The organism is Kouleothrix sp. 19917, from assembly GCF_057073505.1.
Window position 1 is genome coordinate 749,731 of record NZ_CP097099.1, and the last position, 57,549, is coordinate 807,279.

The following is a 57,549-nucleotide window of genomic DNA, read 5'->3' on the forward strand; positions in this document are numbered from 1 at the left end:
GCGCGAGGTGTGGCCGCTGGTGCGGCAGGCGCATCCCGGCGCACGCCTTGTGCTCGCCGGGCGCGAGCCGCCGCCTGCCATTCGCGCCCTCGCCGCGCCCGACATCACCGTGCCCGGCGCGGTGGACGATCTGCGCCCGCTGTACCGGCGGGCCGCGCTGGTGGCCGCGCCGATCTTCTGGGGCAGCGGCGTGCGCATCAAGCTGCTGGAGGCGCTGGCCTGCGGCTTGCCGGTGGCGAGCACCGCGCTGGCGGCCGAGGGTATTGCGCTCCGTGACGGGGCGAGCGCGCTTTTCGCTGAGGAACCGACCGCCTTTGCCGCCGCAATTGTGCGGCTGCTGGGCGACGCTGCCCTGCGCGAGCGCATCGGCGCGGCTGGCCGCGCAATCGCTGAGCGCGACTACGACGCCGAGCGCATAGGCGAACGGCTAGCCGCACTGTATGCCGCCAGGGCGCAGATCAAGCGGGCCGGCGCGCGATAAACGCCAGACCCACGCCGCCTTCGTCCGGCGCGTATCGGCGCAGCATCCAGGGAAGGAGCGCCAGCCCGAGCGGCGCGCGCCGCAGCTGGTTTGCCCGCCGCCACAGCCCGGCGCGGCGCTGGCGCTGTTCCCACTGCCGCAGCTGGTAGCACCAGCGCGCCTGCTCGGCGTCGATATAATAGGCCGCCTCAAGCAGCTCCAGCCCGCGCTCGGCCAGGATGCTGCGCAGGCTGCTGGCGCTATAATAGTGGTGGTGCGCGTAGCTCATGTCGATGGCGGCGCGCTCGGCGGCGGTGGGCTCGTGGCCGAGCATCAGCGCAGGAAACTGCTCGCTGACCGTTGAGAGCACCAGAAAGCCGCCCGGCGCGACTACGCGCGCGATCTCGTCGAAGGCGGCCATGTCGTCGGGAATGTGCTCGATCACGCTGTTCGAAAAAACCACGCGCTGCGAGCCGCTTGCCACCGGCATCTCAGTGGCCGAGGCCAGCATCAGGCGGCGGTAGGCCGGTTTGTGGCCCTGTGCCCAGCGCACGCCGTCGCCGGTCAGGTCGAAGCCCAGCCCGATGTCGCGAATAAGCGCGTGGCCGAGCACGCCATTCCCGCAGCCAACGTCCAGGTCGGCGTGCTCAGCAAGGTCGAGGCCCTGGCGCGCGGCCAGCTCGAGCATCACGGCGACCTCGATGGTGCGCCAGAAGACAATGTATGGCGAGGTGACGTGGTAGCGCAGCATGCGCGGCAGGGTGCGCTGCCAGAAGCGTGTTGGTGGTGTCATTGTTCTTTCGGCTAGGCGGCGGAAGGCTACGGAAACGCGCATTCCGCCATCAGGAAACGCAATCGCACCAGTATACCAGAGGTTTCGCAGGTTACAGGTTTGAAGGTTGCATGTTTGCAGGTTACAGGTTACAGGTTACGTTCGGTGAAACTCAACACTCAAAATTCAGCATTTAGCACTCAAAACTCAACGGCTGAAACGCCCCAGGTCGCACTGATAATCCCGGCGCTGGAGGGCACGCCCGACGCGCTGCTGGCAAGCGTGCGCCGCCAGACACTTGCGCCCGCCGAGGTGATGGTGGTGCGCGGCGTGCGTCCGAATGGCCGCGCGCGCAACCAGGGCTTCGCGGAGAGCAGCGCGCCCATCCTCCTCTTTGTCGACGACGACGCGGTGCTGGGCGACGAGCACGCCATTGCTAATCTGGTCGCGCCGCTGCTGGCCGACCCGACCATCGGTGTGACTGGCGCGTCCAAGCTGCTGCCGCCCGATGCGCCCGCGTTTCAGCGCTGGGTTGCGCGCGAGGTGCCGCGCATCGAGCACCCGGTTGTGGCACAGCCGCTGGAAACAAATCCCGACCCGCCCGCGTTCTACTGCGAAATTACCACTACCTGCTGCGCGATGCGCCGCGCCGTGTTCGAGCAGGCTGGCGGCTTCGACGAAACGCTCGTGCGCGGCGTCGATACCGAATTTTTTGTGCGCCTGCGCCGGCTGACCAATCAAGACGGGGCGCGCTACCGCTTTGTGCTGGTGCCGAACACCTGGACCTTTCACCCCGCGCCGGCAACCATGCGCGCCCTGCTGCGCAAGCATTTCCTGTATGGCCTGGGCCACGCGCAGGAGGTGCGGCGCGACCCGGGGCGCGCGCGCGGGCGGCAGTTACGCACGCCGCTCCATGCGCTGGCCTTTCTGGCCTTCCGCACGGCGATTGTGCTGCCAAACATTTTTCTGCCCTACTCATTCGCCGCGCCATCGTGGCGGCCGGGCTTCAAGCCACTGAAGGCGCTCACATCTTATGTCGGCGCGCTGGGCTATGTGTGGGGATGGTACAGGGCTGGGTAGGACGTGGTTGCAGGTTTGCAGGTTGCAGGTTTCTGCCGACTGCCAACTGCCGACCAGAAAAATGAACCGCAAAGACGCAGAGATCGCGGAGGTTTTCGGTTTCACGTTTGAAGGTTACACGTTGCAGGTTTGCAAGATATTGGAGCCATATTCTGCGCTGTGCTGATCGCTTATTTCACTTTCATAAAGCCAAAACGTGCTGACTCCTGACTTCTGACTTCTGAATACTGCCAAAGCTATGCACATCGCAATTGACGCCCGCTATATCAACGATCACTTCCCCGGCATCGGGCGCTACGTCTACAACCTGATCGACGCGCTTGGGCTGCAAGCGGGCGCGCACCGCGTGCTGGCGCTGCACAACCCTGCGCTGGTGAATACGCGCCACGACATTGCCGCGCTGGCACGCCATCCTGCTGTCGAGCTGGTGGAAACGCCGCTGCGCCCGTTCAGCCTGGCCGAGCAGCGCGGAATCCCGACCCTGCTGCGCCGCCTGCGCGCCGACCTGTTTCACGCGCCTTACTACGTGCGGCCCTACGCCGGCCTGCCGTGCCGCTCGGTCACCACGCTCTACGACGCCATCCCGCGCCTGTTCCCGGCCGAGGTTTCACCGCGCGCGCGCGTGCTGTTCAACCTGCTGACGCGGCTGGCCGCGCGTGGCTCGCAGCACATTCTGGCAATCTCAGCGAGCGCGCGCGCCGACCTGATCGCGGCCTATCGCATCCCGGCGGCACGCATCACCGTCACGCCGCTGGCGGCCAGCCCGCGCTTTGCGCCACAGCCGCCCGAGCGCATCGCCGCAGCGCGCGCGCGCCACGCCCTGCCCGAGCGTTACCTGATCTGTCTCAGCTCGAACAAGCCGCACAAAAACCTCGAAACGCTGGTGGCGGCCTTTGCCCAGCTCAATGCGCCCGATGCCGCGCTGGTGCTGGCCGGGCACTGGGATGCGCGCTACCCGGCTGCCCGCAACGCTGCCGAACGCCTGGGTTTGGGCGCGCGCGTGCGTTTCCTGCCCGGCATCGCGGAGGACGATCTGCCGGCGCTGCTGAGTGGCGCGGCGGCCTTCGCCTTCCCATCGCGCTATGAGGGTTTTGGCCTGCCGCCGCTGGAGGCACTGGCCTGCGGCGCGCCCGTGGTGTGCAGCAACACATCCAGCCTGCCCGAGGTCGTGGGCGACGCCGGCCTGCTGGTGGAACCCAGCGCCGCTGCCTTTGCCGCCGCGCTCGGGCGCGTGCTGAACGATGCTGCCCTGTCCGAGCACCTGCGCGCCGCCGGCCCGCTGCGTGCCGCGCAGTTCAGCTGGCGCGCTACTGCCGCCGCCACGCTCGCTGCCTATGAGCAGGCTGCACGCTAGAAATTGCGTAACCTCCATGCGGGCCGAGACGTCTCACCGATATGGGTATTCAATCAAAGTAGGACCTTCAGGTCGAAAAGTTTTTGCGAATTGTTTGCGACTTTCCAATGCGGCGAGTTGATCGATGCGCAGTCGTTCTGCTTCTGCAATAAGCTGTAGATCTGCGACTTCCCAAAAAACGGCCCAATGTCCAGCATTATCGTCGGCGTATTTGGCAGAGGCAGCCGGTCGATAGCGCATTTTATCAGGGTGCGCGCCACTTACACTCTCACAATGGCCAATATTATAGCCCCTGCCACGAAACCTCTCGGGTTGGTGCCGCACCAGTGTGCGATGCATACAGGAGAACGAGCACATTCAAACCGCCCCGTAGGTCATCGAGTTTGCGAAACACTTGCCACGCCATGCTTCCAAAGGCGACTTTGCCTTGTTCCCTACACACTTCAGCGCCAGAAACAAGATGTTCAAGTGGCACTGGCGCAACCAGCGCGACATCAAAGGAGACAGCCATTTTCATTCTCCTATTTCATCATCAGGAAAGAAGTAAAGATGTGCAAGGCGTAATTGTAGCATAGCTAACCCAAGGCTTTGCAAAGCGCCAAGTCATTGTTCACAGATGCAATGATAGTAACAGAAAACGAGCATACTGATGTCAACAATCACACCACCATTTTGGGCTGGCGAAACATGGGCCGGCGACGCGCAGGAGTGGATTGGCGCCGCGCTGGCGCGCCACGGGCGCAGCCTGGCCGGGCCACTCGAGCAGATCCACCTGCAGCACTGGTCCACGGTGCTGCGCGCGCCAACCACCGACGGGCCGGTTTTCTTCAAGTCGGTCGCGCCAGACATTCTTCACGAAGTCGCGCTCACTGCGGCGCTGGCGCGCTGGCAGCCCGACCTGGTGCTGCAACCGCTCGCCACCGACCCTGCGCGTGGCTGGATGCTGCTGCCCGACGGCGGCGCGCGCCTGCGCGAGCGAATCCGCGCCGACCACGACCTGGGCCACTGGCACGCGCTGCTGCCGCACTATGCCGCGCTTCAGATCGACCTCGCTGCGCGCCAGGACGAGCTGCTGGCCCTGGGCGCGGCCGACTGCCGGCTCACGCATTTCCCGCGCCTGTACGCCGAGCTGCTGAACGAGCACGAGCAGCTCTGGCTCGACCAGCCCGACGGCCTGCCGAGCGCGGAGCATGCGCGCCTGCTGGCGCTGGTCCCGCACGTATCGGCGTGGTGCGCTGAACTGGCCGCCAGCGGCATCCCGGAATCGCTCAACCACGGCGATCTGCACGACGGCAATATTTTCTACTCCAACGGCAGTGCCCGCATCTTCGACTGGGGCGACGGCAGCGTTTCGCACCCGTTTTTCAGCCTGCGCACGGCCTTTGTGAGCATTGAGAATAGCCTGGGGCTGGAAGAAAACGCGCCCGAGTTTGTCGGTGTGGGCGAGGCCTACCTCGTGCCGTGGGCGCGCGAAGTGGGCATGGATCGTGCGCGTGCAGTGTTTGCGCTGGCGCTGCGGCTGGCCCCACTGTGCGGCGCATTTAGCTGGGCCAGCACCGTGCGCTCGCTGCCGCCCGCCCTGCGCGCCGAATACAATATTCAGGTACCGTCCCTGCTGCAAGAGTTCCTGTCGAATGTTGATCGCACCACAAGCTGAAACGCCCGAAGTGGCTATCTGCCGCTCCGAGCGTTACAAATTCATCCACAGATTACACAGATGGCACAGATTTCGCTCGGTTGAGAACGGCATATCTGCATAATCTGCGTAATCTGTGGATCAAACCAGCTTGCGCTGAACAATCAATTATCCTGCGCCCGCACCAGCACCAGCGGCATGGTCGCCGCGTGAAGCACTTTGTCGGCCACGCTGCCCATTGCCCAGCGCCGCAGCCCGCCGCGACCATGCGTCGCCATCACGATCACGCTGGCATTGCGGCGCGTCGCCTCGTCCACAATCACCTCGGCGGCGTGCCCATTATCGACCACGGGTGTGGCCTGAACGCCCGCGCTGCGCAGCTCGCCAGCCAGCGCGCCCAGGCTGCGCGCCGCCTGCTCGTGCAGCGTGCCAATTACTGTGCCATACGGCACCGTTGCAATGCTCGGGTATGGCTCAATTGGCGGCGCAACCGCCTCGACCAGCAGCAGCTCAGCGGGCGCCTTGCCCGCCAGGTCGCGCGCGAACGGCAGCGCCTGCATCGCCAGCGGCGAGCCGTCGAGCGGCAGCAGCACGCGCTCCAGCGCGAAGGCTTTGGCCGGCGTGTAGCGCGTGGCGCGGATCAGGAACACTGGCGCGGGCGCGGCCTGCACCACGCGGTCGGCCACGCTGCCCAGCGCCCAGCGCCGCAGCCCGCCGTAGCCATGCGTCGCCATCGCGATCATGTCGATCTGCGGGCTGTGCGCGATCTCCACAATCACGTCGGCCGGCTCGCCGCACTGCACATCGCAGCTCACCTCCAGGCCCGCTTCCTGTAAACGTAACGCGCGCGCCGCCAGGTAGGCATCGGCGGCGGCCAGGGCTTCTTCCAGCGCGGCGTTCGCCACCTCGTGCTGCACCCCGCGCGGGCCAGCCATGCTATAAATATTCGCCACGTTTTCGCTCAGCAGCGAGGGCGGCGGCATTTCGGGAACAACCTGCAACAGCCGCACCTGCGCCCCGAGCAGCGGCGCCAGCACGCGCACATATGGCAGCACCTGCTCGGCCAACAACGACCCATCAAGCGGAACAAGAATTGTTTTCATGGCTGGCCTCATCTATCGCTAAACCTCACGCCCGGCGCATCGTTGCGCGCTAGTCGGTCGGCGTAAGGGCATACTCGCTGCTCACCACCCGGAAGCGCGGCGTGATCGTCACGCTCTGGCCCAGCATTGCCCACACCGGGCAGTAGCGGTCGCGCGACAGCTCAATCGCGCGCTCGACAGCGGCGGGCGCCACATCCTCGCCGTGGATCACATACTCGAGCTGGATCTCGGTAAACACCGTTGGGTGCTCATCGCGCCGCTGGCCGCGAACATGCACTTCCAGGCCCTCGACCGGCTGGCGCTGCTTGCGCAGAATGGCGATCACATCCATCGCGCTGCACCCAGCCAGGCTCAGCAGTACATTTTCCATGGGCGAAGGCCCGAAGTTCAGCGCGGAGTCGAGGTCGATCTCGTGCCCGGCCGGCACGCTGCCGACGAAATGCATGTTTTCGTGAAGTCGTACAGTTGCGGCAAGTTCGCTTGTCATCACGGCCTCCTTGTGTTTCATTTCCTGTGCTTATCGTAACAAAGCCTGGTTTGGCTGGAGTAAATAGTTCATAACCTTTCTGGGCGCTTTCGCAACTGCCCCGCCGATGCCCACGGCTGCTGCGCCCGCAGAAAGAAATGCCCACGCCCGGTTGCCGAACAGCAACCCGCCCGCCGCGCGAAGGTACTATCCTGAAATCAGACACAAGGCGGCCGGAAACAACAAGGAGGTTGCTATGTCAGCCATGCAAGCGCACCCGATTGCAGCGCGGGCCGTGCCGGCCGAAGAAGAGATTCGGTTCTGGATGCGCGCCCCCGCCATCACCATCAACATTGCCGCGCCCCTCAGCGAGGCGCTCGGGCTCATGCACGAGCACGACGTGCGCCGCCTGCCGGTCACCATCGACACAGGCGAGCTGCGCGGGATGATCACGCAGGGCGACATCCGCGGCGCCGACGTGCTGCGCGCCGCTGGCTTCGATCCCTTCGATGTTGCCGACAGCCTGCGCAAGGTCAAGGTCTACGAGGTCATGAGCGCCGACCCACTCGTCGTCACGCCCGAAACTGGGCTGCGCGAGGCGGCCATGCTGATGATTGAAAATAAGATTGGCGGCCTGCCGGTGGTGAATGAAGATCGCGCGGTGGTTGGCATTATCACCGAGAGCGATTTGTTCGAGGCGCTGGTGCAGCAGCTCGACAATGCTGTGCAGCGCGCAATGTGAGGTTCGCTATGATGCACATGTTTGGCTTTGGGCCGGGCATTCCCGCTATGGGTCTGCTCTGGCTGATCTGCCTGCTGATGGCGGTGGCAGTGGTGTGGGGCTTTGTGAGCCTGTTCCGCATTCAGAAGGAGCTGGCCGCGCGCGATAAATAACGCCTGACCAACGACGAATGACAAAAGACGAAGGACGAATGACGAAGCCACGCTCGCCATTCGTCCTTTGTTGCGTAGGTGGATTCAGCTGTTTCCTGTGAACGGTTTTCTGTACGCAGCAAGGTGGTTATTGCCATGCAAGCTGCTGCTTACTGCCTCCTGCAAACTGCGCTCTGTATGCTCCCCTACGCAGGAATCATCCCCAGCTGCATCATCAGCGACACATCGTCGTCCTTGCGCCAGAACTCGACGATCTTGCCATCGCGCAGACGAAACAGCTCGATGCCCGGCACCACCACGCTTTTGCCGGTCGCGGGCATGCCCATAAAGGCGCCGTTGTGCGTGGCCGTATGCGTGTGCAGCACGCTCACCATGTCGCCCTCCGCCACCATCGCGTCAATCGCCACGCGGTGATGCGGGAAGGCCGCGTCGAACATGCCCAGCAGCTCGCGAAACGCGCCCACGCCGCGTGCCTCGCCCATAAACGGGTCGTGCACCACCACATCGGCTGCATACAACGCCTCGATCAGCTCGGCCCGCTCCTGATTGATCACATCCTCATACACCCGCCGCACAATCGCCTTGTTCTGCTCGGTGCTCATTGCATTCCTCCTTTTTGCTATTGCCGCTGCCAAAGAATGCGCGTGGCGGACGGCGCGTGGATGAATACAGGCGGGCAAACCCAGAACTTCCACCATAGCGTTTGTCGCCCTTGTGTATCCCAAAGGGCGACCCCACGCGCCCCTCAGGCTGCAACAATGCATCTGTAGCAGCACGGCAGTGGCCGCGCCCAAGCTCAGAAGTGATGTGACAATCCATCCAACTGCTGAATGGGTTATTCACATAGAAAGACAAGCACACATGGCACGATTTCTTTTTGCCACCATCCCGCAGGCCGGGCATACCAACCCGGGCCTGCCAATTGCGCAAGCACTGGTCGAGCGCGGCCACGAAGTTGTGTGGTACGGCGGGCGGCGCTTTCAGGCAGCAATCGCCGCAACTGGAGCGCAGTTCGCGCCGATCGAGGCAGCCGCCGACATTGGCGATGCCAACCTCGACGCGCTGTTTCCCGAACGGGCAAAGCTCAGCGGCCTTGCCGGGTTTAAATTCGACCTCAAGCACCTTTTTCTCGACAATGTGCCGGGCCAGATCGCCGACCTCCAGCGTATCCTTGCCACATTCCCGGCTGATGTCATTGTGGGCGACACTGGCTTCGTTGGCATGAGCATGCTCCACGAGCTTGGCGGGCCGCGCTGGGCCACCTACGGCATCACAGCGCTCACGCTTGGCAGCCGCGACACCGCGCCATTTGGCACCGGGCTGCCGCCCAGCGCCAGCATGTTTGGCCGGGCGCGCAACACACTGATCGCAAGCGTGTTCGAGCATATCCTCTTTCGCGATGTCAACCAGCATGCGCGGGGCATTCGTACGAAGCTGGGCTTGTCGTCGCGCGGCCCCGATGTGCTGAGCACCACGCTCTCGCCGTTTCTGTATATGCACGCGTCAACGCCCGCATTTGAGTACCCACGCAGCGATCTCGCGCCGCAGGTGCATTTCATTGGCCCGCTGCTGCCGCAATCATCGGTCGATTTCGCGCCGTCCGCGTGGTGGAACGATCTCCACGGCGGCAAACAGGTGGTGCTGGTCAATCAGGGCACGGTTGCAACCGACATGAACGACTTGATTGTTCCCACGCTCCAGGCACTGGCCGGCGACGACCTGCTGGTGATTGCAACTACTGGCGGCGCAACCGCTGCGGAGCTTGGCATCGGCATCCCGGCCAATGCGCGTGTCGAGCCATTTGTGCCATTTGCCGAATTGCTGCCACATATTGATCTCATGATCACCAATGGCGGCTATGGCGGCGTGCAATTCGCGCTTGCGCAGGGCATCCCGCTGATTGTGGCAGGCACCACCGAAGACAAACCCGAGGTGGCGGCGCGGGTGGCCTGGAGCGGCGCGGGCATCAACCTGCGAACCAAAACACCAACGCCCGAGCAGATTCGCGCTGCGGTGCAATCGGTGCGCCGCAACGCGCAATACAGCTTCAACGCCGAACGCATCCGCGCCGATTACGCACAGCACAACGCGCCGCACGAAGCTGCCCTGCTTCTGGAACAACTGGCTGCAAGCAAGCAGCCCGTGCTTCGCGCAGAGCTTCCCAAGCGCCCAGCGCGCCACGCCGGGCGGGGTATTACGAGCGAATTGGCATAAAGCAAAGCATAAATAATGGCGGGTCTGCTGTGCTAAGCAGACCCGCCATTATGGTTTCCGAACCGATTTTCGCTACAGGGCTACTCCTTCTGGCGCGGGCGGTATTGCAGCGCCTCGGCCAGGTGCGTCGCGCCAATCTGCTCGGTGCCCGCCAGGTCCGCGATGGTGCGGGCGAGCTTGAGCACGCGGTGGTAGCCACGCGCCGAAAGCTGCAGCTGCCGCATAGCCGCCTGCATCAGGCGCTGGCCCGCCGCATCCAGCCCGCAATAGCGGCGCACCTCGGCCGGCCCCATGTCGGCGTTGGTGACCATGCGCGTGCCACGGAAGCGTGCCGCCTGGAAGGTACGCGCCGCAGTCACGCGTTCGCGCACGGCCCGCGAAGGCTCGCCCTGCCGCTCGGAGGCGAGCTTTTCGTACTGCACGCGCGCCACTTCTACATGAATGTCGATCCGGTCGAGCAGCGGGCCGGAAATGCGCTTCTGGTAGCGCGCCACCACCGACGCCGAGCAGGTACACTGCTTCTCGGGGTCGCCATACCAGCCGCACGGGCAGGGGTTCATCGCCGCAACCATGATGAAGCTGGCCGGGAAGGTGACCGAGCCCGAGGCGCGGCTGATCGTCACGATGCGATCTTCCAGCGGCTGGCGCAACACCTCCAGCGTCTGCATGCCAAACTCGGGCAGCTCATCGAGGAACAGCACGCCACGGTGCGCGCGCGTGATCTCGCCGGGCTTGATGCGCGAGCCGCCGCCAACCAGCCCGGCCTGCGAAATGGTGTGGTGCGGCGCGCAGAACGGGCGCTGGCGTACCAGCGGCTGGTTGGGTGGCAGCATGCCGCTCACCGAGTAGATTTTGGTGACCTCCAGCGATTCTTCCAGGCTCATGGGCGGCAGGATGGAAGGCACAGCGCGCGCCATCAGGGTTTTACCCGAGCCCGGCGAGCCGCTCATCAGCAGGTTGTGGCCGCCCGCCGCCGCGATTTCGAGCGCGCGCTTGGCGTGTTCCTGCCCGCGAATATCCGCAAAATCCACCGGGTAGATCGCGTCGTCTTCGAGCGTGAGCGGCGTGGCCATGTAGGGTGTCAGCCGGCGCTCGCCGGCCAGATGCGCCGTGAGGTCGGATAATGTTTGGACGGGGATGACGGTCGCTCCCTCCACCAGCCCGGCCTCGGGCGCGTCTTCAAACGGCACATACACGGTCTCGATGCCGTGGTTGCGCGCAATGCTGACCATCGGCAGCACGCCGTCGGTGTGGCGCAGCTTGCCATCCAGCCCCAGTTCGCCCACAAACAGCGCGCGCTCGACGCTGCCCTGCGCCTGTTCCGAGGCCAGCAGCAGGCCAATCGCGATCGGCAGGTCGTAGGCCGGGCCGGCCTTGCGGATGTCGGCCGGGGCGAGGTTGACGGTCAGGCGTTTCATGGGGAATGATGCGCCCGAATTCTTCACGGCGGCGCGAACCCGCTCCTTGGCTTCCTGCACGGCGGCATCGGGCAGGCCAACAATCTGAAAGCTGGGCAAGCCCTGGCTGATATCGACTTCGACCTCCACGGGGTGGCCGTCCAGGCCCACGATGGCGCAGCTGAATACTTTGGCGAGCACGGGCGTTTCTCCGAATTGTAATGCTTGAATGACGAGCATTTGTTCTACCGCCCACTATGCCGCGACGGTACGCCCGCATGCCACGCTTTTGCCCGCAATGTTATCGCTGTGTGAGCTGTGCTTGGATGTAGGCAAGCTTCTCGGGGTTTAGCTGCGCAGCGATCTCCCGAACGCCATCCGCGCCGAGCGCCAGGCTGATCAGCGCGCCCAGGCGCTCGCCTTCCCACGCCAGAATTGCCACCTCGCCATTCACGTCGCCAAGGGTGAAGGTGAGCGTGCGCGCCTGACCCAGCCAGAAGGCCCAGAAGCGCGCCACTGCGGCCTGCCCCACCACCGGCTTGAGGTTCGCGGGCGCTTTGCCGCCGCCATCCGCCCAGGAAATCGCGTCGTGGGCGAGCAGGCGCGTCAGCGCAGCCATGTCGCCGGCCTGGCTGGCGGCCAGAAAGCTGAGCAGAAGCTGGCGCTGCTGCTGCGGCTCGGGCGTGAAGCGCGCCGGCGCGCCTTCCAGCGCGGTGCGGGCGCGGTGGAAGATTTGGCGGCAGTTGGCCGGGCTTTTCTCCAGCATCGCGGCAATTTCGCCAAACGGGTAGCCAAACACTTCGTGCAGCAGAAACACGGCGCGCTCGGGCGGGCTGAGCGCTTCGAGCAGGCGCAAAAACGCCAGCGAAAGCGCTTCCTGCTGCTCGAGCCTGGCGAGTGGCAAGCCGCCTTCCGCCGAGGTCAGGATCGGTTCGGGCAGCCACGTGCCGACATAGCGCTCGCGGGCCACGCGCGCGGATTTCAGGTGATCGAGCGCGAGGCGGGTAATGATGGTGCTGAGGTAGGCTTTCAGCGAGGCGATCTCGCGCTCGGCGCTCCCATGGTAGCGCAGGTAGGTTTCCTGCACCAGGTCTTCGGCGTCGCTGGCGCTGCCGGTCATGCGATAGGCGATTGAGAACAGCAGCACACGATAGTGCTCGAACGCTGCCGCCTTGCCCGCAGAGGTGTGCCCATCTTTCATGCGCTGATCTCCCGCCAGCTTTCGTGCCAAGCATGTCACATTTGCGCCCGCAATCTCGTCTGCTGTGCGAATTGCCGCAGGGCGTTCATTGCACAGGATAGCAGGGAGATGAAAACATGCAACATGTGTTAGTGACGGGCGGGACGGGCACGCTGGGACGGCTGCTGGTGCCGCGTTTGCGCGAGGCGGGCTGCGCGGTGCGGGTGCTGAGTCGCCAGCCGCGTGCCACAGCCGAGGGCGTTGAGTATGTGGTGGGCGACTTGAGTACGGGCGCGGGGGTTGAGGCGGCGGTGGCGGGCGTTGAGGTGATTGTGCACTGCGCGGGCAGCGCCGCTGGCGATGAGCAAAAGGCCGACCATCTGGTGCGAGCGGCGCGTCATTCTGAGGTGAAGCACCTCGTGTACATTTCGGTGGTTGGGGCCGAGCGCATCGCGGTGGTGAGCGCAATCGACCGCGCAATGTTCAGCTATTTCGCGTCGAAGTTCGCCGCCGAGCGGATTGTTGCCGATTCGGGCCTGCCCTGGACAACGCTGCGCGCCACGCAGTTCTACGATCTGGTGCTGCTGGTGGCGCAGCAGATGGCAAAACTGCCCGTGCTGCCGCTGCCCAGCGGCTTCCGCTTCCAGCCGATCGACGCGGGCGAGGTGGCGGCGCGCATGGCCGAACTCGCGCTCGGCGCGCCGGCCGGGCTGGTTCCCGACATGGGCGGGCCGCGTATCTACACCATGGCCGAACTGATGCAGGGCTATCTGCGCGCCACCGGCCGGCGCAGGCCGAGTATTCCGCTGTGGCTGCCCGGTCGGGCGGCGCGCGCCATTCGCAATGGCGCCAACCTCGCGCCCGAGCGCGCCATTGGCCGGCGCAGCTGGGAAGAGTTCCTGGCCGAACGTGTAGCCGCGCCCGGCGCGAACGCGCTGGGTATGCGCTAGCGCTGCGCCACGCGCACCCGGTAGCTCCAATACCATGGCACAGTGGCATCGCCAAGCGCGTGGCTGGCGGCGGCGCGCAGCGCGGCGATGCCAATTTCTTCTTCGCTCGCGCCAGCCTTGAGCAGCGTGGCAACCTGCCCCTGGCTGAGCGCCAGCCCCACCAGGCGCTCGGCATCGCCGTGTTCGGTATGGTGCAGCAGCAGCTCGCGTGAAAAGCGGAAATGCCCGCTCGCGCGTATGCGCTCAAGATGCTGGCGCTTGTCCCAGTAGTGTACTTCGCGTGAAAGGCCGCGCCCCTGCTCGACAATCGTGGCCTGAACCAGGCAGTTGTTATAGGCGTGCTCGATTTCGAGATTGAAGCAGGGCGGCCAATCGCAGTCGTAGGCGGCGAAAACCCCGCCCGGCCGCAGGATGCGCGCAACCTCGGCAAAGGTGCTGGCTGGCTCCATCCAGTGCAGCGCCTGCGAGCATGTGACAATATCGGCGCAGGCATCGGGCAGGCCGGTGGCGTTGCCATAGCCAGCGCGAAACGCAAGCCCGTCCAGCCCGGCACAGCGCGCCTCGGCCTCGCTGCGCATGTCGTTGCTCGGCTCGACGCCCAGCGCGCGCTCGGCGCGGCCCGCCCACAGCGCCGTCGAAAGCCCGGTGCCGCTGCCCAGATCAACAACCAGCGCCGGGCGCGGTGTGCCGGCCAGCTGGCACAGCAGCTCGGCCAGCGCAGCCGGCGGGCGCGGGCGAAATTTATCATACCGATCAGCAAAGCCCATAAAGCGCTCGACATTGGCGCTCAGGTAATTTCCTGCTGGTTCCATATTCATCTTTCTTGCTGCAATGCACTTTCTCCAATTGTACCTGCATTATCGCATCAGAACTTTCGCTTGCAGCAACGTCGCGCATCAATTTCTTGCCCACCGCAGGCATAAAATTCGTCCGCTCGAACGTCCTATGCATATTGAAACTTTGAATAATTTACTGCTTATTGCTATACACGTATTTTTCATCGAAAATTCATTACGAAAACCATAGTATTCAGCTCAATCAGCAGCGGCAGGAACAGCTGGGTTTTCTTTACTTCTTCACAGCAACGCCCCACGGCATATACCGTGGGGCGTTGCTGCGCGGCGCGCAGCCCTATACTACGCGCCCCCAGCTCCCCGACTCGCTGGTGGCGCGCGAGACTACCTCGGCAATGTGCATGCTCAGGAGGTGCCCTGCAAAAGCCCGCGCATCGCGCCCAACCTCACGCATTTCGGCGGTGGCCATGCTGGCTTGCATGTCGGCTGCGCTGTTCCAGAACAGTTCCACAATCATATGGTAGGGCGAAACGCCACGCGGCCCGCCGGTGACGCGCGCCAGCTCGATACGCGCCAGGCCGGGCACACGCTGTATCAGCGGCAGGTGTACCTCGTCGAAATGCTTGTTGAAGGCCTGCACATTGGCGGGGTGCGAAAACAGGGCAACAAGTTTCACCATTCTGGTATACCTCTTGCAGTATCAGATATTGAACTGGCAGCGCGTGGGCAGATGCGGGTTGTAAATCCTAACGAGCCGCATGCGAGCCGCGACAGCGGCGCGGGCAAACACCGTGGTTTGCGATGCAACAAGCAGATGCAACAATGCTAAAGATGAGGAAGAGCGGACGCTGGGGCCGATGCAGTGTCTGCCTTATTAAACCACTAAGGGCCGCCAAGAGCAAGCGCTTTTCGCGAATTCTGCGCTCGCCCGCAGGTGCAGCGATGACGAAACTGTCATTTATTGCCTGTCAGGGATATTGAGCATCGGCACGCTTGATGGGAGCGTCCCTTTCCGGGGCAAAATATTACGCTCGGCGTTGCAGGCTAACGCAGCAATGAGCAGAATGTCATTTCCTGCAACTTGGCAGGGTACGAACTTGTGGTATGATGCCAAAACGATGCGAACACGGCCCGCACATATGTCCACAATCGATCGCCACAGCGCAGTGGCGCACGGCCTGAGGGCATAGAAGGAATACACTGCGCATATGGAGATCGAAGCAAAGTTCCGTGTCGATACCTCGACAACGTTTACCGAGCTACAACACATGCCTCACCTGGGTCCATTTACTCTCGTTGCGACCCCTGGCATTGAATATCAGCGTAACACCTATTTTGATACTGCCGACCGCAAGCTGAACAGCCAGCGCTACAGCCTGCGTGTGCGCGATACCGGCAAGCGGCGCATTGCCACGGTGAAGCACTCGCTGAGCGCGCAGGGCGGCCTGCGCCGCCACGAAGAGTGGGAAGTGCTGCTGACTGCTGGCGACCACCCGAGCGAGTGGCCGAACAGCCCGGCGCGCGATTGGGCGCTGGCGCTGCTTGGCGATGCTGTGCTTCTGCCAATGCTTGCCATCCACACCCAGCGCCAGTTTATCTACGCGGTGCACGAGGCAGCGGTGGTAGCCGAGATCAGCCTTGACCAGGGGGTGATCAAGGCGGGCGGGCGCGAGCTGGATTTCCGCGAGCTGGAAGTCGAGCTGGTGGCGCCCGGCGGCGAAGAACGTATGAACATGCTCATTGCCGAGCTTCAGGCGCGTTTCGCGCTGGCGCACGAGCCACTGGGCAAGAAGAAACGCGGCATGGCGCTGCTGGATGGCCTGATCGGCGTGCCGCCCGCGCGGCTCGAAACGGTGGCCAGCGCCGCGCCAGCCAAGAGCGCAGCCGCGCTGGCGCTGGGAATTCGCTAGTGCATTTTCGATTTACGATTTTGGATTTACGATTGTGCTGAGGCGCATACTGATGCTGAATGAGCGCTACTGAAATCCGCACAGATCGTTTGAGATTGCGCTAGGCAGCGTTCAGGAGTCAGGGGTCAGGAGTCAGAAGAATGACGTCAAGCGCAATAAAGCGTTAAATGCAATCAGCTTGGGCATCGGCGGGGCATGTGGCCGCCACGCCAAGCCTGCGAACACGTTTATTTTCCCTGATCATATTCATCCACAGATGACACAGATTTCGCAGATCTGCACACAGCATGCATCATCTGCGAAATCTGTGTCATCTGTGGATTACTCTTTCTAAGCGCTGACCCCGGCGACCACACTTTCGACTGCGCCGCCTACCGCCTCGACAATTGCGTCGAGCTGCTCCTCGGTGGTGACAAGCGGCGGCGCGAGGCACACTGCATCCAGCACTACGCGCGTGAACAGGCCGCGCTCCATCATTGCATCGACCAGCTTCTGCGTCACGCCAGCCGCGGCGGGGAAGGGCTGCTTGCTGGCCTTGTCGGCCACTACCTCGACGGCGGCAATCATGCCGATGCCGCGCACATCGCCAACGTGCGGGTGGGCCAGCAGCTCGCGCAGGCGGCTCTGGAAGCGCGCGCCCACCTCGGCGGCGCGCTGCACCAGCCCTTCGTCCTCGATGATTGCGATATTGCGCAGCGCGACGGCCGCGCAGGTTGGGTGGCCCGAGTAGGTGAAGGCGTGCATCCAGCGCTGCGCGGGCGGCACGTTGTTCATCACGTCGCGGATGGCGTCGGAGACGCCAATGCCGCCAAGCGGGATGTAGCCGCTGGTGACGCCCTTCGCGAACTGCATGATGTCGGGCTCGACGCCATAGTGCTCTAGGCCGAACCAGCGCCCGGTGCGGCCAAAGCCAGTGATTACCTCGTCGGCGATCAGCAGCACTTCGTACTTATCGCAGATCTCGCGAATGCGCGCAAAATAGTCGTCCTGCGGAACGATCACGCCGCCCGCGCCCTGCACCGGCTCGGCAATAAACGCGGCAACGGTGTCGGCACCTTCGCGCAAAATCGCTTCTTCGAGCAAATTCGCCGCCGCCACGCCGTCGCTCAGCGCGGGGCTAGGGTTGACAAAGCGGTAAGGGAAGGGCGATTCGATGTGCAGAAAGCCGGGCACGCGCGGCTCGAACATGGGCCAGAAGTTGGCGAGGCCAGTGGCGCTCATGGCCGCGAGCGTGACGCCGTGATAGGCACGGGTGCGGGCAATCACCTTGGTTTTCTCGGGCTTGCCAAGCGCCTTCCAGTAGAAACGCGCAGTTTTGAACGAGCTTTCGCTGGCCTCGGCGCCGCCGCTGGTAAAGAAGAAGGTGTTGATCGAGGGGTAGACCAACGCGCTGAGCTTTTCGGCCAGCTCAATCGCGGGCAGGTTGGTCGAGCCGGCGTAGGACGAGTTGTAGGCCAACGTGCTCATCTGGTCGTAGGCGGCCTGCGCCAGCTCGCGGCGGCCATGCCCGACGTGGACGTTCCACAGCCCGCTCAGGCCGTCGATGAAGTCGCGCCCTTCGGCGTCGCGCACAAGGGCGCCCTGGCCGGAAACCCAGATTTTGGGGGCCTGGTGGGCGCTGGGGTGGTGCAGCGGGTGGATGAGGTGGGCCTGATCGGCGCGGGTGCGCTCGGCAATTGTATCGGTCATGTGTGCTCCTTGTGGGTGATTGGAGCTGCTATGATAGCACACCCTCGCGATCCGCCCAGGCGGACCCGTCTGGGCGGACCTATGTGTCCGCCTGCACCCATTGCGAGGGCTGCGCGCCCTCGCGCTCCGCGGTCAGGGGCCGCCGCCGGCCCCTAACAACCCCGCCGTCGGGGCCTTGCCCCGAACCCCAAAAAGAACGTGGAAAATAAACGAAATGCTATACGGTTATGCCTCCGTTGTGCCAAAAAGCAGGCAACTGTTGAGTGATGCCGCACCAGCGTTGTATGCAGCTTCTGTACTTATCGGTTGATGCCAGCGGACGGCATAACGGAGGCATGACCCGCAAACTTTACGATGGCAACCACCCAAAATTTGGGGTTCGGGGCGAAAGCCCCGACGCCGGGTGCCGGGGCGGCGCGAGCCCCGGCGGCCTTGCGGCCTGAGCAAACAAGGCCGGGCGGACACACAGACCCGCCCAGACAACCAATGGCCTTGCGGCCTGAGCAAACAAGGCCGGGCGGACACACAGGTCCGCCCAGACAACCAATGGCCTTGCGGCCTGAGCAAACAAGGCCGGGCGGACACACAGGTCCGCCCAGACAACCAATGGCCTTGCGGCCCGAGCAAACAAGGCCGGGCGGACCTGTGTCCGCCCAGACAGCCAACGCTACAGCTCTGGCGTCACACGCAGGCGAATATGATCTTCGCGCTGGCGCAGCTCGGCAAGGGTTTCGTCGGGCTGGCCGAGCTGCAAGCGCGCCCGATCCGCGCCGCCCCACTGCTGGATCATCAGCAGGAAGACGTAGAGCTGCGGCAGCACTGCCTGGAGCCACTCGGCGTCGCGCGGGTAGGGGTAGCGCGTGCCTTCCTGGGCGTAGGCGGCCTGCTGCGCGTCGAGCAGCTGCTGCACGGTGGTATGCGCCACGCCGCTGTCGGCCAGGAAGGTTGTGATCTCGCCCACCAGCGCATTGAGCTTTGCCTGATTGACCTGTGGTTTCTTCGTGAACAGCGGGTCGTGCAGCTCGATCAGCCCTTGTTCGAGCTTGCCAAGCAGCAGGCGCATGCGCACCCACAGGTGGTGGTCGAAGTTGAAGGTGCCAAAAATCGCGTCAGCGGCCTCGTAGCCCTTGCTGGCGATCTTGCTGATCGTGCTGGGCGGCATGTCGAGGTTGATGCCGCCCTCGCGGTCGTTCAGGTAGATTGTCACAATGCGGTCGTAGTAGCTGGGCAGGCGCGATTGCACGATGTCGCGGTAAAACAGGCCCGTGTTGACGATCGCGCCGATGAATCCGGGCAGTGAGCCGTCGAGTGCTTCCCACAGCGGGCCGGGTCGATCGCGCGGGTAGGACGAAGGTAGCGACACGCTGGATGTTGGCACGTGCGCGTCGGGTGCGGTTGAGTAGGCACGCTGCGCCGGGTCGGCATTGCTCTGGGGCGATTCTTCCCACTGGAAATCGAGGCTGGCAACCTGGCCAGATTGATCGTCAATGGTTTGCTGGCCGAGGTTGATGCCGAAGGTCGGGTAAGGTGGCAGAATCTGATCGTAGAAGTGGATCGGGAAGTTGCTGCAAATGCCGCCGTCGCTGAACCAGTTGCGGCGCACGTTTCTGGCGCTCAGCGTGAAGGGCGCACGAAATTCGGGCGCGCGAAACGTTTCGCGGCTGATCGTCCACAGCGGCACGGCGCTCAGCAGCACCGGGAAGCTCAGGCTCATGCGCACGCCCAGAATGACGGGCAGGTTGTCGCTTTCGGGCAGAAAGCGCAGCGTGTGCGTGCGCCCGCGCTCGTCGGTGATGGTGGCGGGCATGGCGAAATCGGCTGGCCCATAGGCGTGCTGTACCATGTAATCGACGACATAGGGCGGGAAGAGATCGCGGCATTCTTCTTCGCTGAACAGAAATTGGCGGTCGGCGAAGGGCATGACATAGGGCTGACCCTGGCTGATGTTGGTGGTGACGGTGTTGAGCCGAATGCCCCAGTCGGTGCCGGGCGTATTCGCAGGTTTGGCGCGCAGCTTTCCGAAGGTGAGCGGCTGCCCGGCCGGCATGCCCGCCAGCGCGTCGATTGTGCTGGCGAGCCAGTCGGTGAGCGCGGGGCTTTGCGTGCCAGCAGCGGGCACGAGCCGGTTGCGCGCATGGTCGGCCACTGGCCTGCCGCCGCACACGCCGAAGTAGTTGGCGGGCAGCTCGCCCAGCAGGATGCTGCCGAGCGTGCCGATCATGCCGCACAGCCACGCGAACAGGACGATCAGCAGCACGCCCCACACGAGCTGCCAGCCATTGCCCGCCACCCCCGCGACGATCCAGCCGCTTGCGCCCAGGGCGGCCAGCGCCGCGCCAAGCAGCCCGCCAATCATGCCAGCCCTGCTCGGCGGCGCAAAGGTCAGCGCGCCAAGCAGGCGGAAAACACTGCCGGTCAGGCGCAGGCGCGTCGGGATGTCGTCGGTTTGCTCTTTGGCGCGGCGCTTGAAATCGAGCGACAAAAAAAGGAGCTGCAGCACTGGGCGGGTGCGCGGCATGGGCTGAAAGACGTTCGCCAGAAAGCCGGGGCGCTGCAGCTCGCGCACTACATCGACCAGGCGGTTGAAACCGCCGCGCTCGCGGCCATACTCGGCGGCAGCTGTCACTGCGGCGGCAATCGCGCCAGCCGAGGTACCGCCGATCGAGTGGAAGCGGTAGCGCCGGGCGAGGTTCAGCACTGCCATCGGGTAAACGACGCCGCTGGTGATGCCGCCTTTCATCACAAGGTCGCAGTGCAGCTCGGTTTCGGCTGTGCCTGGCAGGGTGTAGCTGGCCGCCTGCAGCTCGCGCAGTGTTTGCTCAAGGTCGCTGGATGCCATAGATGCTCCTGACACTATCTCGCTTCTATTTGATTGAACGCGCTGCGGTGGCGTTTTTACACCTTCGGTGGAATTTTTGCCTGTGCGGCTCCGTGTCTCGGCTAGCATAGGCCCAATGCGAGGTTAGTCGGGGTCTGCGCGACCCCATGCCCTGCGGTCAGTATGCTCCCAATGCGAGGTTAGTCGGGGTCTGCGCGACCCCGTGCCCCGCGGTTAGGGGCGGCCGCCCGCCCCTAACCGCGGCGTCGGGGCCTTGCCCCGAACCCCTTAAAGAACGTGGTAGTCATGCGAAATGTTTTCCAGTCATGCCTCCGTTGTGGATGAATGCAAGGCATCGAACGAGAAGAGTTTTGCTCGATTTTGAAAGCGGTCAACATTGATGCTGCCTCTATTGTTCGCTGCCAGCAGAATGGCATAACGGAGGCATGACACACAAAATTCAAATATGCCAACCAGATCAAATTCGGGGTCTGGGGCGCAAGCCCCAGCGCCGGGGTGCAGGGGCGGGCGCCGCCCCTGCGGCCTTGCGGCCCGAGCAAACTGGCGTTTAGGTGGCTCTGCTTACGGCCTTGCGGAACGCGAGGGCGCGCAGCCCTGATTGACAAAGCCGCCGCAGGCGAGTATGCTCTCGCACCGCAACCCGCTGCGCCTGCACACAAAGGAATAGCGCTATGAAATTCACCGACGGCAACTGGCTGCTGCGGCCCGGCGTCGCAGCGTTCTACCCCGCCGAAGCCTACGATGTCGATGCCACCGACGACACGCTGACAATCTCCGCCCCCACATCGCGCATCAACCATCGCGGCGACACGCTGAAAGGCCCGCTGCTCACCATCGGGCTGTCCGCGCCGATGGACGATGTGATCCGCGTGCGGCTGACGCACTTCGCGGGCGGGCAGCCGCGCGGGCCGCACTTTGCGATTGCTGAGCAGACCGCACGCAGCGTGCGCGCCACTGATGGCGAAGGCGCGGCGACGCTGTCGAGCGGGCGGCTCACGGCGCGGGTGGCGCGTGGCGGCGCGTGGCGCGTGGCCTTCGAGGATGAGCATGGCCACACCCTGACGGCGAGCGAGCCGCGTGGCATGGGCTACATCGAGCGCGAGGGCGAGCACTTTATGCACGAGCAGCTTGCGCTGGGCGTGGGCGAAAACGTCTACGGCCTGGGCGAGCGCTTCACCGCCTTTGTCAAGAACGGCCAGACCGTCGACATCTGGAACCAGGACGGTGGCACCAGCAGCGAGCAGGCGTATAAGAACGTGCCCTTCTACCTGACCAATCGCGGCTATGGCGTGTTTGTGAACCATCCCGAGCTTGTGTCGTTCGAGGTCGCCAGCGAGAAAGTTGCCCGGGCGCAGTTCAGCGTGCCGGGCGAGACGCTTGAATATTTCCTGATCTACGGCCCAACGCCCAAGGAAGTGCTGGCGAAATACACCGCGCTGACCGGGCGCGCGCCACTGCCGCCGGCATGGTCGTTCGGCCTGTGGCTCACTACATCCTTCACCACCAGCTACGACGAAGCCACGGTGACGAGTTTCATCCAGGGCATGGCCGATCGCGAGCTGCCGCTGCATGTGTTTCACTTCGATTGCTTCTGGATGCGCGAGTTCAACTGGTGCGATTTCGAGTGGGATCGGCGCATGTTTCCCGACCCGGCCGGCATGCTGCAGCGCCTGAAAGCGCGTGGGCTGCGTATCTGCGTGTGGATCAACCCGTACATCGCGCAGCGCTCGCCGCTCTTTGCCGAGGGCATGCGCGAGGGCTTTCTGCTGCGGCGGCCGAATGGCGACGTGTGGCAGTGGGATTTGTGGCAGCCTGGCATGGCACTGGTCGATTTTACCAACCCCGACGCCTGCGCGTGGTATGCTGGCAAGCTGCGCGCGCTGCTCGACATGGGCGTAGACTGCTTCAAAACCGACTTTGGCGAGCGCATCCCGACCGATGTATCTTATCACGACGGCTCCGACCCGCAGAAGATGCATAACTACTACGCCCAACTTTACAACCAGACCGTGTTCGATGTGTTGCGCGAGCAGCGCGGCGCGGGCGAGGCTGTGGTGTTTGCGCGCTCGGCCACGGCGGGCGGGCAGCAGTTCCCGGTGCACTGGGGCGGCGACTGCCAATCGACGTTTGAGGCGATGGCGGAAAGCCTGCGCGGTGGCCTGTCGCTGGGCCTGTCGGGCTTTGGCTTTTGGAGTCACGACATCGGCGGCTTCGAGGGCATGCCCCCGGCCGCGCTCTACAAGCGCTGGGTCGCGTTCGGCCTGATGTCGTCGCACAGCCGCCTGCACGGCAGCTCGTCGTACCGCGTGCCGTGGCTGTTTGATGAAGAAGCGGTCGACGTGTTGCGCACCTTCACCAACCTGAAATGCCGGCTCATGCCGTACCTGTACGCACAAGCCCGCGTGGCTGCGCATACCGGCGCGCCGCTGATGCGCGCCATGCTGCTGGAGTTCCCCGCCGACCCGGCCTGCGACTCCCTCGACCGCCAGTATATGCTGGGCGAGTCGCTGCTGGTCGCCCCCGTGTTTTCCTACGACGGCAGCGTGAGCTACTACCTACCGGAAGGGCGCTGGACGAACCTGCTGACGGGTGAGCCGGTGCAGGGCGGGCGCTGGCTGCGCGAAACGCACGGCGCGCTGAGCATGCCGCTGCTGGTGCGCCCGAACACTGTGCTTGCGCTGGGCGCAAACACCGCCCGCCCCGACTACGACTACGCCGACGGGGTGACGCTGCAGGTATACGAGCTGGCCGAAGGCGGCGAGTCGCTGGTGGAGATCCCGACGCTCGACGGCGGGGTGGCGTGCGAGTTTGCGGTGCAGCGTGCCGGCCGAGCCATCACCATCACGCGGCGCGGCGATGCGGCGGGCGGCTGGCGCGCGCTGCTGGTGGGCGTGCGCGGCGCAGATGTGTCGGGCGGCGCGGCCGAGGCCAGCGCACAGGGCTTGCTGCTCACGCCCGACGCGGGTGCGAACGAGCTGCGGGCGACGCTTCCGTAGTTGGCTCAGGCCGCAGGGCCATTGGCTGTCTGGGCGAACCTGTGTGTCCGCCCGGCCTTGTTTGCTCGGGCTAAAATGCAGTGCCAGTTTCAAGGCAACTTGCTCGGGCCGCAGGCAGTGCCAGTTTCAAGCCAGCTTGCTCTGGCCGCAGGGCCGCTGGGGCTCCCGCCCCAGCACCCCGGCCAAGGGCTGCGCCCTTGGAACCCGAAAGAGCGTAGTGCGTAGGTGCAATGCAGGTCTGTCATGCCTCCGTTATGCGGAATGATGGCATCTAATGATCGGGAGCGTACCAGCTTGAGTGTTTCTATAGACAAGGCTTGTTGAATCGTTTGATGCCTTCCCTTCATCCACAACGGAGGCATGACAGTACAATTTTTCAAAAACGTACCACGCTCTTTTTGGGGTCTGGGGCAAGGCCCCAGCGGCGAGGTGCAGGAGGCCGGCGGCGGCCTCTTGCCGCGGAGCGCGAGGGCGCGGAGCCCTCGCAATAAACGAGGGCGGGTGGCGGACACGCAGGTCCGCGCCACAAAGGAGAACCTATGACCAACCAGGAAGCGCGCAGCGCCCCCGAAGTCACGATTGCCGACATCATCCTGCCCGGGCAGACCAACAACCACGGCACGATGTTCGGCGGCGAGGTGATGGCCCTGATGGACAAGGCTGCCGCGATTGCCGCGCTGCGCTTCTGCCGCAACGCGCTCGTCACCGCGTCGAGCGAACGTATCGACTTCCGCACGCCTATTCATGCGGGCGAGATCATTGAGGCCAGCGCGCGCGTGATCTACGTTGGGCGCACCTCAATGATCACTCGCGTACATATTTTTGCCGAGCACCCGCAGGTTGGCGACCGGCGCATGTGCACCACCGGCTACTTCAGCATGGTCGCGGTCGATGGCAGCGGCCGGCCCGTGGCGGTGCCGCCGCTGCTGCGCGCCGACGAGCTTGCCGAGCAGGAATGGCGCCAGGGTGAGGAAATCCGCCGCATGATCGACGCGCGCCGCAAGGGTTAGGGTGCAACGCAATCGGCTTACACTATGCAATGAGGCGTGCCATGGTTTGTGGCACGCCTCACGAAACGCTTTGCCGTTGAACGCAGCGCCTGCCAGCGTTGAGATCAAACGGCCAACGCAGCAGCGCGCTGCTCGATGGTGTTGAGCAAAAAGCGCTGCCACTCCGCATTCTTCGCAAACGCCGGGAGAAGCCGGGTGAGCTCGCGCACCTCGTCGGCCTCTTTGGCTCGTTCGCAGGCCGGCGCTGGCGATTGTTGATGCGCAAGTAACTGGCTGACAACGCGCTGGATGTTCCGTTGCCGCCAGGCATAATTGCGAACCTGGGGTGGTTCATACGGCGCATCCGCACGATCGCGCAGGATCATCTCGATATCGTCGATTGTGTCGCCATCGGTAAGAAAAAGCGCCTGAAAGCGGCGTGGCGCACTAAGTGGCCCCTCGACCTCTTGCGCAACCAGGGCGCAGGCAAAATCTGGCGTATTGACAACCAGAAACCACTCGCGTGCCAGCGGCGATTCCGGAGCAAGCGAGACGTAGGTAATGGGTTCAATAGCCGGCGCATGAATATCGGACACAGCATACACAGAAATAGCTGAACAGACACGCGCAAGTGAGCGATAGCGGGCTTCCTGCAGCCGAAAAAAGGAGGTGCGCTGGAAACCGGCGCTCAGCACGGCCCCTTGCGAGTGGTGAAGAACGACATCCTCGATTGCGTGGCTGATCACCCGCATCGAGTCCACACTCACCAGATTGATAGCATCAGGAGCCAGAGGTTGAATTGTGTGATAAAGCGAAAAATGCATGCTGCCTCCTTGTGTGATGATAGACACTTTTGTCGAACGAGTACCTCTTCTAAAGCACCTCTCAGGCAGGGCGCTTCATTTGCCTTCCTCGGGTGAGATGGTATCATAAAGAAACCAATCATAAAAATAGAAGTAACAGTCGATACTGTTCTATTTTATAGAATGGTTGTAGAACATGCTGAACTACCATCACTTGCGCGCTTTCTGGATTGTGGCGCACGAGGGCAGCATTGCACGTGCCGCGCAGAAACACAATATTGCCCAATCTGCACTTTCCATGCAAATCAGCACATTAGAGTCTTCGTTGGGGCAGGTGCTGTTCGAGCGCATTGGCCGGCGCTTGGTTTTAACCGAAGCTGGCGCGATTGCTTTGAATCTTGCAGATACGATCTTCGCCAAAGGGAATGAGCTACTTGGCACGTTCGGACGGCTCGAAGGGCCACAGCTCAAGATCCTGCGGGTTGGTGCACTGGCGACTTTATCGCGCAATTTCCAGCTTGCCTTTCTGCGCACACCGCTCGCGGCGCCAGGTGTCGCAGTGATTATTCGCTCAGGTTCGCTGGAAGAATTGCTTAAAGGGCTCGAAGCCTACACACTGGATGTGGTTCTCTCCGACGTCGCTCCGCTGCGCGATACAACAACACGCTGGGTCGTCCATGTGATCGATGAGCAACCCGTGAGTTTGGTTGGGCACCCGCATCCGAGCCGCCTTCACGTGCCGCTGGAGGGGCTGTTACGCCAGGAGGCGCTGGTTGTGCCGTCGCCCCAGTCGATTATTCGCATGGGCTTTGATGGGCTGATGGCGCGATTGGGGTTCCAGCCGCAGATCGTTGCCGAAGTTGACGATATGGCCATGCTGCGTCTGGTGGCGCGTGAGCATAGCGGGCTGGCCGTTGTGCCGTCGATCGTGGTAAAAGATGAGCTGGAGGGCGGCGTGCTGGTCGAGTTTGCCAGGCTGCCCGGGCTTGCCGAGACGTTCTTCGCCATTACGATGACGCGCAGCTTTCCTAACCCGCTCTTGAGCATGGTTCTGCCTGGCGACATCCTGCCAGATACACCGCATTAAATCCGCCAGAAATGGTAGTGGTTGCTGGTGAATCTGCTTGTAGACCTATGAGGATCATCGAGGTCGCTTGAGTATGCATACTGGAGCAACGCCCCCTCCGCTGCTCGCCACAAAGCTATACCGCCCGCCGCCCCGCCCGAACGGGATGCTGCGGCCCCACCTGATTGAGCGGCTCAACGACGGGCTGCGCCGCAACCTGACCCTGCTTGCCGCCCCGGCCGGCTTTGGCAAGACCACGCTGCTCAGCCAGTGGCTGGACGGGTGCGCGCGCCCGGTCGCCTGGCTAACGCTCGACGCGAGCGACCACGAGCCTGCGCGCTTTCTGGCCTACCTTGTGGCCGCGCTTCAAACTGTCGTGCCCGAGTTTGGGGCGGGGCTGCTGGCTGCGCTGCTTGCGCCACAGGCACCAGCACCTGCCGCAGCAGTGACGGACCTGATCAACGCACTCGCGGCGCTCACGCAGCCAGTCGTACTCGTCCTCGACGACTACCATCTGGTCAATGCAGCGCCGGTTGATGCGGTTCTCGGTCTGTTGCTGGCGCACCAGCCGCCCCAGCTCCACCTGGTAATCGCCACCCGCGAGGATCCGCCGCTGCCTCTGGCCCGCCTGCGCGCCCGTGATCAGCTCACCGAGCTGCGCGCCGCCGAGTTGCGCTTCAGCCACGCCGAGGCGGGCGCGCTGCTCAGCCAGACAGAAGGTTTGCGTCTGTCGGCAGATGTGGTTGCAGCCCTCGCACGCCGCACCGAAGGCTGGGCCGCCGGTCTTCATCTGGCGGCGCTTTCGCTGCGCGGCCATCAGGACGCAGCCAGTTTCGTGCGATCCTTCTCCGGCAGTCAGCGCTTTGTGCTCGATTATCTGCTTGAAGAAGTGCTCCACCAGCAGCCCGCGCTGCTCCAGCAGTTCCTGCTCCGCACGTCGGTGCTCGACCGGCTGTGTGGCCCGCTGTGTGACGCGGTCCTCGCCCTGCCCGCCGGCTCTGGGCAGGCGACCCTCCAGGCCATCGAACGCGCCAATCTGTTTCTCGTTTCACTGGACGACCAGCGATTCTGGTATCGCTACCACCATCTGTTTGGTGAACTGCTGCGGCAGCGCTTCCCGCACGAGGTAGCCACCGACGCGGGTGCGGTCGCCACGCTGCACCTGCGGGCGAGTGGCTGGTATGAGGCCCAGGGTCTGCTGCTTGAGGCATTGCACCACGCCGCTGCGGCCGCCGACCCCGCCCGGGTCGCCGCGCTGGCCGAGCGCGCCTGGCCGAACATGGACAGCAGCTTTCAGGCGGCCGCATGGTGCCGCTGGGTGGGCCAGCTCCCGGAAGAGGTGCTGCGCGTCAGGCCGGTGCTGTGTACCCAATACGCCTGGGCGCTGCTGGATACCGGCCAGACCGAGGCGAGCGAGGCATGGCTGCGCCACGCCGAGCGCAGCTTGTCCGCATCGCACGACGAACTGGCGTCGATCGTGGTGGTCGCCAGCGAGCTGCTGCCCAGCGTGCCGGCGCGAATCGCCGCCGCCCGCGCCTACCTGGCCCAGAGCCGCGGCGATTTTGTCGCAGCCCAGCAGCATGCCACCACCGCGCGCGACCTGAGCGCTGAGACGGAGCCGCTGGTGTACGCCCAGGCGACCGTGCTGGCGGGGGTGAGCCAGTGGGCCAGCGGCGCACTTGAGGCGGCTTACAGCGCCTTTGCCGCATGGATCGAGCACACGCGCGCGACTGGCAACCTTGCGTTCGCCCTGGCCAGTGGCTTCTATCTGGCGGAGATTCGGCTTGCCCAGGGCCAGCTGCGCGAGGCGGCCCGCCTGTACCGGCAGTTCCTCACCCTGGTGCCGGCCGATCACGAAGCCCTCAGGATGGCGGCCCCACACCTGCACCTGGGTCTGGCCGTGATTGCCCACGAGCAGGGCGATGCCGAAGCCGCCGCGTTGCACCTGCGCACCAGCAAGGAAGGGGGCGAGCAGGCTGCCCTGATCGACTGGCCCTTTCGCTGGCGTCTGGCCCAGGCCCGCATCGAAGAGGCGTCCGGCAACTGGGATGCCGCGCTTGATCTGCTGGATGCGGCCGAGCGGCGCTATCTCCCCAACCCCGTCCCTGACCTGCGCCCCGTCGCGGCGCTCAAAGCGCGGGTGTACATCCGGCAGGGCAATCTCCTCGCCGCAACCGCATGGGTCGCGGCGTGTGGCGTCACCGCCACAGACACCCTGAGCTATCGGCGAGAGTTCGAGCATCTGACCCTCGCGCGCGTGCTGATCGCCCGCTATCGCCACGACCACGCCGCCAGCGATCTGCACGATGTGCTCGATCTTCTCACGCGACTGTGTGCGGCAGCGGAAGCTGGCGGCAGGATCGGCAGCCAGATCGAGGCGCTGCTGCTTCAAAGCCTCGCGCACGAGGCCGGGGGCGATATGGATCAGGCACGTATCCCGCTGCAACGCGCGCTGGCGCTGGCCGAGCCGGAGGGGTACGTTCGGCTGTTTGCCGACGAGGGCCCGCCACTGGCGCGGCTGCTCCAAGCGCAAAACGCAAAACGCAAAGCGCAAAGTGATCTGCTTGCTTCCTATCGGGCTGTGCTACTCGCTGCATTCCCTTTTTCTGCTGAGGCGCAGGCTGACGAGATGAGTGGTGTTTTGCGCTCAAACGCTCAACTGCTCGAACGTTTTCAAGAGCCGCTCACCGCACGCGAGCGCGAGGTGCTGCGCCTGATCGCCGAGGGGCTCAATAACCAGGAGCTTGCCGCACGGCTGCACCTTTCGCCCCAGACGGTCAAGGTGCATACGCGCAATATCTACAGCAAGCTTGGGGTTGCAAGCCGCACGCAGGCGGTTGCCAGAGGCCGCGAGCTTGGCTTCCTGGAGCGATCCTAACCCGCCTGACCTTCCGCTCTACCCCGCTCGACACACGAGAACACTTCGTAGCGCCGCACGCCACAGCGCAGCACGCCGTTGCCCATTTTGCTCAGCCATAGCGCGTTGTGCATAGATACCCCCTCAAATACCACCGCGGTGGTACGCCACACTCGCCGTCGGGTGCTATCGTGGTGCTGTTCGAGCGCGCAGGAGTGCGAGCATGGAGCAGCACCAACCTCTCAGGGCAAGCCGTGGCGAGCCGGCGGTCTACCAGATCACGGTGAAGGGCCAGCTCAGCGCGGACTGGCGGGCCTGGTTCGACGGGATGACAATCAGCCAGGACGCCAGCGGCGCAACGCTGATCAGCGGCCCGGTGGCCGATCAAGCCGCCTTGCACGGGCTGCTGCGCAAAGTGCGCGATCTTGGCCTGACGCTGCTCGCGCTGAGCTCCAGCGAGCAGATCAATGAACACAATCAATAGATTCAAGAAAAGGAGATACACAGTGAACGATGCAGGGAACGTGGCGCAGGCGAGCACAAACATCACGTCAGCGCTCGGAGGAGCTCGAACGAGCGAGGCAGCGACACCAGCAGTGGCCGCAGGGAACCGGGTGTCCACGACGCGAATGGTCGGCGTCATCGCGGTCGCCTTAGCCGCGTCAGTGATCGCTCAGAACGCGATGTTTGACGGTGGTGTAGCCCAGATCCTCGGCCTTGGCGACGGCACCGGAGCGCCCACCTACGGCGATCCTCTCCGTGTGGTCCTCGCCTACCACGCCGCCAACCGGGGCGCTGTGGCCGTCGCTGCGGGGCTGGAGGCCGTGAACATGGTGCTGCTCCTGATGTTCGTTACTGCACTGCACGGGCTTGTGCAGCGCCGTGGCGGCGCAGGGGCGGACTGGTCGCGGCTCACGGTGGCAGCCGGAGCGACGCTCGCGGCGTTATTCGCCCTCACCATTGCCACGCACATCGCGGTCGTGCTCGCCGCAGACGGTCTGGCCGAGCCGACCCCCGCCTTCGCGCTGATCTGGCAGCTCCATGCCGCGATCTTCGCGCTTGCGCTGCCCGCACTCGGCGCGACCTTCATCGGCGCGGCGCTGGCTACGCACGCCAGCGGCCTGACGCGGCCGTGGCAGCGGCTGCTCGGCGTGGTGGGCGGCAGCTTGCCCATCCTGGCCGGGACCGGAAACCTCATCATCGCGGAAGGCTCGCCACTGGTGTTCGTCGGGGTTCTGGGCCTGGCTACGTGGCTCGTCTGGCTCGTTGCCACCGGCCTGCGGCTCATCCGTGGGCAGGGCTGACGTCGCGGTCAGGTGTATCCAGGCTCGATGCAACGAGCCTTGTCAAGCCATGTCAAGATCGTCTAGAAGAAGGATATGAATAGTGAGTAAGGTACAGAATACAGCGCAGGAGAAGAGCGTTTTGCGTTGGGGTGGTCTGGCCGGCATTCTGGGTGGCATCGTCTTTATTGTCGTCTTCGTGATCGTAGGCGTGTTCGTGGGAACAAACTTTGTGGAGGTTGCAAGGTTTCCCGAGGTTAGAACGGCGCGTATCGTCGAGAACAGCCTGTATCTGGTTGTACTCATCTTGTGGGTCACCCACTTTCTTGCCTTGTATCGCGCGCTCCGGGAAACAAGCCTCGCGCCCGCGCTCTTCGGGAGTGTTCTGGGTATTCTGGGTCTTGTGGTGCTCGCGGCCGATGCCCTCCATCACATCTGGCAAACACCGATTTCCGACCTCTACCACGCTCCCGGCGCGACCCGCGAAGCGCAGGCCATGCTCGTCCTGCTATGGCAGGTGAGCCATGGAATATTCGATGCGTTGCTCATCACAGGGCTCATCTTTCTGCCGATAGGTGTGATTGCCCTCGGCGTAGCCATGTTCAATGCCCCGGCATTTGGCACGGGTTTTGGCGGGTTAAGCGTTGTGCTCGGGGTGGCTGGCGTCATAGCGGCCTCTGTCCTTGTACTCGACTCTCGCTCGCCGGTCGCCGTCGTTGGCGTTTTCGGACTTATCATCTTCCATCTCATCCTGGGCTGGAAGTCCTACAGGCTGTCGATGGTTCTGTAGCGAGTCTTGACGGTAAAGAAACGGGCGCGGAAGCCACTGCACGAGGGAAGCATGGATGCGCCTGCGACGCCTGCGCATCCCAGCGAACCACAGGCCAAAAAGAAAGAAGCAATACCAGTGCAAGCAATGACCTATCGAGCATATGGCGCACCCGATGTGCTCGAGCCGACCACAGTTGCCCGGCCCGTACCTGAGGCCGGCGAGGTGCTGGTGCAGGTCCACGCCGCGTCGCTCAATCAGGCCGACCTCTACCTGCTGCGCGGTGAGCCGCTGCCGCTCCGCCTTTCGGCGGGGTTGCGCCGGCCGAAGCGCCCGACCCTCGGCGCCGACATCGCCGGGCGCGTGGCCGCGGTCGGCAGCGGCGCCACACGCTTTCAGCCGGGCGACGCAGTGTATGGCGACCTCGCCGCCGGCAACCTCGGCGGGTTTGCCGAGTTCGTCTGCGCCCGCGCGGAGGCGCTGGCGCCGAAGCCGGCCAGCCTCAGCTTCGCGCAGGCGGCGGCCGTGCCAATGGCGGCAGTTACCGCGCTGCAGGGGCTGCGGGCCGCCGGGCCGGTCGCGCCGGGAGAGCGCGTGCTCGTTCACGGCGCATCGGGCGGCGTCGGCACCTTCGCGGTGCAGCTGGCGCGGGCCATGGGTATGGAGGTGACGGCGGTGTGCAGCACGCGCAACGTGGAGCAGGCCCGCGCCCTCGGGGCAGCGCACGTCATCGACTACACTCAGGAGGATTTCACGCGGGATGGCCGGCGCTACGACCTGATCCTGGTCGTGAACGGCCGGCGTTCGCTCGCGGAGTATCGGCGCGCGCTCAGCCCTCGTGGCCGCCTCGTCGTGGCCGGCGGCGATGTGGGGACGATCGTGCAGGCGACGCTGCTCGGGCCGGTGCTGTCGCTCGCCCACCGCATCACCGTGCGCGGCCTGGTCGCTCGGCCCAGTCGGGACGACCTGATGTTCGTGGGCGGGCTGCTCGACAGCGGCGTGGTCGTGCCGGTCATCGACCGTTGCTATCCGCTTCGCGCGCTTCCCGAGGCGATGCGCTACCTCGCGAGCGGCCACGCCCGCGGCAAGGTCGTCATCACCATTGAGCACGCCGGCCAATGAAAGCCACTGAGTGAAGTGGGTCGGCCAGTCGAATCGGCTGCTACGCCACTGCTTGTAGCAAGGAGACAGACGCGGTCCTCGGCCGCCTGCGCCATGCCTAATGCGCTTTCAGCGCAGGGTTTAGGGTATGAGGAATAGGGATTAGCGTTTGCAATGCTGGTGTTCTTCCCTGATTTCCGCATCACTTTCCTGATACTGCACTAGGCCAGCGCCCAGCCTGTTCTGGTGCACAAAGAAAAGATCACTGGCCGACCACGTCAATCTCCACGCCATTACCATCCACAAGGCCGAACGAGGTTACCCTGGCCGGTGCCAGAGTTAGGCTGCATACCACCTACTGCTCAATTCTGTGGTATGATGCGCGGCGCCAATACTACCCAATATCACAATACGTGAGGTTCATCGACGAAGAGAGGAGCCCGTATGACCTGGCGCCGAATGATTGCGCTGCTGCTTCTTGGCGCGCTCGTGCTGCCGCTGGCCGCAGCGCCCACCGCCGCCGCCCAAGGCGAGACCCGCACCCTGACCATCCTGCAAACCACCGACCTGCACAGCAACCTGCTGGCCTACGACTACTACACGGGCCGCACCGCCGAGTGGGGCCTGGCCAAGGTTGCCACCCTCGTGCGCCGCGAGCGCGCCACCGACCCGAACGCGCTGCTGCTCGACAGTGGCGACACGATTCAGGGCACGCCGCTCGGCTACTACTACGCCGCAATCGACAAGAATGCCGCCCACCCCATGGCCGTGGCCATGAACGCGCTCAAGTATGATGTTGCCGCGCTTGGCAACCACGAATTCAACTACGGCCAGGAAACGCTGAATCGCTGGATCGGCCAGCTCAACTTCCCGGTGGTTTCGGCCAACATCCGCAAGAGCGATGGCGGCGAAGCCTTCCGTCCCTACGTCATCAAAGACGTGAATGGTGTGAAGGTTGGCATCCTGGGCCTGACGACGCCGGCCATCCCGAACTGGGAAAAGCCCGAAAACATCGCCGGCCTGCGCTTCGACAACCCGGTCGAAACGGCCAAGCGCTATGTACCCCAGATCCGCAGCGAAGGCGCGGATATCGTGATTGTCACCCAGCACATCGGCTGGGACAAAACCCCAAGCAACACCAGCAAGCCCGAAAACTGGCTCACCGACCCTTCGACCTGGCAGGACAGCGGCTCGCTGCCCGACGAAAACCTGACGATCGAGCTGGCGCAGCAGGTGCCGGGCATCGACGTTATTCTGGCCGGCCACTCGCACCTCGACGTGCCGAAGACGATCATCAACAACGTGCTGATTATCGAATCGTCGTACTGGGGCCGCGTGCTTGGCAAGGTTACGCTGCAGCTCCAGCGCAGCGGCGCCAGCTGGCAGGTCAGCAGCAAAGACTCGCAGACCATCCCGGTAACTGGCGTCGATCAGGATACCGAGATCAAAGACCTTTCCTACCCCTACCACGACCAGACGGTGAAATACATCAGCACACCCGTCGGCACCGCCACCGGCGCCTTCCCGGGTGGCCCGCAGGGGCGCTATATCGATGGCCCGCTGGCCGACCTGATCAACACCGTGCAGACGGATGCTGCGGCAGCGGCTGGCTACCCGGTCGATATCTCGCTGGCGGCGCTGTTCACCGACAGTGGGCAGCTCCCGCAGGGCCAGATCGCGCTGCGCGACGTGTATAGCGCCTATATCTACGACAACACGCTCTACGTGCTCGAGATCAATGGCGACATCCTGCGCCGCGCGCTGGAGAAGGACGCCGAGTACTTCAACCAGGTGACGCCCGGCGCGCTGCCCGCCGACCCCAAAGGCTTTGTGGCCTCGAATGCGCGCGACTACAACTGGGACATTTATACCGGCGTCGACTACACAATCGACATTTCGAAGCCAGTTGGCCAGCGCGTCACCACGCTGCAATTCAAGGGCAAAGACGTTACGCCCGATCAGAAATTCCGCATTGCGATCAACAACTATCGTGCTTCGGGCGGTGGTGGTTTCGCAATGTTCAAGGAAGGCACGCGCGTGTGGGCCTCGACCAGTGAGATCCGCGATTTGATGGCGAACTGGGTGCAGGCCAAAGGCACGATCGACCCGGCGGCGATCAATGTGCGCAACTTCACGCTCCTGCCGGATGTGTACACGAAATACTTCGGCGCAGCCCCAGCGGCTGGCGGTGCAGCCCCGTCTGCGGGCGGCCAGCCCGTGCCAGCCACCCTGCCACGCACTGGCGACGCTGGCTCGCCCGCGGGCGTGCTGGTGCTGCTGGCGCTGTGCGCGCTGGTGTTTGGCGTGCTGCTGCGCGAGCGTATCAACAATCGCTAGCGTTTGCCCAATAAACACACGACCCCGCGTGGCCAAGCCACGCGGGGTCGTATGTTGAAAGCGAGCTTACTGACTCCCGACTTCTGACCCCTAACTCCTGAGCCCTACTCCTCGCTCTTCGCCTCTGGCGCGGGCGGCGCGTTTTCATCCTGCCTGATCTCGTCGTGCAGCCGCCAGATCATGCGCGTGCGTGCCTGGTGCCATGCCGCGCTTTTCGGGCCGGTTTCGCGCAGCAGAATGAGCTGCTGGAGCTGGCGGCGCAGCAGCTGGCCGCGTGGGTCGCGTTTCATCCTGGCCTCCTTCTACTCGGGCTGCAGCAGCGCCAGCGCCACATTCGCCGCCCACGGCATGATCTTGAATTCGCCCTGCGCCAGCGCCTGCGCTACTTCGTCGCGGCTCATCAGCAGCAGCTCCTGTTCTTCCAGATCGTCGGCGTGGATGGCCGCGACGGACCGCGCGCCGCGCGCCAGGAACAGGTGCCCGTTGCCCGCGCCACGGTTGCCGTCGATTGGGAATGAACCCAGCGCCAGCCACTTGTCGGCGGCATAGCCAGTTTCTTCCAGCAGCTCGCGCTGCGCCGCCGCCAGCGGGTCTTCGCCCGGCTCAAGGTAGCCGCCCACCGGCGCAAGCGAGGTTCCCTGCACAGCGTATTTGGTCTGGCGGAACAGCAGCCACCTGCCCTCGCTCGTCACCGCCACCACGTTGATAAAATCGGGCGTGACCAGCCAGGCCCAGTTTTCGATCAGCCGCCCGTCGGGCAATTCCACCGTATGGTTTTCGACGCTCAGGTAGGGCGGCTGGTGCAGCACCACCGTTCGTTCACGTGTTTTCCAGGCTTGCATGGCATGTGCTCGTTTCACTCGACGATGCGAATTTTGCAGGTAGCGTACCCCAGTCGGCCTGTTTTGTCCACCACTGCGCAGCCCATGCCATATTGAAAATCTCATGAACGTGCACTACAATATCAGCACTCAGCGAATTTCGTGCAACTGTTCAAACGCATCTCTCTGGCGTTGTGCTGCCAGAGGCTTTGCTATCGCTCTGTTCAGCACGCCAACCACTACGCTTCAATCACGCGCCGAAGCAGGGCAACGTCAGGGTGGGTTGTGGGAGCTGGTTGTTCGGTGACGTTAGATTCTGCGCGCTGCCAGACGTACTTCTGCTGCGACTGCCTGCGTTATTGCCCTGTTTTGGCCTGCAACGCCGCAGCGCTTCGGTGGTCTCGTCTGAGCTGCTGCTTTCATCGCTTCCAGCACGGCCTCGCCCAGTTCATTGCTGCTGTGGGTACACACATATCATTGCACAAACCTGAAGGTGGCCGAGAAGCCGCTGCTTTTCGCCCGCGCTTGGTATGCGCAAGATTCGCTGTGCCCGCTGCTGCAGCGGTATTGTTGACACATTGCGCCCGCCAGGCGGACGTGCGCCGATCTTCGTAACCTGAAGGCGAGGCAAGCGAATGAGCTCGCAATCCTATACAGTGCTGATTGCTGGCGGGCAGCCCCACGAGCGGCTGGCGTTGCGGCGCGTGCTCGAGGGCGAAACCGGTGCGCGCTACGCCTGCTCCGAGGCGGCAAGCCTGCCCGAAGCCCTGGAACATTGCCGCGCCAACCAGCCCGACGCGATTGTGGCCGATGCGCGCCTGCCCGGCGGCACCGGCCCGGCGCTGCTGGCGGCCCTCGCCAGCGAGCACAGTGATGGCGCCGTTGCTCTGCTGATGCTAATTGAACCGGACGACGAACAACCGCCCGCCGAAGCCACACAGGCATGCGCACACGACTACCTGGAAAAAGGCCCGCACCTGCAGCACCAGCTTGGGCGCGCTGTGCTTGGCGTCATCCGGCATGCGCGCTTGCAGCGCGAGCTTGCGCAGGCCAGCGAACGCCTTCAGCACGCGCAAGCCGTCGTTGCCGAGCAGCGGCAGCTGTTGCACGCCACCCTGGCCAATATCGGGGAGATCGTGTATGCCTTTCGCCTGGGGCCAGAAGGCGCGATCAGCATGCCCTATGCAAGCGCACGCATCGTCGAGATCTATGGTGTGCCCCCCGATGCGCTGGCCCGGGATGCCGCGCCCGCGATCAGCCGCTGGCACCCCGACGACCGCGCAAACCTCCTGGCGAGCATCGAGCATTCGCGCAGGGAGATGCAGCCGTGGCATGCTGAATTTCGCGTTCTGCACCCCACCAGTGGCGAGCGGTGGATCGAAAGCCACGCCATCCCCCAGCGCGAGGCCGATGGCGCAACCCTGTGGCGTGGCGTGCTTACCGACATCACCCCGCGCAAACAGGCCAGCCGCGCCCTGCTGCGCGCCGCCGAACGCCTGCGCGTGCTGGCCAATGCCTCGCGCGCATTTGCCGAAGCCAGCAACGACCCCCAGGCCTTGCTAAACCAGATCGCGCGCACTGCTGCCGCGCAGTCGCAGGCGCTGTGTATTGTGCGGCTGCTTTCGCCCGATGGCCAGCAGCTTGAGCTTGCCAGCCTTGATCACGCCGACCCATGCTTTTTGGCGGCAGTTCGGAACAGCCCCATGGCAGCGCCCATGCATATTGGCGACGCATCCCCGCCCGCGCTGGCGGTGCGAACTGGCCAGCCCATCTTCATCCCGGCGATCAGCGAACACGCGCTTGCCAACACATTCCGTCCCGATCTGAGCGCGTTTGGCAGGACCTATCACATCCACACTATGCTGGTGGCCGTGCTGAGCGCGCATGGCACGGTGCTTGGCACGCTGGCATTTCTGCGCGCCGGCAAAGACATGCCAGCGTTCGATAGCGAAGATCTGGCCCTGACGCAAGATCTGGCCGATCGCGCCGCGCTGGCCCTGGCGAATGCCCGCCTGCTCGAACAGGTGCAGACCGAGCTTGCCGAGCGCACGCGCGCCGAAGCCGAAACCCGCGAACGCGAGCGCAAGCTCAGCACCCTGCTCGATTTGCTACCAGTTGGCATATCAATCCTCGACGCCCAACGGGCAATTTTATACGCCAACCCGGCAATGAAGCGTATTTTGGGCCTTTCAGATAGCATGCTGCAACGGGGTGGCATGCCCAACAACAGCTACATCAACGCCGCTGGCGAACCGCTGCTGCACGAGCACTTCGCCAGCGTGCGTGCCTACCGCGAGCATCGGCCAGTCTCGAATGTTGAGACTGGGGTTGTGAAAGAAGATGGCAGTGTCACCTGGACCAACGTGAATGCGGTGCCGGTCGATTTCCCCGATTGGAAAGTCGTAATCGTTACATCTGACATTAGCATGCGCAAGCAGGCCGAACACGCCGTGCAGCGCGCGGCTAACCGCCTGCACCATTTGCGCGCGATCGACCAGGCTATTCTTGCCGAGCGCCCGCTGTCGGCGATTGCCCAGGCGGCCGCGACTCATATCGGGCACCTCGTCCCCACGATTCGGGTTGGCGTGCTGCTGGTCGATCTTGCTACAGAAACCAGCAGCGTTCTTGCGCTGTTCGATCATGGCGTTTTGCAGGCGCCGCACGTGCCGCTTCCCTTATTTGTGTTTGGGGCCGCGCTCGAAACGCTTTTACTTGGCCACACCTACATGGTCGGCGATGTGGCAGATCTGCCCGACATACCGGTGTTGCTGCAAATGAATGTCACCACCCAGGTGCGCAGCTTTTTACAAGTGCCTATTATGGCCGACGGCCAGCTGATCGGCTTGCTGAACATGGGTGGCAGCGCGCCCGAAGCCTTCCTGCCCGAGCATGTCGAGATCGCGCGCGAAGTCGCCGCGCAGCTTTCGGTCGCGCTTCAGCAAGTGCGGCTGCGCGGCCAGGTTGCCCGCCACGCCCAGGATCTCGAGCAGCGCGTCGCAACGCGCACCGCCGAGCTGCAAACTGCGCTCAAGCGCGCACAGGCACTGTATGCGATCACCAGCGACACCATCGCGTCCGATAATCTCGTAATTTCGCTTGAGCGCGCGCTTGAGCGGGCCTGCATTGCGCTTCAGGCTGACCAAATCCAGGTGGTTATTTTTAACTGGCGTGAAGAAAATATTCAGTATTGTCTGAACGCTGGGCCGGGCAAAGCGCAGATCGACCCGAACATGAGCTTCGGGGAATACATGCGCGGCCTGTCGGGCTGGGTTGTGCGCGAGCAGCAGCCCGCGATTTCGCCCAAAGGCGCGCCCGACCCGCGCGAAAGCCCCGATGCCCAGCGCCGCCGCAGCGCCAGCGCAAGCGGCTCGGTTGCCGTCGTGCCACTTCCCTACCTCAACGAAATATTCGGCACGCTGACGGCTATCAATCGGCCCGATGGCCCTGATTTTGCCGCAGAAGACATTGAATTGATGAGCGCGATTGCCGGCCATATCTCGCTGGCCTATGCGCGCACCCGCCTGATGGCGCGCCTTCAGCTGGCCCGCGCCGACGCCGAGCGCGCCAACCAGGCCAAAACGGCGTTTCTGGCCGCCATATCGCACGAGCTGCGCACGCCGCTCAACGCCATTATTGGCTTCACCGGCACGCTACTCATGAAACTGCCCGGCCCGCTTAACGCCGATCAAGAGCAGCAATTGCTCACCGTTCAGCGGAATGCTCAGTATCAGCTTGCGCTGATCAACGATCTGCTCGACTTATCGCGCATCGAGAGCGGCAAGCTCGAAATGCATGCCGAGCCAATTGTCTGCCAGGATCTGCTCAAGGAAATAAGCGACAGCCTGCGCCCGCTTGCGTCTGAAAAAGGCATTATGCTGAGCTTGGCAGTGCCGGCCGCGCCACTGCATATGCAATCCGATCGGCGCATGCTCCGGCAAATTCTGATCAATCTGATCGGCAATGCAATCAAGTTCACCGACACAGGTGAAGTGGCCGTTGCTGTGCAGCCCAGGGAAGCCGGCGCTGGCGCAAGGGCAACAATATGCTTTGCCGTGCGCGACACAGGCATTGGCATTGCGCCCGAAGATCAGGTTGTGCTCTTCAGCGATTTCGGGCGCGTTGATTCGGCGGCTGTGCGCATGCGCCCCGGCACCGGGCTGGGCCTGAGCCTTTCGCAGCGAATGGCCGTGCTGCTGGGCGGCACGATCGAGCTGCACAGCGAAGCCGGCTCGGGCAGCACTTTTACGCTCATCCTTCACGTTGCATGAGTACTCTGGAAACTAAATTTTCTTGCACTCAGCTTCCAGGAAGCTAAGCAGGTTATCAGATTGAAGTAAAACCGGCTTGAGCTTCCTGGAAGCTTGCCGTTGTATAAAAGAACTTTTCTTCCACAGTAATGAGGCAGTATCGACTTTCGAAAGAAATCACTAGCAATTCTTTTGAAAGTCTGGTATACTTGGCGCGGTTACGAACAACACGAACCCCGCTGAGGAGGGAATATGGCAGTCATTGAACAGGATCTCATCGGTGTGAACAGCGTGCTGATGCCAGCCCCGCTGCTGTCGATCAGCTCCACCGCCGCCAACCGCTTGCAGGCCATGATGGGCGAGAAGCAGCTTGAGGGCTATGGCCTGCGCGTCTTTGTGTCGGGCGGCGGCTGCTCGGGCTTGCAGTATGGCATGACGTTCGATGATGAAACGCGCGATGGCGATGCCACCTGGGATGCGTTCGGTCTGAAGCTGATTGTTGACCCGATCAGCGCAAACTACCTTCGCGGCGCATCGATCGATTACCAGCAGGATAATATGCTGGCTGGCGCGTTCAAGATCGACAACCCGAACGCTGTTTCGAGCTGCGGCTGCGGGCACTCGTTCCGCGCCAAAGACGGCCAGTCTGAAGAAGAATACGAAGGCTACGACGAAGGCTACGCGGGCGGCGGCTGCGGCCACTGCGGCCACGGCTAGGCCACTCCATCATTGGTCATCAAGAGCTATCTGGAATATTCCGGGTAGCTCTTTTGTTTGCTGATACGGCCTTGCAGTATTCGCGATGCGTAATGCCCTGCCTCTGAATAAAGGTGAAACATAACCATGGCAACATTTCAGAACCTGACGGTCGATCAGGTCAAAGCCAAAATCGACAGCGGCGAGTCATTCCGCCTGATCGACGTGCGCGAGCCGGGCGAGCACACAGTTGCGCATATCGAAGGTGCCGAGCTGCTGCCCATGAGCCGCGCCAACGACTGGATTGGCGACCTGACCGACGATACCGAGCTGGTGATTTTCTGCCACCACGGCGGGCGCAGCGCACAGGTGGCCAGCTTTCTGGCGGCGCGGCGTGGCCTTACGCGCGTAGCTAATATGGTTGGCGGCATCGACGAGTGGTCGCAGCGTATCGATCCCGGCGTGCAGCGCTACTGACATGGAAGAAGAGTACCGCGAAGGAATTCGCCTGTTCAACGCTGGCGAGTTCTGGCACGCCCACGAGCAGTGGGAAGCCTGCTGGCTGCGCGCCGCCGAGCCAGATGCTGGTTTCTACAAAGGCATCATTCAAGCCGCCGCCGCGCTGGTTCACTGGCAGCGCGGCAACCCGCGCGGGCTGCACCGCAACTGGGAAAAAAGCCGCCCCAAGCTCGCTGCGCTGCCACCTGTGATGCGCGGGCTCGATCTGCATGCGCTGATCGTCGACATGGATCATTTTGTGGCCGCCAATGGCGTGGATTTGCCGGTCCCGCAACTTCACCTCGCCGCCAGCTAAGCGCCCCAACACACCCTGTGCCGCCAGGGTACCCACGCCATTGCGCCGCCCCGCATTGCCGGCGCAACGCAGCTGACGCAGTTTTGTGCGTTATAAGGGGTTGTTTTTGTCGGAAGATAGTAGTATCATCTCGGTGCTACGAATCCCTCAGCAACTCGCTGCTTCCGAGAAGAAGTCATTTCGGCATCGTGCAACGCAACCGTTCGTCTACTGTCTTATGCTATACTACCTGATGCTGCCTTGAGTGCCCAAGCATCCCGCCACTCAAAAGCTTCCACGTTGATGAACCGACCTTGTAGCATCCATCCCACGCACGCGGTCACGCTTAGGAGGCTCCCATATGCTTGCAAAGATCCTCGTCGTTGATGACGAGCCGTCGATTATTGACGTCTTGACGCGCTTTCTTTCGCGCGAGGGCTACGAGGTTGTGACGGCGTCGAACGGCCGCGAGGCGCTTGAACGCGTCACGGAAGTATGGCCCGACCTGATTCTGCTCGATGTCACAATGCCCGAAGTTGATGGTTTTACCGTCTGCCAGCGGCTGAAAGAAGACGAGAAGACGGCGCTGATCCCGATCACCATGCTGACGGGCCTCGACGATCGCGAGCATCGCACACGCGGCATCGAAGCCGGCGCAGATGATTTTCTGACCAAGCCATTCGAGCAAAGCATCCTTCGTGCGCGCTTGCGCTCGCAGCTGCGCCTGAAACGCCTGACCGACCAGCTCAAGCATACCGAAGGCGTAATTTTCATGCTTGCGGCGGCGGTGGAGGCCAAGGATGCCTATACCGAAGGGCATTTGCGCCGCCTGCGCACCTACTCCGAGCAGCTGGCAATGGCCTATGGGCTGGGGCCCGAGGAAGTGCGGGCGGTGCGCTACGGCGGCGTGCTGCACGACATTGGCAAGATCGGCGTAGATGAAGCAATTATTCGCAAGCCCGGCCCACTCACGCCCGAAGAAATTACCCAGATGCGCCGCCATCCCGAAATCGGCGCGCAGATTATTTCGCAGATGCGCTTTGCGCGTGAGGTTGCCCCAATCATCAGCGGGCACCACGAATACTGGGATGGCAGTGGCTACCCGCGCGGCCTGAAGGGCTACGAGATCCCGATTGGCGCGCGAATTATTACGATAGTGGATGCCTACGACGCAATGACGACCGACCGCCCCTATCGCGCGTCGCTCGGTGATGAAGAAGCGATGCGGCGCTTGGTTGCCGGGCGCGGCACCCAGTTCGATCCTGATCTGCTGGATGTATTTCTGGAGCTGATTCGCAGTGGCAAGCTGCAACCCGAGCAGGTGCGCGCCGAAGTGCTGCACGGCGGCGATTTGTAATGGATAGTTGTGTATAGCGAACTGTTGCCTTTTTGCGCGTGCCCCCTCTGCCACACTTCCTTGAACCTCGGCGGCGAAACGCGCGACGCATCGGGCGAAATTATTACCGGCCAGCTTGCGTGCCCTGCCTGCGGCGCACGCTACCCCATCCGCGCTGGAATCGCCGATTTTCTGGGCACGCCGCGCCCGCCAACCCCCGCCCAAACCACAAATGAATGGCCACTGACCGCCTGGGTGTACGAGCGCGGCTGGCGGCCATTCGCGCTGACGCTGCTCAGCCGGCAGCCCTTCCCATACCGCCGCGAGCTTCCCCTGATTGCCAACCTGATGCAGCCGGCGCGTGGCGGCCTGTACCTCGATGTCGCGTGCTCGAATGGCTTGTATGCGCGGGCGCTGGCGCGCACCATGCGCGGCGCACCCGGTCATGTCGCGGCATTCGATCACTCGCTGCCGATGCTGGAGCAGGCGCGCCAGTATGCGCGCAACGCCGGCCTGCGCATTAGCTTTGTGCGCGCCGAGGCTCAGGCGCTGCCGATTGCGAGCGGGCAGGCCGCTGGCGTGGCAATTGGCGGCTCGCTGAATGAAATCGGCGACGTGAACGGCTGCCTGGCCGAGGCGCGCCGCACGCTCACGCCCGGCGGGCGCTTTGTCGCCATGACCCTGGCGCGGGCCGAATCGTCGCCGGGGCGGGCGCTGCAGGCCGCGCTGGGCACGGGCGGGATCGCATTCTGGACGGCGGGCGAGCTGGCGGCGCGGCTGCGCGCCCATGGCTTGCTTGTGCGCTCGCAGGAGCAATATGGGCTGGTGATGTTTCACGCGGCGCAGGCAGAATAGCCGCGCCGCCCTGTGCTGAAAGAAACGCGAAATGAATACGGTTGCCATCACCCCGGCGCGCGGCCCGATTGACGCGACCGTGCGCGTGCCCGGCTCGAAAAGCATTACCAATCGCGCATTGCTGCTGGCCGCGCTGGCCGAGGGTGTTTCGACGTTGTCGGGCGTGCTGTTCAGCGACGACAGCCACTGGTTTCTGGATGGCTTGCAGCGCCTGGGCATTGCGGTTGAAATCGACCAGGCGCGCGAGCAGGTGCGCGTGCATGGCGTGGCGGGTGGCCCGCCGGCCGCCGAGGCCGAGCTGTGGGTCGAGCTGGCGGGCACGGCTGCGCGCTTCCTGCTGTCCTACGCCGCGCTTGGGCAGGGCCACTACACCATTGATGGCAACGCCCGCATGCGCCAGCGCCCCATGGCCGACCTGCTGGAAACGCTGAACACGCTTGGCGCATACAGCCATAGCCTGGGCGCGCATGGTGGTCTGCCGGTGCGTATGGAGGCGAGCGGCTTGCGCGGCGGCACCGCTGGCCTGGCGGGCGACAAAACCAGCCAGTTTCTTTCCGCGCTGCTGATGGTCGCGCCTTACGCTGCGCAGGATGTCGAGCTGATCATGACCACGCCGCTCGCCGCGACGCCGTATATCGACATAACAACGTCGATGATGGCGACATTTGGCGCGCATGTGATCTGCGACGGCTACGAGCGTTTTCGCGTGCCAGCCGGCCAGCGCTACCAGGCGCGCGATTACCAGATCGAGCCGGATGCGTCAAATGCCTCGTACTTCTTTGCCGCCGCCGCTGCAACAGGTGGGCGCGTGCGCGTGGATGGACTGACGCGCGCGGCCTTGCAGGGCGATATCGCCTTTCTCGACGTGCTGGAGCAGATGGGCTGCACCGTGCAAAGCGGCCCCGACTGGGTTGAGGTACTTGGCCCGCAGCGGCTGCGCGGCATCGACATCGACATGAGTCGCGTGCCCGACATGGCGATCACGCTGGCGGCGCTCGCGCCCTTCGCCAACGGCCCAACGGTTATTCGCAACGTCGGCCTGATTCGCCACCACGAAACCGACCGCATCGCCGCCATGACGGCCGAGCTGCGCAAGCTGGGCGTGGCGGTGGAAGAATATCCCGATGGCTTGCGGATCGAGCCGGGCTGGGGGCAGGGCGCGACGATCGACTCCTACCACGACCACCGCATGGCCATGGGTTTTGCGGTGGCCGGCCTGATCATTCCAGGCGTGGAAATCGCGCACGCCACTGCGGTTGCAAAAACGTTTCCCGATTTCTTTGCGCGCTTTGGCGCGTTGCACGAAGGCACAGCCGCGCGCGCGGGCTGAAGGAGGCGCTGATGGCAAAGGCTGGACTGTTGTTTGTCGGCACCGAGGATGGGCTGGTGCTGTTTAGCAACCCGAACGAGATTGGCCGCTGGCTGCGGATCGGCCAGCCGTTTCGCGGCGCTGCGGTGACTGCCGTGTGGGCCGCGCCCGAAAACCCGCTGCTGGTGCTGGCTGCTGTTGCTGGGCAGGGGGTGCAGCGCAGCGAGGATGGTGGGCAAAGCTGGCAGGCGCTGTTTGCCTGGCCGGCGCTGGCGATTGCCGGCGCTGCGCATGGCCCGCTTTTCATCCGCGCCGAAGACAGTGTGCACGAAAGCCCGGATCGCGGGGCGAGCTGGCAGCAGCAAGCACTCCATGGCGCGGCTGGCCCACTTGTCGTTGCTGGTGAGGCTGCAGCAACTGTGGGCGGCGCGCAGGTGTTCGTGCGCGACGCGGCCGGCGCGTGGTCGCCCTATGGCGCAGCGTTGCCCGGTGAGCCAGCCAGCGTAGCCCTGCTGCCGCAGCACCCCGGCGAGCTGCGCGCCGTTGTTGGCGATGCGGTCTATGCCTGCGCCGCCGCCGATGGCGACTGGGCGGCGCAAACCGGCGCGTCTGCCGCGCGAGGCGCGCTGGCGGCGCTTCCCGGCAAGGCGGGCGCGCTGCTGCTGGCACTGGCCAGCGGCGGCATTGCCCGCAGCGACGACATGGGCGCAAGCTGGCTGCAAACCCTGCCCGATGGCGCAATCGATGTGATCATGCCAGCGAGCTACCATGTCGATGTGGCGTTTGCGGGCGGCGCATCTGGCGCACTGCAGATGACAAGTGATCGTGGCCGAAGCTGGCAGGAAGTGAAAGCCGGCCTGCCGCCGATTCGCAGCATCGCCGCCGCGCGCCTGCTGTGATACTATGGTAGTTTGCAGTTGGCAGGATGCAGAAGGCAGTTGCATTCTCCGCTGTAAACCTGTCGCTTCATGTTTATTTGAGGTGCCGCGCACAGCTTTTCTGGCGCGGCATCTGTTTTTTTGGGGCGCTTTGCCATAGTACCGATATCGTTCTAGCTCGCTCAAATGCCTTCTGACCTGACCGAATACGTGTACCAGCCAAGGCGAAGAGGCCAGCTCGTGCTGCTGTGCAATTGATTGACATGCTGTGTGCGCCATGTTACACTGCGAAGCTAATACGGCTACTATGAAGGCATGATGACTATGGCGCAACCCCCTGCGTTTACGCAGCTATCGACCTCGCCGGTCTTCAACACAAAAGCGGTTGCGCGAGAAACTGGCGTGCCAGCTGATACGTTTCGCGCCTGGGAGCGGCGCTATGGCGTGCCGCGCCCGCAGCGCACCCCCGGCGGCCACCGTCTCTACTCCGAGCAGGATATTGCAATCATTCGCTGGCTGCGCGACCGTACCGACGAAGGCGTGAACATCAGCCACGCCGTCATGCTGCTGACCGATACGCTCGATACGAGCGCCACCGACCCCGGCCTGAACACCGACTCACGCGCCTTTCACCAGCTTGTGGGCGAACTCACCCAGGCGCTGACCGAGTTCGACCTGCAGCGTGCTGAGCGCCTGCTCGGTGAGGCATTTTCGCTCTACCCATTTGAGCAGGTGCTGCTCGATCTCATCCAGCCGGCTATGATCGAGGTTGGCGAGCGCTGGCACCGTGGCGAGATCAACGTCGCTGCCGAGCATTTTGCCACCCAGTTTGTGCGGCGCAAACTTTCCAGCCTGATGAATGTCTTCGAAGGCACCAGCCACCGCTCGACGATTGTGGTGGGCTGCGCGCCCGGCGAACTGCACGATCTGGGCGTCATGATGCTGTCGCTGTTTCTGGTGCGGCGCGGCTGGAATGTGGTGTATCTCGGCCCGCAGGTGCCCGTGCCCGACCTGATCGAAACTGTGAAAAAGATTCAGCCGCGCCTGGTGTGCCTTTCGGCATCAACGATGGAATCGGCCAGCGAATTGATTGCGGTGGCGCGGGCGCTGCGCGAGGCTGCCCCCGACGTTTTGTTTGGCTTTGGCGGGCGCGTGTTTAATATCAACCCCGAGCTGGGCCAGATGGTTCCCGGCACATTTCTGGGCCGCGACGCGCGCGAACTGGTCGACTCGGTGGGCGAGCTGATGGCGCGCCTGCCAAACGAATGAACGTGCTCCCGCTTCCCCTTTGCGCGCCTGGGCACTCGCTGGCGCGCTTTTTTGTGCCTGCGCACGCGCGCTTTTTTTTGCCTGCGCACGCGCGCTTCACATCCGCGATCTCACGATCTCGCGTATAATCAGCGAAGAGCTTCGCTACCAACCAAGATCGTGGTGGCATCACATGGCGCGACTATCGCGTAAGGAAGGAGGCGTGAGTGTCGCTTAGTCATTCCCATGGGTGGACTCCACTCACCCCAGGCGAGCGCGAGGTGCATCCAAGCGAAGCTTCGGCGCTGTTAGCAGCCTTACGGCACCTGGCAGAACATGAAGAATCGCCTCCCGGCGAACCCTTGCCGCCCCGGCACGCTGTCACGCTGCCGGCGGCTTATCAGGCGTGTGTCGAAATTACCCGCCGGCACTCGCGGAGTTTTTTCCTGAGCAGCCAGCTGCTGCCCGCCGACAAACGCAGCGCGATTCGCGCGCTGTACGCATTCTGCCGCACCAGCGACGATATTGTCGACCAGTGCGAGAGCGACGCGACGCAGGCGCTGGCAACCTGGGTTGGGCAGGTACACGCGCCCAGCGCCCCGGCCGACAACGCCGTGCTGCTGGCCTGGAACGACACCGTGGCGCGCTACGCCATCCCGCCCTACCTGCCCGACGAACTGCTGGCCGGCATTGCGATGGACCTGACGGCCAACCGCTATGCAACCTTCGACGACCTGTGGCTGTATTGCTACCGCGTGGCGTCGGTGGTGGGCCTGATTTCCATGCACATTATTGGCTATCGCGAAGGCGCGGCACGCTACGCGATCAAGCTTGGTGTGGCCTTGCAGCTCACCAACATTCTGCGCGACGTGGGCGAAGACGCCGAGCGCGGGCGGGTCTACCTGCCGCAGGAAGATCTGGCACGCTTCGGCCTGAGCGACGACGACATCCTGAATGGTCGGCGCGATGCCGCGTTCCGCGACCTGATGCGCTTTGAGATGGCGCGCGCCCACCAGCTCTACGATCAGGCCTGGCCGGGCATTGCGATGCTCCAGCAGGATGGTCAGCTGGCGATCGCCGCCGCCGCTGGAATTTATCGCGGGATTTTAGGCAAGATCGAAGCAAATGAATTTGATGTGTTCACCCGCCGAGCCTTTGTGCCACTGCCCGAAAAGCTGCTGACACTATGGCGCGTGCGCCAGCGCCTGCGTGCCGAGCGCCGGGGGCAGCTATGAGCGATCTTGTGGTTCATACGTCGCGCCAGCCAGCGAGGCGCCGCTGGCCGATCTGGCCCTATCAGACATTCCTGGCGATTCTGTTCCTCGGCCCGATCATCGCGCCGCTGTTTCAAGCCACGCGCCTGCCATTCGTGGCCGATACAGGCGCGCTGGCGCGCGACCTGCTGGCCAGCTATATCTGCCCCACGCCCGCGAAATCGTACATGCTGCTGGGCTTCCCAATGGGCGTGTGCGCGCGCTGCTGGGGTGCAACCATTGGCCTGTGGCTGGCGTGGTTTGCGGTGCGTGGCGTGCCGCGCTGGGAGGGCTTTGCAGCATGGTGGGCGCGTTTCTGCGCGCTGGCCTGGCCGCTGCGCTTCCTGCTGGCGGCGCTGCCGTTTGGGCTGTGGGTGGCCGAAATTGGCTGGTGGCCGGCCGCGCCCTACGCCGTGCTGCTGCTGAATGGCGCGCTGGCCGGCGTGGCGGCGGGCTTGTTCTTCTGCTCGGTGTGGCCGGGCATGCGTGATATGAATGAGAGTGCACAGGCATGACTGAAGCAAAGCGAATTGTGGTGACGGGCGCGACCGGCATGATTGGCGCCAAGCTCTGCGCCCGCCTAATCCAGCAGGGCTACCAGGTGGTGGTGTTCTCGCGCGATCCGCAGAAGGCGCGCCGCAGCGTACCGGGCGCGGCCGAGTATGTCGCCTGGACGCCGGCCGAAAACGGCGCGTGGGCGGGCGCAATCGACGGCGCGCACGGTATCATCCACCTGGCGGGCGCATCGCTGTTTGGCAAGCGCTGGAGCGCCGAGTACAAGCGCGAAATTATGGCCAGCCGCGAGATCGGCACGCGCGGGATTGTGAACGCAATTGCCAGCGCGCAGCGCAAGCCCGCAGTGTTTGTGAGCATGTCGGCGGTGGGTATTTATGGCCCGCACGGCGCCGAAACGCTCGACGAAAGCGCGCCCGCTGGCAACGATTTCCTTGCGCAGGTGTGCAAAGCCTGGGAGCGCGAGGCTGCCCGCGCCGAGCAGCTTGGCGTGCGCACCGTGATCTTCCGCAGCGGCGTGGTGCTAAGCGCGCCCGGCAAAGGTTTACCAATCGATCTGGGGAAGGCCTCGCTTGAGCGGCCGGGCGTGGTGCTCGACACTGAAGCGGGCGCGCTGCCCTTGCTAGTGCTGCCGTTCCACTTCTTCACTGGCGGGCCGGTGCTGCCGGGCACGCAATATCTTTCGTGGATTCACGAGGACGATACGGTTGGCCTGCTGATCAAGGCGCTGGAAGATGATCGCGCGCGCGGCCCGCTCAACGCCACCGCGCCCGACCCGCAGAGCAACGCGGCGATTGCGCGAACCATTGGCCGCGTGATGGGCCGGCCGTCGTGGTTGCCGGTGCCGGGCTTCGCCATGCACATCCTGCTGGGCGAAATGGCCGACATGATCACGACCGGCCAGCGCGTATTGCCAAAAAAAGCGCAGGAATTAGGCTACACCTTTGCCTACCCAAACAGCGAGCAGGCGATTCGCCAGCTGCTGGGGAAATAACACCGTGAAATTTATACGTGCCGGCGCGGTAGCCGCCCTGAGCCTTGCGCTCGCTGGCTGCACGCTCGATTCTCTGCCGCTGCCCGGCCTGGGCGCAAGCACCGCTCAACCTGCGCCGCCCGCGTCGCGCCCAACGGTTGAGCGCGCGTCGAGCGCGCCCGCGCCCACAATACCGCCCACGCCCGCCACAACTGCCGTGCCGCTGCCGAGCGTCGCGCCCGTGCCGACGCTTGCGCCCGCGCAGCTTGGCGTGCTGGAGCAGCAGCAGGACGTGCTGGTCGAGCTTTACCGGCGCGTCAACCCGGCCGTGGTCAGCATCGACACAGCTGGCCGCCACCCGCCCGCCGAAGGCGCGCCCGCGCCCGATCAGGAGATCCCGTTTGCGCAGGGATCGGGCTTTTTGTTCGACGATCAGGGCCATATCATCACGAATAATCATGTGATCGAGGGCGGCACCGCGTTTCAGGTGCGCTTTGCCGACGGCTCGATTGTGCCGGCGCGGCTGGTGGGCGCCGACCCGGGGGCCGATCTGGCGGTGCTAAAGGTCGATACATTGCCCGCAGGCGTTGCGCCGCTGGTGCTGGCCGACTCGAAAAGCGTTGAGGTTGGGCAAACCGCGATTGCAATTGGCAACCCTTTTGGCGAACGGAATACACTCACGGTTGGCGTGATCAGCGGGCTGGGGCGCAGCCTGCGCGGCCCGGCCAGCAGCCAGGGCGGGCGCTTTGCGATCACCAACATCATCCAGACCGATGCCGCAATCAACCCTGGCAACTCGGGCGGGCCGCTGCTGAATATTCGTGGCGAGGTGATTGGCGTGAATACGGCCATTCGCAGCGCCAGCGGCGTGTTTGAGGGTATTGGCTACGCCGTGCCGGCCAATGCGGTGGGGCGTGTGGTGCCGGTACTCATTCGCGATGGCCGCTACCAGCACCCCTGGCTGGGCATTGGCATGCTCGATGTCGACCCGCTGCTGGCGAAACGCTTCGACCTGCCCACCCAGCAGGGCGTGCTGATCACCAGTGTGCAGGCCAGCAGCCCGGCCGCGGCGGCGGGTTTGCGCGCCGGCACGCAGACGGGCGACTATGGCGGCGCGCCGGTGGTGTATGGCGGCGATATTGTGACGTCGTTCAACGGCACGCCCGTGCGCAGTGGCGATGAACTGGTCGGCTTGCTGGAAGAGCAGGGCGAGGTCGGCCAGCCGATCACGCTGACCGTGATGCGCGAAAAGGAAGAAGTGCAGCTTGTTGCGACGCTGGGCAGGCGCCCCGAGCAATAATGCGGCTACGCAAATGCCGGCCACAGAGCGCACAAAATCCACTGAGTCTTTACGCAGTGGATTTTGTGCGCTCTGTGGCCCATTTCTTCCACTCTATCCCCCTGCTGCAATATCAAGCACCCATTTACGTTAGCTGCCACGACACCAGGATATTCAAAAGCCTTGAGAAACTGTCGGAAAAGCATCAGGAGGCCAAGCGGCGAATCATCAGCCGTATCATCGCAATGTAGATCATCGCTTCGCTACTGGCGGGCAGTCGCTCATAGTCTTTGCCTAATCGCCGACATTGGGTCAACCAGGCGAATGTTCGCTCGACCACCCAGCACCGCTTGAGCAGCACAAAGCCTTTCTGTTCTGAAGAACGCAGCACTGGCTCAAGTACGAAGGAGCAATGCTCGCTCACCCAATTCAGCAGCTTGCCGCGATACGTGCCATCGACCCAGATCCGCCGGAGTTTCTTGCACGCTCCACCCATTCTCTTGAACAGTTTACGCGCGCCTTTCGCATCAGAAACTGATGCAGCGGTCACCACCACTGCCAGTACCAAGCCCAAGGTATCAACCAGCAGGTGACGTTTGCGCCCCTTGACCAGCTTGCCGTTGTCAAAGCCGCGCTCGCCACCGACACTGCTCGTTTTGACACTTTGGCTGTCCAGACAGCCTGCGGTCGGATGTTTGTGATGACCCGCGCGGCGCCGGACTTCTGCCCGCAAGGTGTCGTGGATGCGCTGCCAGGTGCCGTCATCGCGCCAAATACGGAAGTAATGGTAAACGCTTTTCCAGTTGGGATAGTCTTTGGGCAGCATGCGCCATTGAGCGCCAGTGACCAGAATATACAGGATGGCATTGATGACCTGGCGCATATCCAGGCTGCGTGGTCGACCACCCGCTTTGGCGGCAGGAACCAGATCTTTGATACAATCCCAGTGGCGGTTCGCCAGATCGGTAGGGTATGTTTGTGTTTTCATACCCCAAATGTACACTATTCTCTGTGCTGACCGCCACCCTTTTCAGACAGTTTCTGAGGGATACTGACGCCATTGGCGCGCCCGGGCTATCAACCGGGCCGTGTTTTGTGCGCGCTGCTGATTGTCCCAAGCAGTCTAGCAGGCCGGGCGGCAACGCGCCCCGGTGCAGGTACCGAGTGCGCCCGGGCGCATTAGGACGCGCTCCTTTGCTCTGGCACGCTGTGTGCTAAAAGGAAGAGCAGGAATTGGGGTGCTCGCGGTGTTGGAGGCACTGCAAGCCCATGGAGGAGTGAGGACACAGCTATGACACGTTTGGTGATTGTTTCCCGCGCTGCTGTGCTGTTGCTGCTGACTGCGCTGGTGTTGAGCGGCTGTAGTCTGTTCAACCAGACCACCGGCACCACCGACACGAGTGGTGGCAGCGGCACCGGAGCAACCGCGCCGGGTGCGACCCTGGGCGAGATCGTCACGGCCGAGCAGATCGACCCGCAGACGAACGCACCAGTCAGCCCGACGACGAACTTCAGCGCCGAGCAGCCCGTGATCTACGCGGTGGTGCAGGCGCAGCGCATCGAGGCCGGCACAAGCATGTTTGCCCGCTGGTCGCGCGATGGCAAGCCGTTCGAGGATAGCGAGGCGGTGAAGGCCAACCAGGTGTACGAGAATCGTTACGTCGAATTCCACCTGCAGTCGACCCGCCAGGCGATCGACCCCGGCAACTATACTGTGCAGATTTTCGTTGATGGTAACCCTTCGCAGCAGGCGAACTTTACCGTTCAATAAGCGCGCCCGCGTGGGCCGCATGAACTGAGGAGGACTTCGAGATGGATACCACAACTCTGTTGATCATTATCGTTATTGTGCTGGTGGCCGCCTACTTCATTTCGCGCAACCGCAGCCAGTATGGTGGGACGCCAACGTACCGGCGTGGCCCGGGCACCGGCCCAGTTGAGCGCCCGACCTACGACGACCCCGACTACAGCAGCAGCGGCAGCATTGGCGGGGTTGAGACCGCGCCGCCGCCGGTGCAGCGCAACGTGGGCGATACCGCTCCGTCGGGCCGTAAGTACGACGACCCGAACTATCGCAGTGGCGGCAGCATCGGCGGCTCATAGGCCAGATACTGCATAGTATCAGAAGCCGTTTCAAGCGATTGGAACGGCTTCTGTGTGCTCGCGATTCATTCAAACACCCTGTCCATAGGCGCGCAATGGCTGGATGCGCACAATCACGCGGGGTGCGTGCGGGCGGCGCGCAACCCACTCAGCTGCGCGCTCGGCACCGACGTAGCGCACGGCCATGCGCAGGCGCAGCGCCGCGTCGGGCGGCTCAATTGTGGCGCGGCCAACAATGCTCAGGTAGCGCGCGCCGCCCATGGCCGTGAGCGTGATCTGTGGGTTGCGGCGCATGTTGCGCGCTTTCACGCTGTTCGCACCCGTGCTCAGCAGCAAATCGTCGCCTTCGCGCAGGTACCACAACACCGTCTGCTGAATGCTGCCATCGGCATTGAGCGTGCCGAGCACCGCATACTGCACTTCATCGAGAAAGGCGCGCTGCGCCACTGTGAATTGCATACTCGCTCACTTCAGCTATAGCAAGAGCAAAATGTTTGAGCCACAGAGCACACAGAGGCCACTGAGTAGGGCTATCATACCAAATACTATTAAACACTTATGAATTGTCTAGCTACCCGACAGTTTGTCTGCTGATAGGAGTGAATTGCATCACAAACGGCCGCGCGTTCTTCAGGCATCGGTAGATCCAGCGAAAACCGATCTGGAAAATGCTCAGGTCGCGCCGGTCGTGACGGTCAACCTGACTGCGCAGCCCACGCTTGACCACCCGTGCCCCGCTTGTCATCAGCCAGTCGTAGACCAGCACCACCGCCAGCGTCAGCCGCGACAGTCGCGCGAAGTGCCGCAGATGTGAGCGTTCCAGATCAAAGCCCTGCCCCTTTAAATCGCCAAACAGCTCTTCGATCCACATCCGGCGCCGATACGCCTGCAACACCGCTCGCCGCGTCGGCAGATTGCTCGCCAGCAACCACGCTTCCTTTTCGCCGGCTGCCCACTCTGCCAGCAGATTGACCTGCCGCTTGTGTGTGCGTGTCAGCCGCGCGCCTTCCAGCCAGAGATGCTGCCCAGCCTGCTCCACCTGCTGGCCAAATGCCTGCCACTCCGGCGTTTCGGCCGCTTGCACCTGATTGTTCGGTTTCTGGCGCAGCACGTAGCTCCAGCCCCACGCCTGCAGTTGCTCCTGCACCTCGCAGGCTTCGAACTCGCTATCACCGACCAGTGTCACACGGACATCGAGCGGCATCAACTGGCGGACAACGCTGAGCAGGGCCAGTTGCACACGCGCCGAGCAGTGACCTTTCGCGCCCGGCTGCCAAGTCCAGGCGATCGGAATGGCGCGGCGTCGAAACGCCACAGCGACCATCACGAGCCGATGCGAGAAGCTGACCTTGCTGGCATCGATAATCAGACGGACCTGAGCAGTGGAGCGCGCTTGGGCAAGCAGCCAGGCACGAGCAAACGGCTCATACAGCGGACGAACACGCAGGGCAGGATTGTCGAGCAGTCGTTCGAGCCGACGCACGATACTGCGTTCGGTGGCCTTGCCGGGAATACGAAGCGCGATGTGGGCGAGGTGAACCGACTTGGCGAGCAGAATACCGGCCATCAGGGCGGCTAGGGTGCGGAGACGGGTAATGCGCTGATGAGGATGCAATTGCTGCAACTGCTGCAAGCTTGTATGATACACACGGTTGATCGACATCTGGTTCCTCCTTGGACAGGGTGGATTGTGTTCACCACCACTGTACTCAGAAGGGCGATGTCGATCAACTGCCGCTCGTGATATCGTCGGTGAACCTGTACCATCACCTCTCTCTTGAAACTGTCGGGTAGCTAGATGAATTGTCATGCTGAGCGAAGCATCTGTCGGTGTTATGAGGCGGAGATACTTTTGTTTGCTGTTGCTCTATCCAGAATGACAAAATGGAAGTGTTTACCCGAACTTGTTATCAAATCCAGGGGTATTATCGCTCTCAGTGGCTTCGCTATCCTGCTTTCGGCGCTAACACTACGCGCCAGCGCCGCATCGGGATGCGCGAATGCCACCGTAGCTGGCTGGCCTGTAACTTGCACAAAGCCCGCCATCGGGTACACTGTGCTGAGTGACGGTTTTGGTGATGGGTACGCTATGACACACGCACACGCGGGCGCAATGCAAGCCCGCAACTATGCCTTTCTTTCGCTGGGCGCGGCCGTCGCAACGATTGCGCTCAAGCTGGTGGCCTACTGGCTGACCGACTCGGTTGGCCTGCTTTCCGACGCACTCGAGTCGGTCGTGAATATGGCGGCGGCAGTGGTTGCGATCTGGGCGCTTACGGTGGCCAGCCGCCCGCCCGACGATGAGCACGCCTATGGCCACTCCAAGGCCGAGTATTTTTCCAGCGGCGCGGAAAGCGTGATGATCCTGATCGCCGCAATCGGCATTGGCTACACGGCGGTGCAGCGCCTGTTCGACCCGCAGCCACTCGAAAATATCTGGATTGGCGTGCTGGTGTCGGTGCTTGCGGCGGCGCTGAATGGCGGGGTGGCGCTGGTGCTGCTGCGCGCCGGTCGCCAGCTCAACTCGATTTCGCTGCGTGCCGACGCCCACCATTTGCTGACAGACGTATGGACCTCGGCGGGCGTGGTGGTGGGCGTGATTCTGGTCAGCCTGACAAACTGGCTTGTGCTCGACTCGCTGATCGCAATTGCGGTGGCGCTGAATATCGTCTGGGCGGGCTGGCGGCTGCTGCGCGACACCGGCAATGGCCTGCTCGACGCAGCATGGCCCGCCACCGACCAGGAGGGCATTGCCGAGGTGCTGGCACCCTATCGCGAGCAGGGCATTGCGTTTCATGCGATTCGCACGCGCATGGCCGGGCAGCGGCGTTTTGTGTCGCTCCACGTACTGGTGCCGGGCGAGTGGAGCATCCAGCGCGGCCATGCTTTGTGCGAAGAGATTGAAGGTAAGCTGCGCGGCCTGTCCGCAAATGTCACCGTGTTTACACACCTGGAGCCGCTGGACGACGCGGCTTCGTGGGAAGATCAGATGCTCGACCGCGCCGAGGCGGCTGCGCCATAGCCTGGGCTGGGTACAAATATTGAGCCACACAGGGCGCGATGTGTCCTATAACAGTTTGCAGTCGGCAGTATGCAGTTGCATTTTCAGCCCTACAATGCGTTCTCGCCAGCGTATGAGTGTTCAGTTGCTCTGCAAATCGCTATAATGTGCAGTATCAAGAAAGCGATGCGGAAACTCTTCTCTGATTTCCGCATCGTAATCACGAAACCATATTCCCCATCGCCTAAACCCTGCGCTGAAAGCGCACCAGGCTAGCCTTGCATGGCCGCCTCGGCAGCGGCAATCCGCGCCAGCGCGCGCTCCTTCCCCAGCGCCGCCAGGGTGGCGAACAAGGGCGGCGCAACGCTGCGGCCAGTGACGGCCACGCGCAGCGTGCCAAACAGCTGGCCAACTTTCAGACCCAACGTTTCGGCCAGGGCGCGCAAGGTTTCTTCAAGCTGGCCCTCGCTCCACGGGTCGAGCGCGGCCAGCTCGCGGTGGGCGGCGGCCAGCGCAGCCAGCGTGCCCGGCGCGTCCATCTTCTTCTGCACAAGCTGGGCCGTCTGCGGCGCTTCGATATCGCGGAAAAAGAACTCCAGCAGCTCGGGTGCCTCGCCCAGCTCTTCCAGCCGCTCGTGAACCAGCGGCACCAGGCGTTCGACATAGGCGCGCTCATCGGCGCTGGGCGGGTCGGCGATCAGGCCGGCCGCGCTCAGGAATGGCGCAATCCGCTCGGCTACCTCGCCAGCGCTGAGCTTGCGGATGTACAGGCCATTCATGTCTTTGAGCTTGTCGGGGTTCCAGCGCGCTGGTGAAGCCTGCACCCGCTCGATTGTAAAGCGCTCGACAATCTCGTCGCGCGACATAATCTCAGTATGGTCGTCGAAGCTCCAGCCTTGCAGCGCCAGGTAGTTGAACATGGCCTTGGGCAGGTAGCCGCGCTCCCAGAAGCGGTTGGTCGCCACATCGTCCTTGCGCTTGGAAAGCTTGCCGCGCCCATCCTGGCGCAGAATGTTTGGCACATGCGCAAAGGTCGGCATATCCCAGCCCAGCGCCTGGTAGATCATCACGTGGTAGGGTGCGCTTGGCACCCACTCTTCGCCGCGAATCACATGCGTAATGCCCATCAGGTGATCATCGACCAGATGCGCCAGATGATAGGTTGGCATCTTGGTCGTTTTCAGCAGCACCAGATCGTACAGGTCGGCATTATTGACGGTGATGCCGTCGCCACCGCGCACAAGGTCGGTGAAGCTGGTGGTGCCATCGAGCGGCACCTTCAGGCGGATCGTGAAGGGCAGGCCC

At 63.5% G+C, this 57,549-nt stretch carries 51 protein-coding genes (2 of these 51 cut by a window edge); 34 read left to right on the forward strand and 17 right to left on the reverse strand.

From position 1 onward, the window contains the following. Positions 1-481, forward strand: partial view of a glycosyltransferase family 4 protein gene (locus M1P90_RS03010; protein WP_483701176.1) — the final stretch only. Its footprint begins 707 nt before the window's first position; only the last 481 of its 1,188 coding nucleotides appear in the window; the start codon falls outside the window, past its left edge; it ends in the stop codon at positions 479-481. Here M1P90_RS03010 and M1P90_RS03015 read toward each other — a convergent pair. After that, positions 459-1,253, reverse strand: a complete 795-nt coding sequence (locus M1P90_RS03015) for a class I SAM-dependent methyltransferase (protein ID WP_483701177.1) — start codon at positions 1,251-1,253, stop codon at positions 459-461. The two genes, M1P90_RS03010 and M1P90_RS03015, sit on opposite strands and share 23 nt — an antisense overlap. 144 nt (positions 1,254-1,397) lie before the next feature. Between M1P90_RS03015 and M1P90_RS03020 the strand changes: the two genes are divergently transcribed. From M1P90_RS03020 to M1P90_RS03030, 3 genes are all read left to right on the forward strand, one after another. Next, positions 1,398-2,312 carry a glycosyltransferase family 2 protein gene (locus M1P90_RS03020; RefSeq protein WP_483701178.1) on the forward strand — a complete coding sequence of 305 codons (915 nt, stop codon included), beginning with the start codon at positions 1,398-1,400 and terminating at the stop codon, positions 2,310-2,312. A gap of 238 nt (positions 2,313-2,550) precedes the next feature. Further along, a complete protein-coding gene (locus M1P90_RS03025; RefSeq protein WP_483701179.1) occupies positions 2,551-3,666 on the forward strand; it encodes a glycosyltransferase family 4 protein in 1,116 nt (371 codons plus the stop codon). 649 nt (positions 3,667-4,315) lie between these two features. Next, on the forward strand, positions 4,316-5,323 hold the full coding sequence (locus M1P90_RS03030; protein ID WP_483701180.1) for an aminoglycoside phosphotransferase family protein: 1,008 nt from the start codon (positions 4,316-4,318) through the stop codon (positions 5,321-5,323). 143 nt (positions 5,324-5,466) lie between these two features. Here the strand turns inward: M1P90_RS03030 and M1P90_RS03035 are convergent, their stop codons facing one another. Next, positions 5,467-6,405 (reverse strand): universal stress protein, encoded by a 939-nt coding sequence (locus M1P90_RS03035; RefSeq protein WP_483701181.1) that lies wholly within the window; start codon positions 6,403-6,405, stop codon positions 5,467-5,469. 49 nt (positions 6,406-6,454) lie between these two features. Beyond that, entirely contained in the window at positions 6,455-6,892 is a 438-nt protein-coding gene (locus M1P90_RS03040) for an OsmC family protein (RefSeq protein WP_483701182.1), read from the reverse strand. 235 nt (positions 6,893-7,127) lie between these two features. Here M1P90_RS03040 and M1P90_RS03045 point away from each other — a divergent pair, with 235 nt between their 5' ends. Beyond that, positions 7,128-7,613 (forward strand): CBS domain-containing protein, encoded by a 486-nt coding sequence (locus M1P90_RS03045; protein ID WP_483701183.1) that lies wholly within the window; start codon positions 7,128-7,130, stop codon positions 7,611-7,613. An 8-nt stretch (positions 7,614-7,621) separates the two neighbouring features. Further along, entirely contained in the window at positions 7,622-7,765 is a 144-nt protein-coding gene (locus M1P90_RS03050) for a hypothetical protein (protein WP_483701184.1), read from the forward strand. A 185-nt stretch (positions 7,766-7,950) separates the two neighbouring features. Here M1P90_RS03050 and M1P90_RS03055 read toward each other — a convergent pair whose 3' ends face one another. After that, entirely contained in the window at positions 7,951-8,367 is a 417-nt protein-coding gene (locus tag M1P90_RS03055) for an ester cyclase (RefSeq protein ID WP_483701185.1), read from the reverse strand. A 259-nt stretch (positions 8,368-8,626) separates the two neighbouring features. On the opposite strand from M1P90_RS03055, the gene M1P90_RS03060 reads away from it, so the two are divergent. Next, positions 8,627-9,979, forward strand: a complete 1,353-nt coding sequence (locus tag M1P90_RS03060) for a glycosyltransferase (RefSeq protein WP_483701186.1) — start codon at positions 8,627-8,629, stop codon at positions 9,977-9,979. Positions 9,980-10,059: 80 nt separating this feature from the next. Here M1P90_RS03060 and M1P90_RS03065 read toward each other — a convergent pair whose 3' ends face one another. Both M1P90_RS03065 and sigJ read right to left on the reverse strand, forming a co-directional pair. Beyond that, positions 10,060-11,577 (reverse strand): YifB family Mg chelatase-like AAA ATPase, encoded by a 1,518-nt coding sequence (locus M1P90_RS03065; RefSeq protein WP_483701187.1) that lies wholly within the window; start codon positions 11,575-11,577, stop codon positions 10,060-10,062. Positions 11,578-11,677: 100 nt separating this feature from the next. Next, positions 11,678-12,577: an RNA polymerase sigma factor SigJ gene (sigJ, locus tag M1P90_RS03070; RefSeq protein ID WP_483701188.1), complete on the reverse strand. Its 900-nt coding sequence runs from the start codon at positions 12,575-12,577 to the stop codon at positions 11,678-11,680. A 116-nt stretch (positions 12,578-12,693) separates the two neighbouring features. Between sigJ and M1P90_RS03075 the strand changes: the two genes are divergently transcribed. Beyond that, complete coding sequence (locus M1P90_RS03075; protein WP_483701189.1) at positions 12,694-13,506, forward strand: SDR family oxidoreductase; 813 nt, start codon at positions 12,694-12,696, stop codon at positions 13,504-13,506. Here M1P90_RS03075 and M1P90_RS03080 read toward each other — a convergent pair. Both M1P90_RS03080 and M1P90_RS03085 read right to left on the reverse strand, forming a co-directional pair. Continuing rightward, complete coding sequence (locus M1P90_RS03080) at positions 13,503-14,318, reverse strand: class I SAM-dependent methyltransferase (protein ID WP_483701190.1); 816 nt, start codon at positions 14,316-14,318, stop codon at positions 13,503-13,505. The genes M1P90_RS03075 and M1P90_RS03080 overlap by 4 nt on opposite strands. A gap of 319 nt (positions 14,319-14,637) precedes the next feature. After that, positions 14,638-14,979, reverse strand: a complete 342-nt coding sequence (locus M1P90_RS03085; RefSeq protein ID WP_483701191.1) for an EthD family reductase — start codon at positions 14,977-14,979, stop codon at positions 14,638-14,640. Positions 14,980-15,508: 529 nt separating this feature from the next. Here M1P90_RS03085 and M1P90_RS03090 point away from each other — a divergent pair. After that, entirely contained in the window at positions 15,509-16,210 is a 702-nt protein-coding gene (locus M1P90_RS03090) for a CYTH domain-containing protein (protein ID WP_483701192.1), read from the forward strand. Positions 16,211-16,540: 330 nt separating this feature from the next. Here the strand turns inward: M1P90_RS03090 and M1P90_RS03095 are convergent, their stop codons facing one another. Together M1P90_RS03095 and M1P90_RS03100 are read right to left on the reverse strand one after the other, a co-directional pair. Then, positions 16,541-17,899 (reverse strand): aminotransferase family protein, encoded by a 1,359-nt coding sequence (locus M1P90_RS03095; protein WP_483701193.1) that lies wholly within the window; start codon positions 17,897-17,899, stop codon positions 16,541-16,543. A gap of 667 nt (positions 17,900-18,566) precedes the next feature. After that, positions 18,567-20,738 (reverse strand): hypothetical protein, encoded by a 2,172-nt coding sequence (locus M1P90_RS03100; protein WP_483701194.1) that lies wholly within the window; start codon positions 20,736-20,738, stop codon positions 18,567-18,569. A 671-nt stretch (positions 20,739-21,409) separates the two neighbouring features. On the opposite strand from M1P90_RS03100, the gene yicI reads away from it, so the two are divergent. Then, a complete protein-coding gene (yicI, locus tag M1P90_RS03105; protein ID WP_483701195.1) occupies positions 21,410-23,734 on the forward strand; it encodes an alpha-xylosidase in 2,325 nt (774 codons plus the stop codon). 539 nt (positions 23,735-24,273) lie between these two features. After that, positions 24,274-24,744, forward strand: a complete 471-nt coding sequence (locus M1P90_RS03110; RefSeq protein WP_483701196.1) for an acyl-CoA thioesterase — start codon at positions 24,274-24,276, stop codon at positions 24,742-24,744. 104 nt (positions 24,745-24,848) lie between these two features. Here the strand turns inward: M1P90_RS03110 and M1P90_RS03115 are convergent, their stop codons facing one another. Next, entirely contained in the window at positions 24,849-25,547 is a 699-nt protein-coding gene (locus M1P90_RS03115) for a DICT sensory domain-containing protein (protein WP_483701197.1), read from the reverse strand. A 175-nt stretch (positions 25,548-25,722) separates the two neighbouring features. Here M1P90_RS03115 and M1P90_RS03120 point away from each other — a divergent pair, with 175 nt between their 5' ends. From M1P90_RS03120 to M1P90_RS03150, 7 genes are all read left to right on the forward strand, one after another. Beyond that, positions 25,723-26,613 carry a LysR family transcriptional regulator gene (locus M1P90_RS03120; RefSeq protein WP_483701198.1) on the forward strand — a complete coding sequence of 297 codons (891 nt, stop codon included), beginning with the start codon at positions 25,723-25,725 and terminating at the stop codon, positions 26,611-26,613. A 73-nt stretch (positions 26,614-26,686) separates the two neighbouring features. Beyond that, positions 26,687-29,470, forward strand: a complete 2,784-nt coding sequence (locus M1P90_RS03125) for a winged helix-turn-helix domain-containing protein (protein ID WP_483701199.1) — start codon at positions 26,687-26,689, stop codon at positions 29,468-29,470. Positions 29,471-29,672: 202 nt separating this feature from the next. After that, positions 29,673-29,933 (forward strand): hypothetical protein, encoded by a 261-nt coding sequence (locus M1P90_RS03130; RefSeq protein ID WP_483701200.1) that lies wholly within the window; start codon positions 29,673-29,675, stop codon positions 29,931-29,933. Beyond that, entirely contained in the window at positions 29,917-30,753 is an 837-nt protein-coding gene (locus M1P90_RS03135; RefSeq protein WP_483701201.1) for a hypothetical protein, read from the forward strand. The genes M1P90_RS03130 and M1P90_RS03135 overlap by 17 nt, the downstream gene beginning before the upstream one ends. An 82-nt stretch (positions 30,754-30,835) precedes the next feature. Next, positions 30,836-31,522 carry a hypothetical protein gene (locus tag M1P90_RS03140; protein ID WP_483701202.1) on the forward strand — a complete coding sequence of 229 codons (687 nt, stop codon included), beginning with the start codon at positions 30,836-30,838 and terminating at the stop codon, positions 31,520-31,522. Positions 31,523-31,678: 156 nt separating this feature from the next. After that, positions 31,679-32,623 carry an NAD(P)-dependent alcohol dehydrogenase gene (locus M1P90_RS03145; RefSeq protein ID WP_483701203.1) on the forward strand — a complete coding sequence of 315 codons (945 nt, stop codon included), beginning with the start codon at positions 31,679-31,681 and terminating at the stop codon, positions 32,621-32,623. Positions 32,624-33,046: 423 nt separating this feature from the next. Continuing rightward, complete coding sequence (locus tag M1P90_RS03150) at positions 33,047-34,939, forward strand: bifunctional metallophosphatase/5'-nucleotidase (protein ID WP_483701204.1); 1,893 nt, start codon at positions 33,047-33,049, stop codon at positions 34,937-34,939. Between the two features lie 104 nt (positions 34,940-35,043). On the opposite strand, the gene M1P90_RS03155 is transcribed toward M1P90_RS03150, so the two are convergent. Both M1P90_RS03155 and M1P90_RS03160 read right to left on the reverse strand, forming a co-directional pair. Further along, positions 35,044-35,229 (reverse strand): hypothetical protein, encoded by a 186-nt coding sequence (locus M1P90_RS03155; RefSeq protein ID WP_483701205.1) that lies wholly within the window; start codon positions 35,227-35,229, stop codon positions 35,044-35,046. Positions 35,230-35,241: 12 nt separating this feature from the next. Then, positions 35,242-35,781: an NUDIX hydrolase gene (locus M1P90_RS03160; RefSeq protein WP_483701206.1), complete on the reverse strand. Its 540-nt coding sequence runs from the start codon at positions 35,779-35,781 to the stop codon at positions 35,242-35,244. A 614-nt stretch (positions 35,782-36,395) separates the two neighbouring features. On the opposite strand from M1P90_RS03160, the gene M1P90_RS03165 reads away from it, so the two are divergent. The 13 genes from M1P90_RS03165 to M1P90_RS03225 all read left to right on the forward strand — a co-directional run bounded on the left by M1P90_RS03165 (position 36,396) and on the right by M1P90_RS03225 (position 51,161). After that, a complete protein-coding gene (locus tag M1P90_RS03165) occupies positions 36,396-40,028 on the forward strand; it encodes a GAF domain-containing protein (RefSeq protein WP_483701207.1) in 3,633 nt (1,210 codons plus the stop codon). Positions 40,029-40,259: 231 nt separating this feature from the next. Continuing rightward, entirely contained in the window at positions 40,260-40,724 is a 465-nt protein-coding gene (locus tag M1P90_RS03170) for a HesB/IscA family protein (protein ID WP_483701208.1), read from the forward strand. 126 nt (positions 40,725-40,850) lie between these two features. Beyond that, complete coding sequence (locus tag M1P90_RS03175) at positions 40,851-41,180, forward strand: rhodanese-like domain-containing protein (protein ID WP_483701209.1); 330 nt, start codon at positions 40,851-40,853, stop codon at positions 41,178-41,180. 1 nt (position 41,181) lies between these two features. Continuing rightward, on the forward strand, positions 41,182-41,517 hold the full coding sequence (locus M1P90_RS03180) for a DUF309 domain-containing protein (RefSeq protein WP_483701210.1): 336 nt from the start codon (positions 41,182-41,184) through the stop codon (positions 41,515-41,517). A gap of 340 nt (positions 41,518-41,857) precedes the next feature. Further along, entirely contained in the window at positions 41,858-42,853 is a 996-nt protein-coding gene (locus M1P90_RS03185; protein ID WP_483701211.1) for an HD-GYP domain-containing protein, read from the forward strand. A gap of 9 nt (positions 42,854-42,862) precedes the next feature. After that, positions 42,863-43,687 carry a methyltransferase domain-containing protein gene (locus M1P90_RS03190; RefSeq protein ID WP_483701212.1) on the forward strand — a complete coding sequence of 275 codons (825 nt, stop codon included), beginning with the start codon at positions 42,863-42,865 and terminating at the stop codon, positions 43,685-43,687. 31 nt (positions 43,688-43,718) lie between these two features. Further along, positions 43,719-45,017: a 3-phosphoshikimate 1-carboxyvinyltransferase gene (aroA, locus tag M1P90_RS03195; RefSeq protein ID WP_483701213.1), complete on the forward strand. Its 1,299-nt coding sequence runs from the start codon at positions 43,719-43,721 to the stop codon at positions 45,015-45,017. An 11-nt stretch (positions 45,018-45,028) separates the two neighbouring features. Further along, positions 45,029-45,895, forward strand: a complete 867-nt coding sequence (locus M1P90_RS03200) for a WD40/YVTN/BNR-like repeat-containing protein (protein ID WP_483701214.1) — start codon at positions 45,029-45,031, stop codon at positions 45,893-45,895. A gap of 303 nt (positions 45,896-46,198) precedes the next feature. Continuing rightward, positions 46,199-47,143 carry a MerR family transcriptional regulator gene (locus M1P90_RS03205; protein WP_483701215.1) on the forward strand — a complete coding sequence of 315 codons (945 nt, stop codon included), beginning with the start codon at positions 46,199-46,201 and terminating at the stop codon, positions 47,141-47,143. A 341-nt stretch (positions 47,144-47,484) separates the two neighbouring features. Beyond that, entirely contained in the window at positions 47,485-48,357 is an 873-nt protein-coding gene (locus M1P90_RS03210) for a phytoene/squalene synthase family protein (RefSeq protein WP_483701216.1), read from the forward strand. Continuing rightward, positions 48,354-48,890 carry a DUF2085 domain-containing protein gene (locus tag M1P90_RS03215; protein ID WP_483701217.1) on the forward strand — a complete coding sequence of 179 codons (537 nt, stop codon included), beginning with the start codon at positions 48,354-48,356 and terminating at the stop codon, positions 48,888-48,890. The genes M1P90_RS03210 and M1P90_RS03215 overlap by 4 nt, the downstream gene beginning before the upstream one ends. Continuing rightward, positions 48,887-49,882 carry an epimerase gene (locus tag M1P90_RS03220; protein WP_483701218.1) on the forward strand — a complete coding sequence of 332 codons (996 nt, stop codon included), beginning with the start codon at positions 48,887-48,889 and terminating at the stop codon, positions 49,880-49,882. Before M1P90_RS03215 ends, M1P90_RS03220 begins: the two co-directional genes overlap by 4 nt. 4 nt (positions 49,883-49,886) lie before the next feature. Next, the gene (locus M1P90_RS03225) at positions 49,887-51,161 is read left to right on the forward strand and encodes a S1C family serine protease (protein WP_483701219.1); all 1,275 of its coding nucleotides are present in this window, start codon (positions 49,887-49,889) and stop codon (positions 51,159-51,161) included. A 184-nt stretch (positions 51,162-51,345) separates the two neighbouring features. Here the strand turns inward: M1P90_RS03225 and M1P90_RS03230 are convergent, their stop codons facing one another. Next, positions 51,346-52,128: an IS5 family transposase gene (locus M1P90_RS03230; protein ID WP_483701220.1), complete on the reverse strand. Its 783-nt coding sequence runs from the start codon at positions 52,126-52,128 to the stop codon at positions 51,346-51,348. Positions 52,129-52,431: 303 nt separating this feature from the next. On the opposite strand from M1P90_RS03230, the gene M1P90_RS03235 reads away from it, so the two are divergent. Both M1P90_RS03235 and M1P90_RS03240 read left to right on the forward strand, forming a co-directional pair. Then, complete coding sequence (locus M1P90_RS03235) at positions 52,432-52,911, forward strand: hypothetical protein (RefSeq protein WP_483701221.1); 480 nt, start codon at positions 52,432-52,434, stop codon at positions 52,909-52,911. Between the two features lie 41 nt (positions 52,912-52,952). Continuing rightward, complete coding sequence (locus tag M1P90_RS03240; RefSeq protein ID WP_483701222.1) at positions 52,953-53,243, forward strand: hypothetical protein; 291 nt, start codon at positions 52,953-52,955, stop codon at positions 53,241-53,243. Positions 53,244-53,312: 69 nt separating this feature from the next. On the opposite strand, the gene M1P90_RS03245 is transcribed toward M1P90_RS03240, so the two are convergent. Together M1P90_RS03245 and M1P90_RS03250 are read right to left on the reverse strand one after the other, a co-directional pair. After that, a complete protein-coding gene (locus tag M1P90_RS03245) occupies positions 53,313-53,702 on the reverse strand; it encodes a PPOX class F420-dependent oxidoreductase (protein WP_483701223.1) in 390 nt (129 codons plus the stop codon). 112 nt (positions 53,703-53,814) lie between these two features. Continuing rightward, a complete protein-coding gene (locus M1P90_RS03250) occupies positions 53,815-54,906 on the reverse strand; it encodes an IS4 family transposase (protein WP_483699168.1) in 1,092 nt (363 codons plus the stop codon). A gap of 426 nt (positions 54,907-55,332) precedes the next feature. On the opposite strand from M1P90_RS03250, the gene M1P90_RS03255 reads away from it, so the two are divergent. After that, complete coding sequence (locus tag M1P90_RS03255; RefSeq protein ID WP_483701224.1) at positions 55,333-56,265, forward strand: cation diffusion facilitator family transporter; 933 nt, start codon at positions 55,333-55,335, stop codon at positions 56,263-56,265. Between the two features lie 251 nt (positions 56,266-56,516). On the opposite strand, the gene gltX is transcribed toward M1P90_RS03255, so the two are convergent. Next, positions 56,517-57,549: the 3' portion of a glutamate--tRNA ligase gene (gltX, locus tag M1P90_RS03260; protein ID WP_483701225.1), read on the reverse strand. 470 nt of this gene lie beyond the right edge of the window; the window shows 1,033 of its 1,503 coding nt (coding positions 471-1,503); the start codon falls outside the window, past its right edge — the gene reads right to left on this strand; the stop codon is at positions 56,517-56,519.

Coding starts and splice junctions, on each gene's coding strand:
- M1P90_RS03015 (WP_483701177.1), bottom strand. CDS start 1,253: ATGACACCACCAACACGCTTCTGGCAGCGCACCCTGCCGCGCATGCTG.
- M1P90_RS03025 (WP_483701179.1), top strand. CDS start 2,551: ATGCACATCGCAATTGACGCCCGCTATATCAACGATCACTTCCCCGGC.
- M1P90_RS03030 (WP_483701180.1), top strand. CDS start 4,316: ATGTCAACAATCACACCACCATTTTGGGCTGGCGAAACATGGGCCGGC.
- M1P90_RS03035 (WP_483701181.1), bottom strand. CDS start 6,405: ATGAAAACAATTCTTGTTCCGCTTGATGGGTCGTTGTTGGCCGAGCAG.
- M1P90_RS03040 (WP_483701182.1), bottom strand. CDS start 6,892: ATGACAAGCGAACTTGCCGCAACTGTACGACTTCACGAAAACATGCAT.
- M1P90_RS03045 (WP_483701183.1), top strand. CDS start 7,128: ATGTCAGCCATGCAAGCGCACCCGATTGCAGCGCGGGCCGTGCCGGCC.
- M1P90_RS03050 (WP_483701184.1), top strand. CDS start 7,622: ATGATGCACATGTTTGGCTTTGGGCCGGGCATTCCCGCTATGGGTCTG.
- M1P90_RS03055 (WP_483701185.1), bottom strand. CDS start 8,367: ATGAGCACCGAGCAGAACAAGGCGATTGTGCGGCGGGTGTATGAGGAT.
- M1P90_RS03060 (WP_483701186.1), top strand. CDS start 8,627: ATGGCACGATTTCTTTTTGCCACCATCCCGCAGGCCGGGCATACCAAC.
- sigJ (WP_483701188.1), bottom strand. CDS start 12,577: ATGAAAGATGGGCACACCTCTGCGGGCAAGGCGGCAGCGTTCGAGCAC.
- M1P90_RS03075 (WP_483701189.1), top strand. CDS start 12,694: ATGCAACATGTGTTAGTGACGGGCGGGACGGGCACGCTGGGACGGCTG.
- M1P90_RS03080 (WP_483701190.1), bottom strand. CDS start 14,318: ATGGAACCAGCAGGAAATTACCTGAGCGCCAATGTCGAGCGCTTTATG.
- M1P90_RS03085 (WP_483701191.1), bottom strand. CDS start 14,979: ATGGTGAAACTTGTTGCCCTGTTTTCGCACCCCGCCAATGTGCAGGCC.
- M1P90_RS03090 (WP_483701192.1), top strand. CDS start 15,509: ATGGAGATCGAAGCAAAGTTCCGTGTCGATACCTCGACAACGTTTACC.
- M1P90_RS03095 (WP_483701193.1), bottom strand. CDS start 17,899: ATGACCGATACAATTGCCGAGCGCACCCGCGCCGATCAGGCCCACCTC.
- M1P90_RS03100 (WP_483701194.1), bottom strand. CDS start 20,738: ATGGCATCCAGCGACCTTGAGCAAACACTGCGCGAGCTGCAGGCGGCC.
- yicI (WP_483701195.1), top strand. CDS start 21,410: ATGAAATTCACCGACGGCAACTGGCTGCTGCGGCCCGGCGTCGCAGCG.
- M1P90_RS03110 (WP_483701196.1), top strand. CDS start 24,274: ATGACCAACCAGGAAGCGCGCAGCGCCCCCGAAGTCACGATTGCCGAC.
- M1P90_RS03115 (WP_483701197.1), bottom strand. CDS start 25,547: ATGCATTTTTCGCTTTATCACACAATTCAACCTCTGGCTCCTGATGCT.
- M1P90_RS03120 (WP_483701198.1), top strand. CDS start 25,723: ATGCTGAACTACCATCACTTGCGCGCTTTCTGGATTGTGGCGCACGAG.
- M1P90_RS03125 (WP_483701199.1), top strand. CDS start 26,687: ATGCATACTGGAGCAACGCCCCCTCCGCTGCTCGCCACAAAGCTATAC.
- M1P90_RS03130 (WP_483701200.1), top strand. CDS start 29,673: ATGGAGCAGCACCAACCTCTCAGGGCAAGCCGTGGCGAGCCGGCGGTC.
- M1P90_RS03135 (WP_483701201.1), top strand. CDS start 29,917: ATGAACACAATCAATAGATTCAAGAAAAGGAGATACACAGTGAACGAT.
- M1P90_RS03150 (WP_483701204.1), top strand. CDS start 33,047: ATGACCTGGCGCCGAATGATTGCGCTGCTGCTTCTTGGCGCGCTCGTG.
- M1P90_RS03155 (WP_483701205.1), bottom strand. CDS start 35,229: ATGAAACGCGACCCACGCGGCCAGCTGCTGCGCCGCCAGCTCCAGCAG.
- M1P90_RS03160 (WP_483701206.1), bottom strand. CDS start 35,781: ATGCAAGCCTGGAAAACACGTGAACGAACGGTGGTGCTGCACCAGCCG.
- M1P90_RS03165 (WP_483701207.1), top strand. CDS start 36,396: ATGAGCTCGCAATCCTATACAGTGCTGATTGCTGGCGGGCAGCCCCAC.
- M1P90_RS03170 (WP_483701208.1), top strand. CDS start 40,260: ATGGCAGTCATTGAACAGGATCTCATCGGTGTGAACAGCGTGCTGATG.
- M1P90_RS03175 (WP_483701209.1), top strand. CDS start 40,851: ATGGCAACATTTCAGAACCTGACGGTCGATCAGGTCAAAGCCAAAATC.
- M1P90_RS03180 (WP_483701210.1), top strand. CDS start 41,182: ATGGAAGAAGAGTACCGCGAAGGAATTCGCCTGTTCAACGCTGGCGAG.
- M1P90_RS03185 (WP_483701211.1), top strand. CDS start 41,858: ATGCTTGCAAAGATCCTCGTCGTTGATGACGAGCCGTCGATTATTGAC.
- aroA (WP_483701213.1), top strand. CDS start 43,719: ATGAATACGGTTGCCATCACCCCGGCGCGCGGCCCGATTGACGCGACC.
- M1P90_RS03200 (WP_483701214.1), top strand. CDS start 45,029: ATGGCAAAGGCTGGACTGTTGTTTGTCGGCACCGAGGATGGGCTGGTG.
- M1P90_RS03205 (WP_483701215.1), top strand. CDS start 46,199: ATGGCGCAACCCCCTGCGTTTACGCAGCTATCGACCTCGCCGGTCTTC.
- M1P90_RS03215 (WP_483701217.1), top strand. CDS start 48,354: ATGAGCGATCTTGTGGTTCATACGTCGCGCCAGCCAGCGAGGCGCCGC.
- M1P90_RS03220 (WP_483701218.1), top strand. CDS start 48,887: ATGACTGAAGCAAAGCGAATTGTGGTGACGGGCGCGACCGGCATGATT.
- M1P90_RS03230 (WP_483701220.1), bottom strand. CDS start 52,128: ATGAAAACACAAACATACCCTACCGATCTGGCGAACCGCCACTGGGAT.
- M1P90_RS03235 (WP_483701221.1), top strand. CDS start 52,432: ATGACACGTTTGGTGATTGTTTCCCGCGCTGCTGTGCTGTTGCTGCTG.
- M1P90_RS03240 (WP_483701222.1), top strand. CDS start 52,953: ATGGATACCACAACTCTGTTGATCATTATCGTTATTGTGCTGGTGGCC.
- M1P90_RS03245 (WP_483701223.1), bottom strand. CDS start 53,702: ATGCAATTCACAGTGGCGCAGCGCGCCTTTCTCGATGAAGTGCAGTAT.
- M1P90_RS03250 (WP_483699168.1), bottom strand. CDS start 54,906: ATGTCGATCAACCGTGTGTATCATACAAGCTTGCAGCAGTTGCAGCAA.
- M1P90_RS03255 (WP_483701224.1), top strand. CDS start 55,333: ATGACACACGCACACGCGGGCGCAATGCAAGCCCGCAACTATGCCTTT.